At 63.0% G+C, this 56,052-nt stretch carries 53 protein-coding genes and 1 riboswitch; of the genes, 28 read left to right on the top strand and 25 right to left on the bottom strand.

All coding sequences use genetic code 11. From position 1 onward, the window contains the following. Positions 1-183 precede the first annotated feature (183 nt). On the top strand, positions 184-972 hold the full coding sequence (gene folE2, locus B3H47_RS01110) for a GTP cyclohydrolase FolE2 (RefSeq protein ID WP_013123239.1): 789 nt from the start codon (positions 184-186) through the stop codon (positions 970-972). A gap of 6 nt (positions 973-978) precedes the next feature. On the opposite strand, the gene mutS is transcribed toward folE2, so the two are convergent. The 11 genes from mutS to B3H47_RS01055 all read right to left on the bottom strand — a co-directional run bounded on the left by mutS (position 979) and on the right by B3H47_RS01055 (position 13,183). After that, entirely contained in the window at positions 979-3,531 is a 2,553-nt protein-coding gene (gene mutS / locus B3H47_RS01105) for a DNA mismatch repair protein MutS (RefSeq protein ID WP_286985501.1), read from the bottom strand. 818 nt (positions 3,532-4,349) lie between these two features. Next, positions 4,350-6,020 (bottom strand): mercury(II) reductase, encoded by a 1,671-nt coding sequence (gene merA, locus B3H47_RS01100; protein WP_286985474.1) that lies wholly within the window; start codon positions 6,018-6,020, stop codon positions 4,350-4,352. Between the two features lie 93 nt (positions 6,021-6,113). Further along, the gene (gene merP / locus B3H47_RS01095; RefSeq protein WP_276708648.1) at positions 6,114-6,392 is read right to left on the bottom strand and encodes a mercury resistance system periplasmic binding protein MerP; all 279 of its coding nucleotides are present in this window, start codon (positions 6,390-6,392) and stop codon (positions 6,114-6,116) included. Between the two features lie 16 nt (positions 6,393-6,408). Beyond that, positions 6,409-6,774, bottom strand: coding sequence for a mercuric ion transporter MerT (merT, locus tag B3H47_RS01090; RefSeq protein WP_013123235.1), 366 nt, complete (start codon positions 6,772-6,774; stop codon positions 6,409-6,411). A gap of 139 nt (positions 6,775-6,913) precedes the next feature. Next, positions 6,914-7,333: an Hg(II)-responsive transcriptional regulator gene (gene merR / locus B3H47_RS01085; RefSeq protein WP_286985473.1), complete on the bottom strand. Its 420-nt coding sequence runs from the start codon at positions 7,331-7,333 to the stop codon at positions 6,914-6,916. A gap of 222 nt (positions 7,334-7,555) precedes the next feature. Further along, positions 7,556-8,548: an NADPH:quinone oxidoreductase family protein gene (locus B3H47_RS01080; protein WP_286985472.1), complete on the bottom strand. Its 993-nt coding sequence runs from the start codon at positions 8,546-8,548 to the stop codon at positions 7,556-7,558. Then, positions 8,545-9,429 carry an SDR family NAD(P)-dependent oxidoreductase gene (locus tag B3H47_RS01075; protein ID WP_286985471.1) on the bottom strand — a complete coding sequence of 295 codons (885 nt, stop codon included), beginning with the start codon at positions 9,427-9,429 and terminating at the stop codon, positions 8,545-8,547. The genes B3H47_RS01080 and B3H47_RS01075 overlap by 4 nt, the downstream gene beginning before the upstream one ends. 38 nt (positions 9,430-9,467) lie before the next feature. Beyond that, the gene (locus tag B3H47_RS01070; protein WP_286985470.1) at positions 9,468-10,586 is read right to left on the bottom strand and encodes a Zn-dependent alcohol dehydrogenase; all 1,119 of its coding nucleotides are present in this window, start codon (positions 10,584-10,586) and stop codon (positions 9,468-9,470) included. Positions 10,587-10,605: 19 nt separating this feature from the next. Next, positions 10,606-11,730, bottom strand: a complete 1,125-nt coding sequence (locus B3H47_RS01065; RefSeq protein ID WP_286985469.1) for an acyl-CoA dehydrogenase family protein — start codon at positions 11,728-11,730, stop codon at positions 10,606-10,608. Positions 11,731-11,741: 11 nt separating this feature from the next. Next, positions 11,742-12,926: an acyl-CoA dehydrogenase family protein gene (locus B3H47_RS01060; protein WP_286985468.1), complete on the bottom strand. Its 1,185-nt coding sequence runs from the start codon at positions 12,924-12,926 to the stop codon at positions 11,742-11,744. A 116-nt stretch (positions 12,927-13,042) separates the two neighbouring features. After that, positions 13,043-13,183: a hypothetical protein gene (locus B3H47_RS01055; RefSeq protein ID WP_286985467.1), complete on the bottom strand. Its 141-nt coding sequence runs from the start codon at positions 13,181-13,183 to the stop codon at positions 13,043-13,045. A 347-nt stretch (positions 13,184-13,530) separates the two neighbouring features. Between B3H47_RS01055 and B3H47_RS01050 the strand changes: the two genes are divergently transcribed. After that, positions 13,531-14,355, top strand: coding sequence for an IclR family transcriptional regulator (locus B3H47_RS01050; RefSeq protein ID WP_286985466.1), 825 nt, complete (start codon positions 13,531-13,533; stop codon positions 14,353-14,355). Positions 14,356-14,382: 27 nt separating this feature from the next. Here the strand turns inward: B3H47_RS01050 and B3H47_RS01045 are convergent, their stop codons facing one another. Both B3H47_RS01045 and B3H47_RS01040 read right to left on the bottom strand, forming a co-directional pair. Continuing rightward, positions 14,383-15,273: an alpha/beta fold hydrolase gene (locus B3H47_RS01045; protein ID WP_286985464.1), complete on the bottom strand. Its 891-nt coding sequence runs from the start codon at positions 15,271-15,273 to the stop codon at positions 14,383-14,385. Between the two features lie 40 nt (positions 15,274-15,313). Further along, positions 15,314-16,042: a 2-phosphosulfolactate phosphatase gene (locus B3H47_RS01040; RefSeq protein WP_286985463.1), complete on the bottom strand. Its 729-nt coding sequence runs from the start codon at positions 16,040-16,042 to the stop codon at positions 15,314-15,316. Positions 16,043-16,207: 165 nt separating this feature from the next. On the opposite strand from B3H47_RS01040, the gene B3H47_RS01035 reads away from it, so the two are divergent. From B3H47_RS01035 to B3H47_RS00980, 12 genes are all read left to right on the top strand, one after another. Next, positions 16,208-18,301, top strand: coding sequence for a 3-hydroxyacyl-CoA dehydrogenase NAD-binding domain-containing protein (locus tag B3H47_RS01035; RefSeq protein ID WP_286985461.1), 2,094 nt, complete (start codon positions 16,208-16,210; stop codon positions 18,299-18,301). A gap of 90 nt (positions 18,302-18,391) precedes the next feature. Further along, positions 18,392-19,573 carry an acetyl-CoA C-acyltransferase gene (locus B3H47_RS01030; RefSeq protein ID WP_286985460.1) on the top strand — a complete coding sequence of 394 codons (1,182 nt, stop codon included), beginning with the start codon at positions 18,392-18,394 and terminating at the stop codon, positions 19,571-19,573. 27 nt (positions 19,574-19,600) lie between these two features. Continuing rightward, the gene (locus B3H47_RS01025) at positions 19,601-21,430 is read left to right on the top strand and encodes an acyl-CoA dehydrogenase (protein WP_286985459.1); all 1,830 of its coding nucleotides are present in this window, start codon (positions 19,601-19,603) and stop codon (positions 21,428-21,430) included. A gap of 47 nt (positions 21,431-21,477) precedes the next feature. Next, complete coding sequence (locus tag B3H47_RS01020) at positions 21,478-22,257, top strand: SDR family oxidoreductase (RefSeq protein ID WP_286985458.1); 780 nt, start codon at positions 21,478-21,480, stop codon at positions 22,255-22,257. A 56-nt stretch (positions 22,258-22,313) separates the two neighbouring features. Beyond that, positions 22,314-23,315, top strand: coding sequence for an NADP-dependent oxidoreductase (locus B3H47_RS01015; protein WP_286985457.1), 1,002 nt, complete (start codon positions 22,314-22,316; stop codon positions 23,313-23,315). A 50-nt stretch (positions 23,316-23,365) separates the two neighbouring features. Further along, the gene (locus B3H47_RS01010; protein ID WP_286730147.1) at positions 23,366-24,424 is read left to right on the top strand and encodes a phosphotransferase; all 1,059 of its coding nucleotides are present in this window, start codon (positions 23,366-23,368) and stop codon (positions 24,422-24,424) included. A 40-nt stretch (positions 24,425-24,464) separates the two neighbouring features. Continuing rightward, positions 24,465-25,706: an acyl-CoA dehydrogenase family protein gene (locus B3H47_RS01005; RefSeq protein ID WP_276728420.1), complete on the top strand. Its 1,242-nt coding sequence runs from the start codon at positions 24,465-24,467 to the stop codon at positions 25,704-25,706. Between the two features lie 50 nt (positions 25,707-25,756). Then, positions 25,757-26,581: an alpha/beta fold hydrolase gene (locus B3H47_RS01000; protein WP_286985456.1), complete on the top strand. Its 825-nt coding sequence runs from the start codon at positions 25,757-25,759 to the stop codon at positions 26,579-26,581. Then, positions 26,578-28,254: a long-chain fatty acid--CoA ligase gene (locus tag B3H47_RS00995; protein ID WP_286985455.1), complete on the top strand. Its 1,677-nt coding sequence runs from the start codon at positions 26,578-26,580 to the stop codon at positions 28,252-28,254. Before B3H47_RS01000 ends, B3H47_RS00995 begins: the two co-directional genes overlap by 4 nt. Before the next feature lie 315 nt (positions 28,255-28,569). Then, complete coding sequence (locus B3H47_RS00990) at positions 28,570-29,469, top strand: DUF6662 family protein (RefSeq protein WP_286985454.1); 900 nt, start codon at positions 28,570-28,572, stop codon at positions 29,467-29,469. A 29-nt stretch (positions 29,470-29,498) separates the two neighbouring features. Further along, complete coding sequence (locus B3H47_RS00985) at positions 29,499-30,044, top strand: FMN-binding protein (protein ID WP_286985453.1); 546 nt, start codon at positions 29,499-29,501, stop codon at positions 30,042-30,044. After that, positions 30,041-30,907 (top strand): FAD:protein FMN transferase, encoded by an 867-nt coding sequence (locus B3H47_RS00980; protein ID WP_286985452.1) that lies wholly within the window; start codon positions 30,041-30,043, stop codon positions 30,905-30,907. The genes B3H47_RS00985 and B3H47_RS00980 overlap by 4 nt, the downstream gene beginning before the upstream one ends. A 466-nt stretch (positions 30,908-31,373) precedes the next feature. Here the strand turns inward: B3H47_RS00980 and prmC are convergent, their stop codons facing one another. Genes prmC through B3H47_RS00960 form a run of 4 tightly spaced genes read right to left on the bottom strand, consistent with a single transcriptional unit; the run spans position 31,374 to position 35,201 of the window. Next, the gene (prmC, locus tag B3H47_RS00975) at positions 31,374-32,348 is read right to left on the bottom strand and encodes a peptide chain release factor N(5)-glutamine methyltransferase (protein ID WP_276709808.1); all 975 of its coding nucleotides are present in this window, start codon (positions 32,346-32,348) and stop codon (positions 31,374-31,376) included. Further along, complete coding sequence (gene nadE / locus B3H47_RS00970) at positions 32,345-33,343, bottom strand: NAD(+) synthase (RefSeq protein ID WP_286985451.1); 999 nt, start codon at positions 33,341-33,343, stop codon at positions 32,345-32,347. Before nadE ends, prmC begins: the two co-directional genes overlap by 4 nt. 3 nt (positions 33,344-33,346) lie before the next feature. Next, on the bottom strand, positions 33,347-33,598 hold the full coding sequence (locus B3H47_RS00965) for an acyl carrier protein (RefSeq protein ID WP_286985450.1): 252 nt from the start codon (positions 33,596-33,598) through the stop codon (positions 33,347-33,349). A 55-nt stretch (positions 33,599-33,653) separates the two neighbouring features. Further along, on the bottom strand, positions 33,654-35,201 hold the full coding sequence (locus B3H47_RS00960) for a class I adenylate-forming enzyme family protein (protein WP_286985449.1): 1,548 nt from the start codon (positions 35,199-35,201) through the stop codon (positions 33,654-33,656). A 163-nt stretch (positions 35,202-35,364) separates the two neighbouring features. Between B3H47_RS00960 and B3H47_RS00955 the strand changes: the two genes are divergently transcribed. The 5 genes from B3H47_RS00955 (at position 35,365) to ntrC (ending at position 41,087) form a co-directional block, all read left to right on the top strand. Further along, positions 35,365-36,135 carry a competence/damage-inducible protein A gene (locus B3H47_RS00955; protein ID WP_286985448.1) on the top strand — a complete coding sequence of 257 codons (771 nt, stop codon included), beginning with the start codon at positions 35,365-35,367 and terminating at the stop codon, positions 36,133-36,135. 236 nt (positions 36,136-36,371) lie between these two features. Further along, a complete protein-coding gene (glnA, locus tag B3H47_RS00950; protein WP_013105805.1) occupies positions 36,372-37,787 on the top strand; it encodes a type I glutamate--ammonia ligase in 1,416 nt (471 codons plus the stop codon). Positions 37,788-37,919: 132 nt separating this feature from the next. Beyond that, positions 37,920-38,498, top strand: a complete 579-nt coding sequence (locus B3H47_RS00945) for a hypothetical protein (RefSeq protein ID WP_286985447.1) — start codon at positions 37,920-37,922, stop codon at positions 38,496-38,498. Beyond that, complete coding sequence (glnL, locus tag B3H47_RS00940; RefSeq protein ID WP_286985446.1) at positions 38,495-39,580, top strand: nitrogen regulation protein NR(II); 1,086 nt, start codon at positions 38,495-38,497, stop codon at positions 39,578-39,580. Before B3H47_RS00945 ends, glnL begins: the two co-directional genes overlap by 4 nt. A 31-nt stretch (positions 39,581-39,611) precedes the next feature. Beyond that, a complete protein-coding gene (ntrC, locus tag B3H47_RS00935) occupies positions 39,612-41,087 on the top strand; it encodes a nitrogen regulation protein NR(I) (protein WP_286985445.1) in 1,476 nt (491 codons plus the stop codon). Positions 41,088-41,093: 6 nt separating this feature from the next. Here the strand turns inward: ntrC and xth are convergent, their stop codons facing one another. Further along, positions 41,094-41,855, bottom strand: coding sequence for an exodeoxyribonuclease III (gene xth, locus B3H47_RS00930; protein ID WP_286985444.1), 762 nt, complete (start codon positions 41,853-41,855; stop codon positions 41,094-41,096). Positions 41,856-41,979: 124 nt separating this feature from the next. Between xth and B3H47_RS00925 the strand changes: the two genes are divergently transcribed. Genes B3H47_RS00925 through B3H47_RS00915 form a run of 3 tightly spaced genes read left to right on the top strand, consistent with a single transcriptional unit; the run spans position 41,980 to position 44,542 of the window. Further along, positions 41,980-42,867 (top strand): metal ABC transporter solute-binding protein, Zn/Mn family, encoded by an 888-nt coding sequence (locus tag B3H47_RS00925; RefSeq protein WP_286985443.1) that lies wholly within the window; start codon positions 41,980-41,982, stop codon positions 42,865-42,867. A gap of 23 nt (positions 42,868-42,890) precedes the next feature. Further along, the gene (locus B3H47_RS00920) at positions 42,891-43,736 is read left to right on the top strand and encodes a metal ABC transporter ATP-binding protein (RefSeq protein WP_286985442.1); all 846 of its coding nucleotides are present in this window, start codon (positions 42,891-42,893) and stop codon (positions 43,734-43,736) included. Then, positions 43,733-44,542, top strand: a complete 810-nt coding sequence (locus B3H47_RS00915; protein ID WP_286985441.1) for a metal ABC transporter permease — start codon at positions 43,733-43,735, stop codon at positions 44,540-44,542. The genes B3H47_RS00920 and B3H47_RS00915 overlap by 4 nt, the downstream gene beginning before the upstream one ends. Positions 44,543-44,563: 21 nt before the next feature. Here the strand turns inward: B3H47_RS00915 and ilvD are convergent, their stop codons facing one another. Then, complete coding sequence (gene ilvD / locus B3H47_RS00910) at positions 44,564-46,249, bottom strand: dihydroxy-acid dehydratase (RefSeq protein WP_286985440.1); 1,686 nt, start codon at positions 46,247-46,249, stop codon at positions 44,564-44,566. Positions 46,250-46,410: 161 nt separating this feature from the next. On the opposite strand from ilvD, the gene lgt reads away from it, so the two are divergent. Continuing rightward, positions 46,411-47,238, top strand: coding sequence for a prolipoprotein diacylglyceryl transferase (lgt, locus tag B3H47_RS00905; RefSeq protein ID WP_013105814.1), 828 nt, complete (start codon positions 46,411-46,413; stop codon positions 47,236-47,238). An 8-nt stretch (positions 47,239-47,246) separates the two neighbouring features. On the opposite strand, the gene B3H47_RS00900 is transcribed toward lgt, so the two are convergent. The 3 genes from B3H47_RS00900 to B3H47_RS00890 form a co-directional block, all read right to left on the bottom strand. Next, on the bottom strand, positions 47,247-47,693 hold the full coding sequence (locus B3H47_RS00900; RefSeq protein WP_276710383.1) for a PIN domain-containing protein: 447 nt from the start codon (positions 47,691-47,693) through the stop codon (positions 47,247-47,249). Between the two features lie 224 nt (positions 47,694-47,917). Next, a complete protein-coding gene (locus B3H47_RS00895; RefSeq protein ID WP_286985439.1) occupies positions 47,918-48,250 on the bottom strand; it encodes a cell division protein ZapA in 333 nt (110 codons plus the stop codon). Next, entirely contained in the window at positions 48,247-48,489 is a 243-nt protein-coding gene (locus B3H47_RS00890; RefSeq protein WP_013105817.1) for a hypothetical protein, read from the bottom strand. The genes B3H47_RS00895 and B3H47_RS00890 overlap by 4 nt, the downstream gene beginning before the upstream one ends. Before the next feature lie 55 nt (positions 48,490-48,544). After that, positions 48,545-48,777: riboswitch (cobalamin riboswitch) on the top strand. Between the two features lie 157 nt (positions 48,778-48,934). On the opposite strand from B3H47_RS00890, the gene B3H47_RS00885 reads away from it, so the two are divergent. The 4 genes from B3H47_RS00885 to B3H47_RS00870 are packed head-to-tail and all read left to right on the top strand — an operon-like array spanning position 48,935 to position 53,897. Then, on the top strand, positions 48,935-50,869 hold the full coding sequence (locus B3H47_RS00885) for a TonB-dependent receptor domain-containing protein (protein ID WP_286985438.1): 1,935 nt from the start codon (positions 48,935-48,937) through the stop codon (positions 50,867-50,869). Positions 50,870-50,875: 6 nt separating this feature from the next. Next, positions 50,876-51,844, top strand: coding sequence for a FecCD family ABC transporter permease (locus tag B3H47_RS00880; RefSeq protein WP_276710374.1), 969 nt, complete (start codon positions 50,876-50,878; stop codon positions 51,842-51,844). After that, positions 51,841-52,602 carry an ABC transporter ATP-binding protein gene (locus tag B3H47_RS00875; RefSeq protein WP_276710371.1) on the top strand — a complete coding sequence of 254 codons (762 nt, stop codon included), beginning with the start codon at positions 51,841-51,843 and terminating at the stop codon, positions 52,600-52,602. Before B3H47_RS00880 ends, B3H47_RS00875 begins: the two co-directional genes overlap by 4 nt. 44 nt (positions 52,603-52,646) lie before the next feature. Further along, positions 52,647-53,897: an NAD-binding protein gene (locus tag B3H47_RS00870; protein WP_286985437.1), complete on the top strand. Its 1,251-nt coding sequence runs from the start codon at positions 52,647-52,649 to the stop codon at positions 53,895-53,897. A gap of 69 nt (positions 53,898-53,966) precedes the next feature. On the opposite strand, the gene B3H47_RS00865 is transcribed toward B3H47_RS00870, so the two are convergent. Genes B3H47_RS00865 through B3H47_RS00855 form a run of 3 tightly spaced genes read right to left on the bottom strand, consistent with a single transcriptional unit; the run spans position 53,967 to position 55,646 of the window. Then, complete coding sequence (locus B3H47_RS00865; protein WP_013105822.1) at positions 53,967-54,755, bottom strand: peptidylprolyl isomerase; 789 nt, start codon at positions 54,753-54,755, stop codon at positions 53,967-53,969. Between the two features lie 52 nt (positions 54,756-54,807). Further along, the gene (locus B3H47_RS00860) at positions 54,808-55,104 is read right to left on the bottom strand and encodes a BolA family protein (RefSeq protein ID WP_013123088.1); all 297 of its coding nucleotides are present in this window, start codon (positions 55,102-55,104) and stop codon (positions 54,808-54,810) included. Beyond that, positions 55,104-55,646, bottom strand: coding sequence for a septation protein A (locus B3H47_RS00855; RefSeq protein WP_013123089.1), 543 nt, complete (start codon positions 55,644-55,646; stop codon positions 55,104-55,106). The genes B3H47_RS00860 and B3H47_RS00855 overlap by 1 nt, the downstream gene beginning before the upstream one ends. A gap of 205 nt (positions 55,647-55,851) precedes the next feature. Between B3H47_RS00855 and B3H47_RS00850 the strand changes: the two genes are divergently transcribed. Then, positions 55,852-56,052: hypothetical protein (locus B3H47_RS00850; RefSeq protein ID WP_286985436.1), on the top strand; the 201-nt coding region annotated here is incomplete at its 3' end.

Genomic DNA, 56,052 nt, shown 5'->3' with positions numbered 1-56,052 from the left:
CCTTGATTGGAACCCTTTGGGCGCGCTGCTCGGCCACGCCGGATTCATTCACACCCTCTGGCGCCGCCATTTCCGCAAACCGGACAAGGATGTGCACAGTCCGGGATAATCTGAGAACTTTTCTCAACTATGCCCCGGGCGGGCGATACCGAACCCCATCGGCGCAGCCCCACCCGTCATTCCATGAACAAACCCTTTGAAGCCATTCCGGATATCCAGAGCACTGTGGACGAGCGCCATATCGCGATCCAGCGGGTCGGGGTCAAGGGTTTGCGCTATCCCCTCAATGTGCGTCTGCGCGACGGCAGCATTCACCCGAGCATCGCCCAGGTAACGGCCGACGTGGCGCTGCCCGCCGAGAAAAAGGGCACGCATATGTCGCGCTTCGTCGAACTGCTCGAAGCCATGCCCGAGGCGATGGACGCGCAGGCGTTTGCCGCGCTCACCCGGCAGATGCTGCCCAAGCTGAATGCCACGGCGGGGCGTCTGGAATTCGCCTTCACCCTGTTTCTGCGCAAAACCGCGCCGGTCTCGGGCGTGCAAAGCCTGCTCGATTACGAGGCGGGGTGGATCGCGGAAGCGCGCGGCGATCAACTCAAGCTGACCGCCAAAGTCATGGTGCCGGTGAAATCGCTGTGCCCGTGTTCGAAGGAGATCTCGGATTACGGCGCGCACAACCAGCGCTCGCACATCACCATCACGGCCGAACTGCTTCAGCCCGTGGCGCTGGAAGAACTCATCCGCATTGCCGAGGAAGAGGCGTCGTGCGAGATCTGGGGCCTGCTCAAGCGCCCGGACGAAAAATATGTCACCGAGCACGCCTACGAAAATCCCAAATTCGTCGAGGATCTGGTGCGTGATGTTGCCGCCCGGCTCAATGCCGATCCGCGCATCGGGCACTACGTGGCCGAGGCGGAGAACTTTGAGTCCATCCACAACCACTCGGCCTACGCGCTGATCGAGCGGGTTTGAGCTGCGTCATTCGAGCTCGCGCAAGGCCTTGAGACGGTAGAGGGTTTCAAGCGCCTGGCGCGGCGTGAGGGTGTCGGGATCGGTGTCATCGAGCGCCTCAATTAGCGCTTCGTGCGTGGGGGCTGGCGCTGGCTCTGCTTCATCGATTGCTGCAGAAGCGGCAAACAGATCGAGCTGCGCTTCCTGTTGCTGATGCTGGCGTTCCAGCGCGTCGAGCCGCTTGCGGGCGTCGCGGATGACGGCAGGCGGCACCCCCGCCAACTGGGCGACCTGCACGCCATAGCTGCGGCTGGCCGGCCCTTCGCGCACCTCGTGCAGAAACACAATGCCCTGTGGTGTTTCCGCTGCGCCCACATGGATATTGACGGCCTGCGGGTGGCGCAGCACCAAGTCCGTCAACTCGAAGTAATGCGTGGCGAACAGGGTGAGGCTGCGGTTGCGGTCGTGCAACTGCGCCGCAATGGCCGCGGCCAGCGCGAGGCCGTCGAAGGTGGAGGTGCCGCGCCCGACCTCGTCCATCAACACCAGGCTGTGGGGTGTGGCCTGCCGCAGAATCGCCGCGGTTTCGGCCATTTCGACCATGAAGGTCGATTGCCCGCCGGCCAGATCGTCGGAAGCGCCGATGCGGGTGAAAATCGCGTCCAGCGGGCCGATGCGGGCGCTGCGGGCCGGGACATAGCTGCCGAGATAGGCGAGCAGGGCGATCAGCGCGGTCTGCCGCATATAAGTGGATTTGCCGCCCATGTTCGGCCCGGTGAGAATGAGCAGGCGGCGCTGTTCGTCGAGCTGGCAATCGTTGGGAATGAAGCGGTCGACCCGGCTCTCGATGACCGGATGGCGGCCACCCACGATGTCGATGCCCGGCACCCCGACGAACTCGGGGCAGACCCAGCCGAAGGTGCTCGCGCGCTCGGCCAGGGCGGCCAGGGTGTCGAGCAGGGCGACGGCCTGTGCGGCGCGGCGGATATCGGCCAGCGCGGGTTGCAGCGCTTCGACGACGCCCTCGAACAAGACTTTCTCACGCGCCAGTGCGCGATCCTGCGCGGAAAGCGCCTTGTCCTCGAAAGCCTTGAGTTCCGGGGTGATGTAGCGCTCTGCGCCTTTGAGCGTTTGCCGGCGTCGGTAGTCGTCAGGCACTTTGTCGGTCTGGCCGTGGGTGACTTCGATGAAAAACCCGTGAACCTTGTTGTATTGCACCCGCAGATTGGCGATGCCGGTGCGTGCGCGCTCGCGCTGTTCCAACTCCATGAGAAAGCTGCCGCAGTCGGTGTCGATGGCGCGGAGTTCGTCGAGTTCGGCATCGAAATCGGCGGCGATCACACCGCCATCGCGCAGATTCAGCGCCGGCTCGGCCGCGATGGCGCGTTGCAGCAAGGCGGCGGGTTCGGGTGGCAAATCAAGCTGCTCATCGATGGTTTGCAGCAAGGCGCAGCGTTCGAACGCAGCCGCTTGGCGACGCAGTGCAGGCAGGCGCTGCAGGCCGTCGCGCAACGCCGACAGTTCGCGCGGCTTGGCCTGCTTCAGCGCGATGCGCGCGGCAATGCGCTCCAGATCGGCCATGCCGCGCAGGCTGCCACGCAATGCCGCCAAGTCGCCGTCGATCAGTGCCTGCAAAGCGGCGTGGCGCGCGCGGGCGACGTTGGCGTCACGCGGTGGCGCCTGCAACCAGTCGCGCAGCAGGCGGCTGCCCGCCGCAGTCTGACAACTGTCGAGATGGGAAAGCAGCGTGGGGCTGTCTTCGCCGCGCAAGGGTTGCAGAATCTCCAGATTCCGGCGGGCCACGGCGTCCAGCCGCAGACTGTGCTCGGCTCGCTCAACGCGCAGATCGGCCAGCAGGGGCAGCGTGCCACCCTGGGTCTGCTCAGCGTAGGTCAACAAGGCGGCAGCGGCGGCGTGTGCCGCGCCCAGGGCTTGCGCGCCGAACCCGTCGAGATGCGCCACCTGCAATTGCGCGCAGAGCTTGCGCAGACCGAGCGCGGCGTCGAAATGCCATTCCGGTCGCTCGGTCGTATGGGGCCAACGAGGTTCGTTAGGCAGGCTTTGGTGTTGCGGCCACAACACCTCGGCAGGCGCGATGCGGGCCAGCCAGTCGGGCAGGGCGGCCGCTTCGCACTGCGCCAGAGTGAGGCCGCCGCCGGTCAGCGCCATCCACGCCAGCCCCCATTCGCCACGCGCCGATTTCGGCGGCGCAATGGCCAGCAGAATGGCGTCGCGCTTGTCGTCGAGCAGCGTCTGTTCGGTGAGCGTGCCCGGTGTGACCACCCGCACCACACGGCGTTCGACCAGCCCCTTGGCCTGCGCCGGATCGCCGATCTGCTCACAGATCGCCGCCGACTCACCGAGCTTGACGAGCTTGGCCAGATAGCCATCGAGCGCCTGCGCCGGCACCCCAGCCATGATGACCGGCTCGCCCGCCGACTGACCGCGCCGGGTCAGCGTGATGTCGAGCAGCCGCGCGGCCTTCTCGGCGTCGTCGTAAAACAGTTCGTAGAAATCGCCCATGCGACACAACAGCAGCGTGCCGGGATGCTCCGCCTTCATGCGCAGGTATTGCTGCATCAGCGGGGTGTGCGCGGAAATGCTACTCAATTGATTTCCTTGATAAAATTTTTTAAGTTATTGTTAATAAGAGGTGTTTTCAGCATATCGAGCGCGTGGCGAGAGCCTGAGAAATCGGAACATCGCCCTGCGCCACATCTCTGCACTCATGATTCAGGCATAGCTTTTTGGGCGTTGATAAAAAAGTTACGCCAGAAATTTCGCCTTCCAGAAAAACTTACGCTGACCTCTGTGCCAATTATGGAGTTTGGCGCGCGCTGCTCTCATGCTCTTTCCGGGAAAGCTCATGGCGCCCACACCGGGTAAATGCCAGAGCCCAACGGTACGCGATGTTTGCGATATCTATCTGAGAGGGCACATCAAGAATCGAGCCGAAAAGATGAGGGTGGAGATTCGTCGGACGTTCGATTTGATGCGCGCAGGCATTGCCGACCACGATGCCGCCACAGTCACCCACAAGGTCGCATCAGTTCATCTCAGCGATTCGACCACATCCCAGTGCAGGCGGCGATCCTGCAAGGAATTGAGGGCGGCCTGGAACACCGCCCGGATTCCGGTGACCTTCCGCAGACCACGCCAAATGGGTGGCGTTCGGCGCTCCGCGGCAAACTCAAGTCCACAAACTCAAGTCCAAAGAGCGCGCGAAGCTGGTCGATGAGTCGCAAGGGCAACGGCTGGGATCATGCGCCGACCGAGAGCCCGTGGGTCAGCCCAATGAAGTACGAAGCAAACTGGCACGCGGGCCAGTCAAAACAAGCCGCGTAACCAGGTGGCTATGGACTATGTCGAACAGGGGCAAGGTCTCTGCTTCGATCGGCTCACCCCGCGCAGCATGACAGTTGTGTCACATCCTTGGTGAAGGTCTGGGCGGCCAGCTTCAGTCCTTCGACCATGGTCAGGTAGGGGAAGAGTTGGTCGGCCAGTTGCTGCACCGTCATGCGGTTGCGAATGGCGAGCGCGGCCGTCTGGATGAGTTCGCCTGCCTCGGCGGCCACCGCCTGGACGCCGAGCAGGCGTCCGGAGCCAGCTTCGGCGACCAGCTTGATGAAACCGCGCGTATCGAAGTTGGCCAGGGCGCGAGGGACGTTGTCCAGGCTCAGCGTGCGGCTGTCGGTCTGGATGCCTTGTCGCTGCGCCTGCGCCTCGGTCAGCCCCACCGTGGCCACTTGCGGATCGGTGAACACCACGGCCGGCATGGCCGAGAGGTCGAGCGTCGCCTCGCCACCGGTCATGTTGACGGCGGCACGCGTGCCCCCGGCTGCGGCCACATAGACGAATTGCGGCTGATCGGTGCAGTCCCCAGCGGCGTAGATGTGCGGCACATTGGTGCGTAAATGCTCATCGACCACGATGGCGCCGTGCGCATCGCACTGCACGCCTGCAGCGTGCAGATCGAGCGCCGCGGTGTTGGGCGCGCGGCCCGTGGCCACCAGCAGGCGCTCGGCGCGGATCTCGCCTTGGTTCGTGCTCAGCGCGAAGCAGCCGTCGGCGTAGGCTGCCGCGCTGACTTGGGCGTGAGTCAGCACGGTGAGGCCCTCTTCGCGCAGTGCGGCGGTCAACGCCTCGCCGATGGCCGGATCGTCGCGCGACAGCAGGGTGTTGCGCGCGACCAGGGTGACCTGGCTGCCCAGGCGGGAGTAGGCCTGGGCCAGCTCCAGCGCGACGACAGAAGAGCCGATGACCGCCAGGCGCGGCGGAATCGTATCGGCCTCCAGCGCCTCGGTCGACGTCCAGTACGGCGTGCCCTTCAGTCCCGCAATCGGAGGAATGGACGGACTGGCGCCGGTAGCGATGAGGCAGCGATCGAAGCTCACCTGGCGTGAGCTGCCGTCGTGCAGGGTCACGGCCAGCGTCCGGGCGTCTTGGAACCGGGCGGTGCCGTGCAGGGTGGCGATGGCGGGCTGACCCTCGAGGATGCTTTCATATTTGGCGTGGCGCAGCTCATCCACGCGCGCCTGCTGCTGCGCGAGCAGTTTGTCGCGCAGGATGGTGGGGGAGGTGGGTGGGATGCCCGCGTCGAACGGGCTGCTGCGGCGCAACTGGGCGATGTGCGCAGCGCGGATCATGATCTTGGACGGCACACAGCCGACGTTGACGCAGGTGCCGCCGATCACCCCGCGTTCGATCAGCGTGACGCGCGCGCCGCTGTCGGCCGCCTTGATCGCCGCCGCCATGGCCGCGCCGCCGCTGCCGATGACGGCGATGCGCAGATCGCTGGCGTCACCGCGGGCAGGATGGGTAGAACGGGCCGAGTCGGTCGAACCGTACGATGGTGTCGGCGCACGATCCGCCTGCTTTGCCGCGTAGCCCGCCTTGGCCACGGCCGCAGCCATCGCCTCGAACGAGATGCTGTCATCGGCCACGACTTCGGCCGTCCCCAGCGGGTACGACACCTGCGCGGACTTCACGCCCGGCAGGCTCTCCAGGGTGCTTTTGACGTGGGTGGCGCAGGCGTTGCAGGTCATACCGCTGATGCTCAGGATTTCCATGGGCTTCTCTTCGAGTTGGAGGGGGCCGGTTCAGATCGGCCGGTCGCGTGCGCTGCGGCCATAGCAAAGCGCGATCGGCTCATCATGGTCGGTTTATTGCACGACCGTCGAGGGATAGCCCGCATCGGTGGTGGCTTTGATCAGGGTCTTGACGTTGGTCTTGGTATTGTCGAAGGTGACCACGGCGTCTTTTTTCATCTCATCCACGCTGACTTTTTCCACGCCGGGAACGGCGGTCAGCGCCTTGTGCACGGTGATCGGGCAGACCCCGCAGGTCATGCCCGGCACGGCGAGGGTCACGGTCTGCTCGGCAGCCCAGGCAGGGGCACTGAAAACGCAGGCGGCGGCAATAGCAGTCAGGAGCTTGTTCATGAGGATTCCTTTCGATTCAATAAAACAGGGGAGCGACATAGGGAAACGACAGCGCCACGACGATCAGCGCGGCGACGATCCAGAACAGCAGCCGGTAGGTGGCGTTGACTTGGGGAATGGCGCAGACCTCGCCCGGTTTGCAGGCTGCAGGCGCTCTGAACAGGCGGCGCCAGGCGAAGAACAGGGCGATGAGAGCCGCGCCGATGAAAATCGGCCGATACGGTTCAAGCAGGGTGAGGTTGCCGATCCACGCGCCGCTGATGCCCAGCGACAGCAGGATCAGCGGGCCCAGGCAACAGGTCGAGGCCAGGATGGCCGCGAGCCCGCCGGCGAACAGCGCGCCGCGCCCTGTGGGCGCGTGTGGTGGTCTGGATTGCGACATGCCGAAACTCCATGGAGTGGACGATGTCGGCACTGTAGAGCCGTACCAAAGTACAGAGTCAAGCCGCATCGCGCCTTGGTTGACAAGGCGGCATGGCCTTTGCCGTTCAGCCGACGCACGGCCGCTGGAACCTGGCTGGTCAGGGAGCGTGAACCTCGCCGTGGAGCGCGTCGATCAGGGGGCAGGACATGGAGCCATCGCTGCAGGCGCAGGCGCGAATCATCTCGGCCAGCGCCACCTCGATGCGCCTGAGGTTGTCGAGCTTGGTGCGCACATCGCGGAGCTTGCGCTCACCGAGCTCACGCGCCTGGTCGCAGTGCATGCCGTCATCGAGCTGCAGCAAACCGGCAATCTCGTCGAGGCTGAAGCCCAGACCTTGGGCCGATTTGATGAAACGCAGGCGGGCAACGTCACCGGGCCCGTAATGACGGAAGTTTCCCTGGGTTCGCTCGGGTTCACCCAGCAAGCCCTTGCGCTGGTAGAACCGGATGGTTTCGACGTTGACGCCGACCGCCTTGGCGACGGCGCCGATGGTCAAACCATTTGAATTAAGTTGCATCGTCTTGGCTCCGATTCGGGGCGGCAAATTGCTGCGCGACGGGACGAGCTGCCGATCGGCGCCAACAGCTCCGATTTAAATGGCAGGCATTGATCTTCATGCTTTCTAAGTGCGATCGTTGCGACTGGAGAGCTGCGCCCCTATGGCTGCATTATTCTCAAAAAGGGGTGTGGCTCTGAGGGGCGAATGAAACCTAACCTCACATGCCGAACGGCTGTTGATTCAGACCCTGGATTCGGCCATGATGCGCACCACGATCTTGCCCTTGGCCTCGCGTTGGCTGAGCCGCAGAAGGGCTTGTGTGGCGTGCTCCAAACCCAGCTGTTCCGTGATTTCCGGGCGCACACTCCCAGCCACAAACCACTGCAGCAATTGCCGCACGTTGGCGGCATGCTGCCTGGGGTTGCGCTGCAAGGCCTCGCCCCAGTACACGCCGAGAATCTGACGCTCCTTCAGTAGCGCCAGATTCAGAGGGATGCGGGGAATGTCGCCCGCAGCGAAACCCACCACTAGGTAGCGGCCACGCCAAGCCGTGGCGCGCAGCGCGGCTTCGGCGTAAACGCCACCCACAGGATCCAGCACCACGTCTGCGCCTTTGCCGTCTGTCAGTTCCATCAGGCGTTGGCGCAGGTCCTCGCTGGCATAGTCCAGCAGCGTGTCAGCGCCATGCTGCTGCGCCAATTCCAGCTTGGCCTTGCTCGAAGCAGCGGCGATCACCCGCGCGCCCATGGCCTTGGCAATGTCAACTGCGGCCAACCCCACGCCGCCACCCGCACCCAGCACGGCCAAGGTCTCGCCGGGTTGCAACTGTGCGACATCTTTAAGCGCATGGATGCAGGTGCCGTAAGTCAGCATGAACGCCGCGCCCTGCTCGAACGACATGCCGGACGGCAAAGGCATGATGCGCTGCGCATCCACTGCGCAGCGCTCGGCCAGGCCGCCGTGACCGGCGAAGGCGATGACGGCATCGCCAGGTTTGTAGGCCGTCACGTCTGCGCCCACCTGGAGGATGATTCCGGAGAACTCGGCGCCGGGTGAAAAAGGCAGGGCAGGCTTGGCTTGGTAAAGGCCCTGGACGATGAGCGCATCAGGGAAGTTCAGTGCGCAGGCACGCACTGCAACCACCACCTCGCCAGCTGCCGGCACTGGATCAGGGGCATCTTGCAGCCGCAAGGTATCAATCGGGCCATAGGCTGTGCAGAGCAAGGCTTTCATCGTGACGCCTCCGCTGCCTTGCTTGGCGTGGACGCGGCAGGCGGGGTGAGTGGCGTGGGGTTGCGGCCCAGCACCATATCCTGAGCGCGCAACTCCACCGCCTGCAGAATTTTGCGGTGCGGCACGATGTAGAACTGGCCTTGCTCTATGGCCGCGAAGGTGATGCCCGCAATGTCGTCAGGCGTGAGCTTGCCGGACTGCACCGCTTGGGCCATGCGCTGGGCATAGGCGGCCGATTGCGGCGTCAACTCGGGTTCGGTGCCGAAACGCGGCTGGCGGTGGCGCGCACTCTGGTTGATGCCGGTGGGTACCCAGGCCGGACAAAGCACCGAAACACCGACTTGCGATGCCTGCTCGGCAAGCTCCGCATACAAGGTTTCCGACAAAGTGACAACGCCATGTTTACTCACGTTGTAGGCCGCCATGCCGGGACTGGACACCAAGCCTGCTGCAGAGGCGGTGTTCACCACATGGCTGGGCTCGCTTTGCCGTTGCATGCGCGGCACGAATTGGCGAATGCCGTGAACCACGCTCATCAGGTTGACCCCCAGCACCCATTCCCAGTCAGCGGTGCTGTGCTCGGTGGTCAAGCGACTGTAGCCCACGCCAGCGTTGTTGAACAGCAGGTGCACAGCGCCGAAGCGGGCAAAACTGGCATCGGCCAGGGCTGACACATCGGCCTCGCGGCTGACGTCGGCGGTATGCAGCAGCAGGCGCTCGGGCGGCAGGTCGAGGCTCGCTGCAGCGTGGTGCAAGCGTTCGGTGTCGAGGTCGGTCAGCACCAGCTTCATATTGCGCCTGGCCGCCTGCCGCGCCAGGGCGAGACCAATACCACCGGCGGCCCCGGTAATGACAGCAATGTTGTCTTGGTAGATTTGCATGGTGGTTTTGTGAGTGGGTTTCAGGAGCAGCCTGACGTTCAGTCGGGGTCGAACACGATGACGCCACGGGCGTTGTGCCCGGCTTGCAAGTCGGCGAAGGCTTGCGCGGCTTGTTCGATGGTGTAGCGCTGGGTGATGAGTTCGTCGAGCTTCAGCCGTCCGCTGCGGTAGAGCGCAATCAGCCGCGGAAAGTCCTGGCGCGGTCGCGCCGAGCCATACATGCTGCCGGTGAGGGTTTTTTCCTCAAAGGTCAGGCTGGCGGTGCGCACGCTGGTGGTGTCGGCCTGCGCCGCCACACCGACCACCACGGCAGTTCCGCCTTTGCGCAAGCTGGCGTAGGTTTGTGCGACAAGCACGCCCGAACCGACACACTCGAAGGCGTAGTCCACGCCGCCGCCTGTGAGCTTCTTGATGGTCTTGACCACATTCGAATCGGTGCTGGCGTCGATGGTGTGCGTGGCGCCGAACAGGCGGGCGAATTCAAGCTTGTGCGCCATGGTGTCCACGGCGATGATGCTTGCGGCTCCTGCGATGGAACTGCCTTGAATGGCGCTCAAACCCACACCACCGCAGCCAAACACGACCACGCTGGAGCCGGCCTCCACCCGCGCGGTGTTGAAGGCCGCGCCCACGCCAGTCATCACGCCACATGCAATCAAACAGGCTGGTTCCAGCGGCATGGCGGCGTCGATTTTCACCACGTTGTCAACATGCAGTGTGGCGAATTCAGCCATCACGCCGCAACCTGAGAACACCGAAAGCGGCTGGTTGTCCGTGTCGAAGCTGCGTACGCTGCCATCGGGCAGCGTGGTCAAGGTTCTGGCAGCCTGATCACATAATTGCGGCCGACCGGTCTGGCAATAGCGGCAGTGGCCACACATGCTGACGAAGGAAGTCACCACGGAATCGCCAACGGCAAGCTCGGTCACGCCTTCGCCGATCTCGACGACGACGCCTGCGCCCTCGTGCCCCAGCACCAAAGGCGGTGGCATGGGAATGGTGCCATTCGTCGCCGATAGGTCGCTGTGGCATACCCCACAAGCGGCTAGGCGGATGGTGACTTCGTTGCGGCGCGGCGGGTCGACGTGGATGGTCTCAACTTCAAACGGCCGATCCGGTCCACGGCAGACAACGGCGCGGGCATTGCGTACGGGCATGGCTGGACTCCAGAGTGCGTCAGGCTGCGCGCAGGCTGTTAGCGTAGCGCTGCAAATGGCTGTCGCTATCGTGCAGCCAGAGTTCGATGACGGTGAGTCGCTTGAACCAATGGCTCACCTGCATCTCGTCGGTCATGCCCATGCCGCCGTGCAATTGCACGGCCTGTTGCGACACATAGCTGCAAGCCTGGCCGACACGGGCTTTGGCGGCCGCCAGAAGTCGGGTGCGGTGCACGGCGTCGCCCTGTGTGCAGACATCGGCGGCAAGCAAGGCCATGGATCGTGCCTGCTCAAGCTCCATCCACATGCGCACGGCGCGGTGTTGCAGCACCTGAAAGCGGCCTATGGGCTGGCCGAATTGTTGGCGTGTGTTGAGGTAAGTCACGGTGGCGTCCAGCGTGGCTTGAAGGATGCCGACGGCCTCGGCGCACAGTGCGGCGAGCCAGACATCGTGCATGGCGCCGTATAGCGCAGCGCCCTGGCCGGGCCGGTCTATCCGGGCTGCAGCAGGCAGGCGCACGCCGTCGAACGCCACGTTGGCGGCACGCTGGCCATCGAGCAGGGGATAGGCGCGGAGATGCACGCCGCTGCTGCCTGGCTCCACTGCGAACCAAGCCATTTGTCCATCACCAGCTGTTGCCGAGACCAGCAGCACATCGGCAAACTGCGCCTGCAGCACCAAACTCTTTGCGCCGTGCAGCAGCCAGCCATCGCCGTCGTGTCGCGCCTGGGTTTGCGGTTGCTCGGTGGCGAAGCCTTGCTCGGCCTCGAAGTGCGCAGGCGTGGCAATCGCTCGGCCTTCAGCCATGCGCGGCAACCAGGCACGCGCTGCTGCCGTTTCGCTGCACCCGCTCAGCAGATGCGTGGCCAGGAGGCTGCTTGCGACCACGGGCTCCAGGGGCAGCGCAGGCGCCAGGGTCTGCAGCGCATGCAGGCCGTCCTGCACACTTGCGCCCAGGCCGCCGAAGGTCTCGGGCACCAGCAGCGCGGTTATGCCAAGCTCGGCCAGCAGGGCCCAGGACTGCGGACTGAAACCCGCGCCAGCCGCAAGCGCGCGGCGCTGTTCGAAGCTGTAGTCGCGCTGCATGAAGCGCTCCAGGGCGTCAGCCAGTTGGCTTTGTTGTTCCGTTGCGTGCCACTGCATGGTGCGCCTCCTCACAGGCCCAGCGCACGCGCCAGGATGCCGTTTTGAATTTCGTTGCTGCCACCAAAGATGGAAAGCTTGCGCCAATTGGCGTATTGCGCGGCCAGCCTGCCACTCTCGTCCTCGTCTTTGTTCCCGGAATCCGGCGTTTGGAATTCGAAGGACAGGGCGCGATGACCCGCGGCGTGCATCAGCAGCTCAGCCACACGCTGTTGCAACTCACTGCCCAGCACCTTGAGCATCGAGCTTTCCGGTCCGGGTGGGCCTTCGCGTTGCAGCATGCGCAGTTGCGTAATTTCCAGCGCCAACAGGTCGATCTCCAGTTGGGCAATGCGTGACGCGAACAGCGGATCATCCTGCAGCGTTCTCCCTGGCTTCGATTCAAGCGCGACCAGATCTTTCAGCCGCGACAGTTCCCGCTTGGCGATGCCGACTCCGGCAATATTGCTGCGCTCATGCCCCAGCAGATATTTGGCAATGGTCCAACCCTGGTTTTCATCGCCGACACGGTTGGCCACGGGCACGCGCACGGCGTCGAGCCAGACTTCGTTCACCTCGTGCTCACCGTCCAGAGTGATGATGGGACGCACGCTGACGCCGGGCGAACGCAAGTCGATCAGCAGGAAGGAAATACCCTGCTGTGGCTTGGCTGCCGTGTCGGTGCGTACCAGACAGAACATCCAGTCTGCATATTGCCCAAGCGTGGTCCAGGTCTTCTGGCCGGTAACGATATAGTCGTCACCATCACGCACCGCGCGGGTTTTGAGCGATGCCAGATCCGAGCCAGCGCCTGGTTCGGAATAGCCCTGACACCACCACACATCTCCACTGACAATGCCAGGTAGCAGCGTCTTGCGCTGCGTCTCCGTACCAAAACGCATCAGTACAGGGGCCAGCATCTTGAGGCCGAATGGCAGTTGTCGCGGCGCTCCGGCCCGGGCACATTCCTCATCGAAAATGGCTTGCTGCACGGCGTTCCACGATGTGCCGCCATACTGCAATGGCCAGTTGGGCGCGCCCCATCCATGGGCGTGGAGGATGCGTTGCCAGAGTACAAAATCGTCTTTGTTCAAACGTAAGCCATGCAGAACCTTGTGGCGTAGCGATGCGGGCAGTTTGTCATGAAGGAATGCACGAACTTCAGCGCGAAACGGTGCGTATTCCGGAGTGAAATCGGGTTCGAAATCCATGTTCATCTGGCGTACCTGTTTAGGTCGTAAATGCCTGAATGCCGGTCTGCGCGCACCATCGGATTAGTGCGTGCGTGCATCTCTTCTTGTGTGCGAGTTTGCAGGCCGTCAGGATCGGAGCCTTATTCAATCTCCGACAGGCCGAAAGAGCCGACTTTTGCCTTGCTGTAAGTTGGCGGTAGCGAGGAATCCGGCAATCCCATGTCGTCAAAGGCGTGGAACAGCCCAGGGTCGGTGGTTTCATGGCGGACGGCCTGCAACATCTTGGGGCAAGTTCTCGTGCACAAAACTCGGGCGCGGCACCATGCACAGCACGCTTGTCGACCGAGATTTGCAGATCCAGGTGCAAGGAATCGTCCCCATGAAAATGGCGGGCTGACCATAAAAAAGTATGAAAATTTGATGAAAGTCGAATCAATGTAAAAACCGCCGTGCGGAACAATGTTCCATGAAATATGATGCCGATTGTTCGACTTGCCTTCCGGCGTGTCAAGGCTGGAGTCAGTTCATCACGATGCACTCGACGATGCTTCGTGCGCGATGACTCTCATCACCAGACACCGCTCGGCGTGGCAACGACCATCGAGACAGCACAACACCCACACAGCTCATGAACGCGCGCCGCATCAACACCGAGTCAATCCAGGCAGCAGCCCCTGCCGACACCGTACCCAAGGACCAGCGGCAGTTCGTCACTGCCTTAGCGCGCGGCCTGGAGGTGCTGTCGAGCTTTCGCTCACGCGACAAGGCGCTGGGCAATCTGGATATCGCCCAGCGCTGCAAGCTGCCCAAGTCCACGGTTTCGCGCCTGACCTATACGCTCACGCGATTGGGCTACTTGACGCAAGACGCAGACAGCGGCAAGTACCGACTCGGGGCCGCGACGCTATCGCTGGGCAGCACGGTACTGGCACGCATGGACATTCGCCAAATCGCCAGGCCTCTGATGCAGGAACTGGCCGATGCATCCAAGGGCATGGTGTCGCTGGGAACCCGCGACCGGCTCTCGCTGATTTACGTGGAAAACTGCCGCAGCGTTTCGGCGCTGACCCTGAGTCTGGACGTGGGCTCGCGTATCCCTATTGCCACCACGGCCATGGGGCGCGCTTACCTTGCCGTGGCTGGCGAGCGTGAGCGTGCGGCCATTTTCGACGACCTCGCTGCGCTTGATGAGTTGGCGTGGCCGACGCTCAAGCGCGGTATCGACAGGGCGCTGAGCGACTATCGCAACCTCGGTGTGGCCTGCTCGTTCGGCGACTGGCAGCCAGACGTGAACGCCATTGCCGTGGGTTTTGACCCCGGCAATGGCATGCCGCTAATGGCAATGAATTGCGGTGGCCCGGCGTTCCAGTTGACACCCGATTTTCTGCTCAATGAGGTGCGCCCCAAACTCCTCGCCATAGTGCAGCATCTGGAAGGTTTGGCGACCCGCTAAGTCAGTTCGACCTGAGCAAGTAGCAGCTCAGGTTGCCGCCAGAAAACTGCGTATGGCGGCCTCAACCGCATCGGGTTCCTCATGCACCACCCAGTGCGAAGCACCCGGCACACGGTAAATATGCAAGTCGGGCACCACGGCTCCAAGATCTTCGAGTAGCACGGGCAGCAGCGCCTGATCTTGCTCACCCCAAATGTCGAGCGTGGGCATGGGCACGAGAAAATCCTCAGGGTCAAGCTTCAAGCCCGCTGCTCCAGCCTGCCCGGCAGTGGGCGGCACCAAGGGAGATGCGCGGTAATAGTTGAGCATCGCGTCCATTGCCCCGGGCCGATTCCAGGCCTGTTTGTAGAGCGCAATTTCGGTTTCATCCAGCGCTGATTTCCCCGTGATGGGATGGCGGAAGAGCGCGAGCAAGCGGGCGCAATCGTCTTGCAACAGGAATTCCGCAGCATCGGCTTCGCGAAAGCGCAGCATGTATTGGCTGGCAGCCTGTTGTTTTGGGTTGTGGGCAAGGGCGCGGGCGAAGGGAATGGGGTGAGGCGAGTTGATGATGACGAGCTTGGACAGACTCCTTGGCTCACGCGCTGCCAGACTCCAGGCTACGGCGCCGCCCCAGTCATGCGCCACTAGCACACATTGCTCATAGCCGAAGTGCCGCATCAGACCGAGAAAATCGTCCATCAGCGGTTGCACCCGGTAGGCGGCAATACCCTCGGGCTTGCCGGACAAGTTGTAGCCACGCAGGTCTGGTGCGAGACAAAAGTGATCCTGGCCAAAAGCGGCCAGCTGGGTTTGCCAGGCCGCCCAGCATTCGGGGAAGCCGTGCGCGAACATCAGCAGAGGTCGCCCAACTTTGCCGCTACTGGCGACGTGCAGCCGCTGGCCGTCAGACAGGATCACATCGTGGTGTTGCAACATGCAAGGCTTCTTGTGTTGATGGTCTAGGTCGAAAGGCTTCCTACGCAGGTACCCGCACCAGGCGACCGTTGTGCAGCCGTGCAACGCCTGAATCTGCATGCAATTGCGCGGCGTAGTCGACTTCGGCGTCGAGTCCGCGCGAGGTCATCAAGCGTCCCACGCGCGATGCGCGCAAGCAACGCAGCGCATCGCTGCCTTGCGTAAGTAACGCGGCAGCCAACGCTGCATCGGAATAGCTGCGAGCCCCAGGCGCTTGCTGCAAGCCATGCACGAGCAGGCCAGCCCCGTAGAAATCCTCCAGATTGAACTGCGCGCTCGAGCCTGCGCAGACCACCAGAACACTGCTGTGCGGGTGATCGCGCAGCACATGCTGAATGGTTACCTGGGCGTTGCGCAAGCTGGCGGCGTACACCTGCGCGGCGGCTTGCTGCGCTTTATGCAGTGCGACGGTGCCATTGGTGGTGCTGTAAATCAGGATGCGGTCTTGCAGGTCTTGGCGCAGCAAGGCCAGCGGGGTGGGGTGGACGAAGCCGGGCAGGGTTTCGGCATCGAGTTCGCCGCTTAGCACCGCGCGGGCGGGAGCAAGACTGGCGGCGATGCTGCGCGCATGCTCGGCGTCGAGCGCGGGGATGACCGCACTGGCGCCGGCTTGCAGTGCCGTGAGCGCCGAGGTGGTGGCAAACAGCACATCCAGCACGATGACTACGCGGCCTTCAAGACGTTGGTGATCAAGCTCTTCTTTGGTGAGTAAAACATGAATTTTTTGCATGGCGATGTCGGATGAACGGTAGCTTTACAACTCATTTGCATCAGGCTAGCATTGATCGGTATCAAAACAAAGTTCTGCTTAGCGGAACAATACGTGACGAGCGCCCACCGAGCTTCGTGTCCGAATCGAACCGCAAGGCGACAAGTTCACTTTCCAGGAGACAGAATGAGCAGCGTTCACACATCGCGCCTTGGCAGCATCGCGGTACTCACCCTCGATAACCCGCCCGTCAACGGCTTCGGCAGACAGCAGCGCCGCTTGTTGGTGGAGGCCATCGACGCTGCAATGGCCGATTCTGGCGTGATCGGCATCGTCGTCACCGGCGCCGGCGCTCTGTTTTCCGGCGGGGCGGACATTCGCGAGTTCGGCAGGCCGGAATCCATGGCGTCGCCGCATCTGCTCGACGTCATTGCCGTAGCCGAAGCCTGTACCAAGCCAGTGGTCGCTGCCATCAATGGCACCTGCATGGGTGGCGGGCTGGAATTCGCACTGGGTTGCCATGGCCGCGTGGCGCTGGCCTCGGCGCTGATCGCACTGCCGGAAGTCAAGCTCGGGTTGCTGCCCGGCGCCGGCGGTACGCAACGCCTGCCGCGCGCAGTGGGGCTGGAACATGCAATGAACATGATTGTTTCCGGCGAGGCTGTGCCCGCCAGGATGCTGGCTGCCACGGCCTTTTTCGATGCTGTGGTCGAAGACGATGTGGTGGGCGCTGCGGCTGCATTCGCACGTCATTTAGCCGAATCGACAAAACCCACGCCTCGCGTGCGCGACCTTGCCGTCAATCACGACAACGCCGAGGCTTTCATTCAGTTCACTCGCACCACAGTGGCCGCGCAATTTCCGCACGAACCGGCGCGGCTGCAATGCGTCGAGGCGGTGGCGGGTTCGCTCAAACCCTTTAACGAAGGCATGCTGCGGGAGCGCAGCTTGTTTGCCATGCTCATGGCCACGCCCGAATCGCAAGCGCTGCGCCATGCGTTTTTTGCCGAGCGCGCCGCTTCCAAGATTGGCGACGTGCCAGCCGACACGCCGACTCGTCCCATCGCCCGGGTGGGCGTGATCGGGGCGGGCACCATGGGCGGCGGTATAAGCATGAACTTTCTCAATGCCGGCATTCCAGTCACTCTGGTTGAGACCACGCAGGAGGCGCTGGATCGCGGTGTGGCCACCATCCACAAGAACTACGACAACTCGGCGAAGAAAGGCAAGCTCAAGCCTGAGCAAGTCGACAAGCGCATGGCCTTGCTGCGCCCCACGCTGGACTTTGCGCAACTGGCCGACTGCGACCTGGTGATCGAAGCCGTGTTCGAAACCATGGAGGTCAAGCGCGATGTATTTGAGCGCCTTGACGCCATCGCCAAGCCAGGTGCCATCCTCGCCTCCAACACCTCCACGTTGGACCTCGACGCCATCGCCGCTTGCACGAAGCGCCCGCAAGACGTCATCGGCATGCATTTTTTCAGCCCGGCCAATGTGATGAAGCTGCTCGAAGTCGTGCGCGGCAAGGCCACGGCCAAGGATGTGCTGGCCACCGTCATGAAGCTGGCCAAGACCATACGCAAGACGGCGGTGGTGTCTGGTGTGTGCGACGGCTTCATCGGCAACCGCATGATTGAGCATTACGGCCGCATGGCCAATTTTCTAGTGGAGGAGGGCGCCAGCCCGCAGCAAGTAGACCGGGCGCTGGAAGCCTGGGGCATGGCGATGGGGCCGTTCCGCATGGGCGACCTGGCCGGAAACGACATCGGCTGGGCCATACGCAAGCGGCGCTATGTGGAAAAACCCAACGTCATGTACTCGCGCCTGGCCGACCGCCTGTGCGAGCAAGGTCGCTATGGCCAGAAAACCGGTAAGGGCTGGTATCGCTACGAGGCCGGCAACCGTGCCGCGCTACCCGATCCCGAGGTGGATGCGCTGATTACGGCCTACCGTCAGGAGATCGGCGTGACGCCACGGAAAATCGACGATGCCGAAATCGTCGACCGCTGCCTTTATGCCCTGGTCAACGAAGGCGCGCGCCTGCTGGCCGAAGGCATCGCGCAACGCGCTTCCGACATCGACATGGTGTATCTCGCAGGCTATGGCTTTCCGGCCTGGCGTGGCGGGCCGATGGGCTATGCCGATCAGATCGGCCTCGCCATGGTGGTACGTCGCATGCGCCAGTTCGCAGCGCAACCCGGGGGCGATGCCGCGTTCTGGCAACCCGCGCCGCTGCTGGCTGAATTGGCCGAGCAGGGCAAGACATTCAGCGGCGCCTGAGCCCCGTATTGCGATGTTCACGCTGTCGTCAACCAACAGGCGCGGCACGATTCAACGCCTAGCTTGCAACCTCTTACACCGGAGTGTTCCATGACTGAAGCCGTCATTGTTTCCACTGCGCGCACGGCACTTGCCAAGTCGTGGCGTGGGTCGCTCAACCTCACGCACAGCGCCACCATGGGCGGCCATGTCGTTCAGGCGGCCGTGCAGCGCGCAGGCATCGATGCTGCCGAGGTAGAAGACTGCATCATCGGTTGTGCCTATCCGGAAGGCGCATCGGGCGGCAATGTCGCGCGGCAGATTGCCCTGCGCGCCGGCCTTCCGGTCACCACGGCCGGCGCCACCGTCAACCGCTTTTGCTCCTCCGGGCTGCAAGCCATTGCGATCGCAGCGCAGCGCGTCATCGTGGATCAGGTGCCGGTGATGGTGGCCGGTGGCGTGGAGTCGATTTCCTGCGTGCAGAACGATCGCGCCAATACGCACATGCTGCGCGAACCCTGGCTGCTGCAGCACAAGCCCGAGCTGTACTGGAGCATGCTGCAAACAGCGGAATGCGTGGCCAAGCGATACGGCATTTCGCGCCAGTTGCAGGACGAATACGGCGCCCGCAGCCAGCAGCGCGCAGCAGCGGCGCAGGCCGCAGGCAAGTTCCTCGATGAAATCGTGCCCATCACGGTACGCGCCGGTATGGCTGACAAGGCCACTGGCCAGCTTGTGACGCGGGAAGTCACGCTGAGCGCTGACGAAGGCATTCGCGCAGACACCACGCTGGAGGGCATATCCCGAATCCGTCCGGCCCTGCCGGGCGGGGTGATTGCCGCTGGTAACGCCAGCCAGTTTTCCGACGGCGCATCGGCCTGCGTGGTGATGAACGCCAAGTTGGCCGAGCAGCGCGGACTCCAGCCCTTGGGGGCTTTCCGCGGGTTTGCCGTTGCGGGTTGCGAGCCCGACGAAATGGGCATCGGCCCGGTGTTCGCCATTCCGCGCCTGCTGCAGCGCACCGGGCTGAAGATGAACGACATCGGCCTGTGGGAACTCAACGAGGCCTTCGCGGTGCAGGTGATTTATTGCCGCGACAAGCTCGGCATTCCCGACGAAAGGCTGAACGTCAACGGCGGCGCCATCGCGGTGGGACATCCGTACGGCGTAACCGGCGCGCGGCTGGTGGGTCATGCGCTGATCGAGGGCAAGCGCCGCGGAGCGAAATATGTGGTCGTCACCATGTGCATCGGTGGCGGTCAGGGCGCTGCGGGCTTGTTCGAGGTGCTCTGAGGCCCGTTTGCCTAAAGCCAATGCGCCATGCGCCAAACCATCGACTTCCTGCTACACGACTGGCTCGACGTGACCAGCCTGTGCACTAGGCCGCGCTACAAAGAGCACAACGCAGATACTTTTGCCCAGGTGCTCGACACCTGCGAGCGCATCGCCCGCGACAAATACGCGCCGTTTAACCGGCTGGTGGATACCGAGGAGCCACGGCAGAGCGGCGACCGCGTCATCCTGCCACAAGCCACGCACGCGGCTTGGCGCGCCTACGCCGACTCTGGCATGCTGGCCGCAGCGCAGGATGAGTCCATCGGCGGTATGCAACTGCCTTACACAGTGGAAGCCGCGGCCAATGCATTTTTCGCCAAGGCCTCGGTCGGCATCGGTGCGGGAATGCTCACCGTGGGCAACGCCAATTTGCTCATGGCACATGGCACGCCCAGGCAGCAGCAGGTCTTTGCCCATGCCGAGTTCGATGGTCGCTGGGCCGGGACGATGTGCCTGTCCGAACCGCAAGCGGGCTCCAGCCTGTCGGACATCGCCACCCGTGCCATGCCCGATGGCCCTGATTTCGAGGCCGACGTACTGGGTCCCCGTTACCGCCTGTTCGGCAGCAAGATGTGGATTTCCGCGGGTGAGCACGAACTCACCGACAACATCGTCCACCTCGCTCTGGCCAAGATTCCAGGCGCGGACGGCAAGCTGGTGCCCGGTGCGCGCGGCATCTCGCTGTTCATCGTGCCAAAAATGCTGGTCGACGCCAGTGGACAACTAACCGGCCACCGCAACGACATCACCCTGGCTGGGTTGAATCACAAATGTGGCTGGCGCGGCACGCCCAACACCCTGCTCAGTTTTGGTGATGGCCGGTATCCAGCGGGCGGTGCGCCGGGCGCCATCGGCTGGCGCGTCGGCGCTGCTGGCGAGGGCTTGCGTTGCATGTTCCACATGATGAACGAGGCGCGCATCGGTGTCGGGCTGTCTGCCGCCATGCTCGGTATGGCAGGCTATGAAGCAGCACTGGCCTACGCCCGCCAGCGCCCGCAAGGGCGCCCGGTAGGGCCGTCGGGCAAGGATCCGAGCCAACCACAGGTGTCCATCATCGAACATGCCGACGTGAAGCGCATGTTGCTTGCGCAAAAAGCCTATGCAGAAGGCGCAGTGGCGCTGGAGCTGTACTGTGCGCGGCTGGTGGACGAGCAGCGCACGGGCGGTGCAACCGCGGCGAGCGAAGCGGCATTACTGCTCGAAGTGCTCACGCCGATTGCCAAGAGCTGGCCGTCTGAATGGTGCCTGGAAGCCAACAGTCTGGCCATTCAGGTGCATGGCGGCTACGGCTACACGCGTGACTTTCCGGTGGAGCAATACTGGCGCGACAACCGGCTGAACATGATTCACGAGGGCACGCACGGCATCCAGGCGCTCGATCTTCTCGGTCGCAAGGTGGTGATGGATGGCGGCGCAGGTTTGGCCTTGCTGGCTGCGCGCGTGGGTGCCACCGCAACCCAGGCCGAGAACTCACCACCACTACAGCCGCATGGCGCTGCGCTGCATGCTGCGCTGGATGACTTGCTCGTAGCGACGCGCGCAGCATGGGAGGGCAACGACCCGGCTGCAACCCTGGCCAATGCCACGCCCTATCTACAAGCCTTCGGTCATGTCGTGCTGGCGTGGATTTGGCTGGACGTGGCGCTGGTTGCGCAAGCGGCCTTGCAAGAGTCGGATCGCCGCGATTTTTTGCAAGGCAAATTGCAGGCATGCCACTATTTTTACGCCTATGAACTGCCAAAAATTCAGGCGTGGCTGCAAGTCGCCGCCGAGCGCAATTCCATCTGCCGCCTGATGCAGGATGCCTGGTTTTAGAGCCGGTCCTAAGCCCTAGCCATCAACCCAACTGATCTGGAGCCACCATGACATCCACCACGCACCGACTATTCGATCTCAGCGGGCGCTGCGCCCTGATCACGGGCGGATCGCGAGGGCTGGGCCTGCAAATGGCGCAGGCCCTGGGGGAAATGGGGGCCAGGCTGGCACTCGTTGCTCGTAAAGCCAGTGAGTTGGAGCAGGCACAGAAACACTTGCGTGGGCTTGGAATTGACGCGCAGATCTTTCCTGCAGATTTATCGCAGCGCGAGGTCATCGCCCCGCTGGTGCAAAGCGTGCGTGCGGCGCTGGGTGGAATCGATATCCTGGTCAATAACGCCGGCGCGACCTGGGGCGCCCCGGCGGAGGACTACCCGGACGAAGCCTGGGACAAGGTCATGCGGCTGAACGTCGACGCGGTGTTCTTCTTGAGCCGCGAAATCGGCAAGCACTGCATGATTCCGGCGAGGCGAGGCAGCATCATCAACATCGCTTCCATCGCGGGGCTGCGCGGCAACCCGCCGCCCATGCGCACCATCGCCTACAACACCTCAAAGGGTGCGGTGGTGAACTTCACCCGCGCACTGGCGGCGGAATGGGGGCAGCACGGCATTCGCGTCAACGCGATTCTGCCCGGCTTCTTTCCGTCCAAAATGACTGCCGGCTTGCTTGATGCGATGCGCGACCAGGTGATAGAGAAGACTCCGCTGGCACGTCTCGGTGGCGAGCAGGACCTGATGGGCGCGGCGGTCTTTTTCGCCAGTGAAGCATCACGCCATATCACCGGCCAGTGCCTCGCGGTGGACGGCGGTTCGAGCGCGATCTGAACCGGGAGTTCGCCCGCCGCGGCCGCATCGCGCAACAACTTTTCAGGAGAACTGCCATGACCGATCAAAACCAACAAATACTGCTCGCCGGGCGCCCGGAGGGTTGGGTCGAAGCACTCCATTTCCGGCTTGAACAAGGACCCATTCCAGAGCCGGGCGAAGGCGAGGTCCTGGTGCGCAACCACTGGCTCTCGCTCGATCCGTATATGCGCGGCCGCATGTCGGACGCCAAGTCCTATGCCGAACCAGTGGCACTTGGTGCGGTGATGGTGGGCGGTACGGCGGGTGAAGTCGTGGTTTCACGCGACCCTCATTTCAAGCCGGGTGACAAAGTGGTCGGCATGCTGGGTTGGCAGTTGTATGGAGTGGCCCCGGGGCGCATGCTGCAAAAAGTTGACACCACGCACGTGCCGCTGGCCGCATACCTTGGCCCGGTGGGTATGCCAGGCGTCACGGCCTGGTACGGGCTGAACGCCATCTGCGAACCCAAAGCGGGCGAAACGGTGGTGGTGACAGCGGCTTCAGGCGCGGTGGGCAGCGTGGTGGGCCAACTTGCCAAAGCCAAGGGCTGCCGTGCGGTTGGCGTGGCCGGCGGTGCGGAGAAATGCCGCTATGTGGTGGAAGAACTGGGCTTCGACGCCTGTGTGGACTACAAGGCGGGCAAACTCAAAGACGACTTGAAAGCCGCCTTGCCCAGGGGTGTTGACTGCCTGTTTGAGAACGTGGGGGGCGAAATTTTCGACGCGCTGCTGGCGCGCACCAACGCCTTTGCTCGGATCGCCCTGTGCGGCATGATCGCCGACTACAACACAACCGACCCCTACTGCATGAAAAACGTGCGCACAGTGCTGATCAACCGCCTGAAGCTGCAAGGCTTCATCGTCTCGGAGCACATGGAGCAATGGCCAGTAGCGCTGCGTGAACTTGGCGGCATGGTAGCGGCGGGCAAACTGCACTACCGCGAAAGCATCGCCCACGGACTTGAAAATGCGCCCGAGGCCTTCATCGGCATGCTCAAGGGGCGCAATTTCGGCAAGCAACTGGTCAAGCTGGTCTGACTAATCCGGCTGATTCGACCGATTCGACCGATTCGACAATAGGACGCTCCATGCAAGCCGACACTCGCGACGTCGTTCCGGCACTGGCCTTTGACGAGGCGGCGCTGGCCGACTATCTGCGCAAGCACCTGCCGCAGGCAAAAGGGCCGTGGCAGGTGGCGCAGTTCAAAGGGGGCCAGTCCAACCCAACATATTTACTTACCGCAGTCGATGGGCAGCGTTATGTGCTGCGGCGCAAGCCACCGGGCAAGCTGCTGCCCTCGGCCCATGCGGTGGACCGCGAATTTCGCGTCATGCGGTCACTTGGCGAAAGCGACGTGCCAGTGCCGCAGATGCGTGTGCTTTGCATGGATGAGAGCGTCATCGGCACGTCGTTCTACATCATGGACTTCGTCGAAGGCCGGATTCTGTGGAATCCGCTGCTGCCCGGCATGCAGCGCGACGAGCGCACCGCGATTTTCGACGAGATGAATCGGGTCATCGCGGCGCTGCACCGCGTCGACTACGCCGCACTTGGCCTGGCCGACTATGGCAAGCCGGGCCAATACATCGCCCGACAGATATCGCGCTGGACGCAGCAATACCGCGCCAGCGAAACAGAGCCGATCGCTGCGATGGATCAGCTCATCGACTGGCTGCCGCAGCACATTCCGCAAGGGGAAGAGACAGCGATCGTGCATGGCGACTACCGGCTGGACAACGTTGTCTTCCACCCCACCGAGCCGCGTATTCTGGCGGTGCTCGACTGGGAGCTGTCGACCCTGGGCCACCCGCTGGCCGATTTTGCCTACCACTGCATGGCATGGCGGCTTGAGCCGGGGCAGTTTCGCGGCCTGGTCGGGGGCGATCTGAAGGCCCTCGGCATTCCAAGCGAGGCCGACTACGTTGCGCAGTATTGCAGGCGCACGGGCCGCGAGCCCGTCGCGGCGGGTGACTGGGAGTTCTACGCCGCCTTCAATCTGTTCCGCCTCGCCGCCATATTGCAAGGGGTCATGGCACGTGCATTGCAGGGCAATGCTTCCAGCGCGCAGGCGCTTGAGGCCGGTCGCCGCGCTCGTCCGCTAGCTGAAGCGGCCTGGGCGCAGGTCGAACGCGTCTTCGGGCATTGATCCTCTGCCGACTTCACCACCCAACCATCGAGGAATCCGAATGGACTTCAATCACAGCGAAAAAGTCCGCGCTCTGCAAGATCGCGTAAGCGCCTTCATGGATGCGCACATCTATCCCAATGAAGCGCGCTTCGCGGCTGAAGTCGAGGCTAACCGCAAGGCCGGAAACGCCTGGCAGCCCACGCGGGTGATCGAGGAGCTCAAGGCCGAGGCGCGCAAGGCCGGTTTGTGGAATTTGTTTCTGCCCGAATCCGAGCGTGGCGCCGGTTTGAGCAATTTGGAATACGCCCCATTGTGCGAAATCATGGGCCGCTCGCACATCGCCCCCGAGGCGTTCAACTGCTCGGCGCCCGATACAGGCAATATGGAAGTGCTGGAGCGCTACGGCACACCGCAGCAAAAGATGCAGTGGCTGGAGCCTTTGCTGCGCGGCGACATCCGCTCTGGCTTTGCCATGACCGAACCCGCTGTCGCCTCGAGCGATGCCACCAATATTCAGGCCAGTATCCGCCGCGAGGGCGAGCACTACGTCATCAACGGCCGCAAATGGTGGACGTCGGGTGCCAACGACCCGCGCTGCGAGGTTCTCATCTTCATGGGCAAGACCGATGCCGACAACCCGGACCGCTATCGGCAGCAATCGATGATTCTGGTGCCGATGGACACGCCCGGCGTGCAGGTGCTGCGTCATCTGCCGGTGTTCGGCTACGACGACGCACCGCATGGGCATGCCGAAATTACGTTCACCGATGTGCGCGTGCCCGCCGCCAATATGCTGCTGGGCGAGGGCAGGGGGTTCGAGATTGCGCAGGGGCGGCTTGGGCCAGGGCGCATCCATCACTGCATGCGCCTCATCGGCCTGGCGGAGCGGGCGCTGGAGTCCATGTGCCAACGCGCCGTCACCCGCACTGCCTTTGGTCGCCCAGTTGCCGATCAGGGCGTGACACGCGAGCGCATCGCCAACGCCCGCATTCTCATCGATCAGGCCCGGCTTCTGGTGTTCAACGCAGCGGACAAGATGGACCGCCAAGGCAACAAAGCCGCGCGCAAGGACATCGCCATGATCAAGGTGGTCGCCCCCAATATGGCCTGCCAGGTGATCGACTGGGCCATGCAGGTCCATGGCGGCGGGGGCGTGAGCGACGACTTCGGTCTGGCCTACGCCTATGCCAACGCCCGCACCTTGCGCTTTGCCGATGGCCCGGACGAGGTGCATCGTGACCAGATCGCGCGACTGGAACTGGAACGCTATCGGCCCAAGCGCGAATTGCCCACAAGGTGACGAGCGCCAGCAATCAGCGGCTTTAATAACAGGCGCAACTGGAGATCAAAATGCCATTTGCCAAAGTCAATAACCAGCGCATTCATTACGAGGACAGCGGCGGCAGCGGCCCCGCCCTCGTGTTCTCGCATGGCTTGTTGATGGATGCGACGATGTTCGATCCGCAAGTTGAATATTTTCGCCAGCACTATCGCTGTGTCTGTTGGGATGAACGCGGCCATGGCCAAACCGCAACTGACAGCATCGCCCCGTTCAGCTACTACGACTCGGCCAATGATCTTGCCGCGCTGATGCAGCAGCTGGGGATCAAGCGCGCCGTGTTTGCCGGCATGAGCCAAGGCGGCTACTTGTCCTTGCGCCTGGCGCTCACCCACCCCGAGCTGGTGCGCGGGCTTATTTTGATTGACACCCAGGCGCAACAGGAAGACCCAAGTAAGACGCCGGGCTACAAGCAGATGATCGACATCTGGACCGCACAGGGATTGCCCGACGCCATTGCCGACACCATCGCTGACATCATCCTCGGGGCTGGTGCGCCACAAGCAGCGGCTTGGAAAGCCAAATGGCGCACCTGGACGCCGCACAACCTGCTGGCTTCTTTTCAGGCCCTTGTCAACCGAGACGATATTTCTGCAAAGCTGGCAGACATCCGAATTCCCGCGCTGGTCATTCACGGTGATGCCGATATCGCCATCACGCTGGACCGTGCTGTGGATATGCAGAAACGCCTGGCAGGCTCACGCTTGGACATCATCGCCGGGGCCGGGCATGCCAGCAACCTGACACATGCGGCGTCGGTCAATGCGGCGATTGAGCGGTTCCTGCAGACTTTGCAAGTCGACCCTAACTCGAATCATCCCGGAGACAAGTCATGAACACTCGCCACTTTGATGTCTGGCCCAAGGGATTGCCACATCACCTCACCATTCCAAACACCAACTTGTTTTACAACGCCGAAGTGTCGGCAGCGAGATATCCCGACAAGCCCTATCTGATCTTTTACGACAAGGCCTTGAGCTTCGGCGAGTTCAAGCGTCAGGCCGAGTGGATTGCCGGTTTCCTGCAGCAGGACTGCTGCGTCGTGAAAGGCGACCGCGTGTTGCTCGATATGCAGAACAGTCCGCAATTCGTGCTGGCCTACTACGGAATTCTGCGTGCTGGTGCGGTGGTTGTACCGGTCAATCCGATGAATCTGACGCAGGAACTGGCCCACTATGTTGAGGACAGCGGTTCGACTGTGGCCTTCGTCGGCCAGGAACTATTTGCGCAAATGCGGCCGCTGCTGGGCAAGGGCCTGAGCCAGATCATCGTCGCCGCGTACAGCGACTACATCTCCAGCGCACCGAGCATTACCGTGCCGTCATTTGCTTCGGCGCCACGTGAAAATGTCTCTGAACCAGGAGTGACGCTTTGGGCCGACATGCTGGAGCGACAGCGCGTTCCAGCGCCGCTCAACACCAGCCCGGATGACCTCTGCGTCATGCCCTACACATCCGGCACGACGGGCAAACCCAAGGGCTGCATGCATACCCATCGCAGTGTGATGAGCACGGTGGCCGGTGGTGTGGATTGGTTGCGCATGCCCAAAGACTCGGTGGGGCTTGCAGTGCTGCCCTTCTTTCACGTCACCGGCATGCAGGGCGGCATGAATGGCTCGCTCTACAACGGCAACACCCTGGTGCTGCTGCCGCGCTGGGACCGCGAGGCAGCGGTCGAATGCGTGCAGCGCTACAAGGTGGGTACCTGGCAGGCGATTGCGGCCATGGTGGTCGATTTTCTGATGAACCCGCGCATTGCCGAGTACGACCTTTCCAGCGTGTGGAATATGAGCGGCGGTGGCGCAGCCATGCCTGAAGCAGTGGCGCAGAAGTTGCAGGACCTGTGCGGCATTACGTATATCGAAGGCTATGGCATGACCGAAACCATGGCGCCGACCCATGTGAATCCGCTGCATCGACCAAAGAAGCAATGCCTTGGCATCCCGATTTTCGACGTGGACGCCCGCATCATCGACCCTCAAACCCTGCAGGAACTTCCGCAGGGCGAGATCGGCGAAATCATCGTGCATGGGCCGCAGGTGATGCGGGGCTACTGGAAGCAAGACAGGGCGACCGAAGATGCGTTCATGACAATCGACGGCAAACGCTTCCTGCGCACCGGCGACCTCGGGCGGGTGGACGAAGAGGGCTATTTCTTCATGGTCGACAGACTCAAGCGCATGATCAATGCGTCGGGCTTCAAAGTGTGGCCGGCTGAGGTCGAGATGCTGATGTACCAGCACCCGGATATTGCCGAGGCCTGTGTGGTGGCAGCGAAAGATGCCCACCGCGGCGAGACGGTGAAGGCTTATGTCGTGTTGAAGCCCGAGGCGCGCGGCCGCGTGAGCGAACAAAACATTGTCGATTGGTCGCACGCGCACATGGCCGCCTACAAAAGCCCGCGCATTGTCGAGTTCGTCGACACGCTGCCCAAGTCGGGGACTGGCAAAGTACAGTGGCGCGCCTTGCAGGAGCGCGAAGCGGCGCTGCAAGATCAGGCACTGTCCTGAAACTCCCCTGATTGCCGTTTAAGAAGCCGCATTAGACGTTGCTAATACTGCTTGGGTACGCCTTTACCGAAAAAGCACCGGACGCCAGAAATACACGCCAGGAGAAGACCTGGATGACGGCAAGTTAGGCGCAATGGATTCCGGCTCCGCATCCCACCGCTGCGTGGGAAGACAGCCCGACAAAGCTACCTTTTCCCGCGATTTTGCCAATCTGCCTCGGAACAGGCTGCTCATTTTTCTGAAACATACCGACACACTTGACACATAAAGAAATAAAAACAAGAATGCGAACAGTTATCAATAACGGAGCATGTCTTGAAAGCAATCAAACCCATCTATCGGTCTGTGATCGTCGGATTGATGTTCGCAGCAACGTCGGGCGCCGCTTCGGCCGACGAGAATCTTCTGGGCTACACCGCAGGGGCGGAAACGCTGCCTGCAGGAACTTCAGAGGCCTATTTCTGGATCACGGATCACAGCGGCAAACGGCGCGGTAGCTATTCGGCACAGTATCTGCGCGCCGAATACGAATATGGCATCACCAACAGCCTGAGCGGTGCGATCTACCTCAACGGCTATCGTCACAGCTACAACTGCGGCACGATAGGCTGCGCCGGGCCGGTAGCGGACGGAGAAATCACCGGCAGTCTCCACCGGACGCAGTTCAGCGGGTTCTCGCTGGAACTGAAAAAAATGCTGCTCTCTCCCTATAAGGATGATTTGGGCGTTGCGCTGTATGGCGAAGTGACCTACGACAGTGTTGACCCGATTACCGGCGAAAAAGGGCAGGGCTATGAGGTGGAGACCAAGCTCATTTTGCAGCGGCCCTATCTCGACGGCCAGTTGCAGTGGATCACCAATCTGGAGCTGGAAGCCGAGTCGTGGCGGCCCAGCGCTGGTGGCGGCACGGAGTATGCGGTGGCCCCACGGCTGCGAACGGGTCTGTCGTATCGCTTTGCACCGAACTGGTTCATTGGCGCCGAAGGCTGGGTCGATGCCGAGATTCTCAAACCCGCGAATCAGTCCTGGGAATTCGATCACTGGGATTTCTTCGCTGGCCCGTCCATTCATTACGGCGGCAAGGCCTGGTGGGCCACGCTGACCTGGGCCCAGCAGATCGCCGGCTCCAACGAGTCGGACAACAACGCCAAGGGTCTGCATCTTGCCGATCATGAGCGGCGTGAAATCCGGCTCAAGGTTGGCTACAACTTCTGAGGCCTGAATCATTTTTGAAAGGAACAGGCATGCAAGGATGGCACCCGTATGTATTGATGCCTCTGGCCGCATTGGTTGCTGCGCCGGTTGGCGCCACCGAATATCTGACGGTTGAGCAGGCACAGAAATCGCTCTTCCCCGAGGCCGATCGATTCATTGCGGCGCCGGTGCAATTGAGTGCGGCGCAAAAATCCGCGATCGAGGCGCGCTCCGGCTTGAAGCAGCGCTGGGACAAGCAGGAGGTCTGGCGAGCAGAGCGAGCGGGCAAGTTGCTCGGCTGGTTCATCGTCGATGATGTGGTGGGCAAGCATGAATTCATTCACTACGCGGCCGCGCTCTTGCCACAGGGGCGTGTGCGCGGGATCGAGGTCATGATCTACCGCGAGACCCACGGCGATCAGATCCGCCAGTCCAGTTGGCGAAAGACGCTGGAAGGCAAAACGCTGGCCGACCCGTTCCAGCTCGACAAGGACGTGCCCAATATCAGCGGTGCCACGCTGTCTTGCCGCAATGTGATGAACGGAGTCAAACGCCTTCTGGTGTTGCAACAAGTTGCGTTGCAGGCGGGCACATGAAAGACGAATCCATCACCGTGCGCAGGCTTCGGCCCTTGCTAGGAACCTGGGTGGAGATTCAGGCCACTGGGCGACCGGCTCGGGTCGAGCGGGCCGTGAAAAGCGCTTTTTTGCATATCGCCCGGGTGCAGCAACGCATGAGTTTTCATGCGCCGGGCAGCGTGCTGAGCCGCATCAATCTACATGCGCACCATACGCCCCAGCCCGTCGATGCCTGGACCTGGGATGTGCTGCGCAAGGCGCGTGCCTTGTGGCTGGCCAGCGAAGGCTACTTCGACATCACCTTGGGCGCGCGCCTGGTCGAGCGTGGTGTACTACCCGATCATGGCTTTGCCACGCTTGAAGCAGCCATCGGCAGCGATGCGCTGGTGATGTGGCCCGGACGGCGCGTGGGGTTGCGTCGCCCCGTACTGCTGACGCTCGATGGCATCGCCAAAGGCTATGCGGTGGATCTCGCCATCCAGAGTTTGCAGCGCGCAGGCATTGAGCAGGCCGTGGTGAACGCCGGCGGTGATTTGCGGGCTTTTGGCGCCCACGCCGTGCCCTTGGGTATACGCCAGGCCAGCGGCGCCGTGTACTGGGCAGGGTCGCTGCGCAACGCGGCTGTGGCCAGTTCGATGGTGGGGCATGCGCCATCAGCGAAGCAGAACTTTCCCGGCTGTGTCATGCACCCCGGTGATGGCAACTGGGACGCGGCGGCGCCTCGGGTCTGGACGGTGCAAGCCGAGACTTGCTGGCGGGCCGACGCGCTGACCAAAGTGGCGGCGCTCTCGGCTCCGGCGCGGCGGCAAGCATTGGTCGCGCGCTTGGGAGGCCGGATTCTTCAGCCTGAAAGGGTTTCAGTACAGGATGCAGCCGCTTGAAAACTTATCCGCGTCATTTCGTATCGGTCTTGTATGTGACCTTGTTCGCACTGTTGACGACGGGCTTGTTGCTGACGCCCGGCGCGCTGCAAATGCGCCTGGATTGGGACATGCCCTGGTCTTTGCCCAGCGGTTTGCGTACCTGGGTGGCTGCGGGCCATGCGCTGAGTTTTCTTTCGATACTCGGCCTCGTCGGGGCGGTGTGGGCCGTCCATATTCGAGCCGGATGGGTCAGGCGGGAGAATGTGCGCAGCGGTCTGCTTCTGCTGGCGGCCTTTGGCTTGCTTAGCCTTAGCGGGCTGGGCCTGTATTACGCCGGAGGTGAAAACCTTCCTGCTTGGAGCGCGGTGGCTCACTTGCTGGCCGGCGTCCTGCTGCCCTTGTTGTTCGTAGCGCACCTGTTGGGCGCCCGCGCAGCGTCGCGTCGAGCATGGCCGCGACACCGCAAAATGTTTCAGCCGACGGCTCAATCGACCGTTGAGCCCGCCGCTCGCGCCAGCACGGCGCGCACTGCGCCCTGCGCATCGCAAACGGTTTCGACCCGGTCGTAAGCCGGATGCTTTTCCAGCAGTTGCATCATCGCCGGGCCTTGGCCGAGGCCGACTTCCATGCCCAGCCAGCCGCCGGGGCGCAGCAGAGGAGGGGCTTCGCGGATCAGCCGCATGAGAATGCGCACGCCGAACGGCCCGCCGTCGAAGGCGAGATGGGGTTCATGTCCGACGATTTCGTGCGGCATGGTGTCCATCTTGGCGGTGGAAATGTAGGGCGGCAACGAGACCACCAGGTCCACCTTGCCCTGAAATTCGGCGCCGAACGGGGCGAGCAGATCGCCGGTATGCAGGCTGACGCGCTGGCCCAGATCGAGATTTTGGGTGTTGGCGCGGGCCAGGTCGATGGCGGTTTGGGAAATGTCGGCGCCATGCACCTGCGCCTGGGGTACGGCGTGCGCAAGCGCCAGGGCGAGATTGCCCGAGCCGCAACACACGTCGATCACGATAGGGGGCGTTGCCGCGGCCTCGGCCATCGAACGCAGTTTTTGCGCTGCGATCTGGCCGAGCAGTTCGCTTTCGGCGCGCGGAATGAGGGCTTCGGGCGAGGCCCGCAGTTCGAGCCCCATGAAGCGCTGCCATCCGGTGAGATAGGCGATGGGCTCCCCGGCCACACGGCGCTCGATCAGCCCGTCGAGCGCTTCGAGCTGCGCGGCGCTCAGCGCGACCAGGGGCGTTTCTGCCGCAGCGTGCAAAGACATCGGGTGTCCGGCGGCCAGCAGCCAGAGGGCACGCAGGGCGGAGGCGGGCGTCTCTTCCGGCTTGTCGGGCAGGATGTCGAGGGCCTGAGTGAGCCGAGCCAGGCGCTGTTCGAACACGGCCTGCGCGTCCGGCCCAAGGGCTTGCAGATCGGGGGCGGTGTGTGCGGGCGGTGATGCGGCGTCGAGGTTCAAGAAACGATCTCCTGAGAAGGATGAAAAACGGGCTCGATCAGCGCGGGCCGGGCGTGCAGGTAGCGGGTGGTGCGCCGTTTGGCGTCGATGTCGCTGAGCACGGCAGCGGCTCGGGCCTCTGGAATGGCCAGTGTCTCGGCCAGTTCCGCGGCGCTGTAGCCGTGATTGCGGGCCCAGAGGGCCAGATCCATTTGATGCCAGGGCAGGGCGAAATAAAACTCGTCCTGGCCCTGCGGCAGGCTGTAGGTGTCGGTGGTCGGGGCGGCGTTGCACACGGCATCGGGCAAGCCGAGATGCCGCGCCAGGGCGTAGACTTGGGTTTTGTAGAGGTGGGCGATGGGTTTGAGATCGGCGGAGCCATCGCCGTTTTTCACAAAAAAGCCCTGGTCGTATTCGAGCCGGTTGGGGGTGCCGATGACCGCATAGTTCAGGCGGTCGGCGTGGAAATATTCGAGGGTTTTGCGCAGTCGCTGCTTGTGGTTGGTGGCGGCGACGATCTGCAGATATTCGCGCAGCGGCAACCGTGCCTCATGCATTTGCCCGTCAGGCGCCTGGGCGATGATCTTGAAATGGTTGATGCCACCAGCCAGCCCGCCGGAGATGGCGAGCTTGATTTTCCATTGCGCGTTGTAGCCAGGCAGCACCGCGCGCACGGCCTCGTCGCGCCAGCGATAGCAGCCGATGGCCTCCAGCGCGGGGGCGATGTTTTCCACCGTGGATTCGATGCCGAGCTGCTGTGCGACCTGCCCGCCCAGAGTCGCGCTGTTGTCCGACGAATCGCGCTCGGGCATGAGCAGGCCGAACACCCGCTGCGGCCCGAGGGCGCGCACCGCCAGGGCCGCGCACACCGAGCTGTCGACACCGCCGGACAGGCCCAGCACCACGCCGCGCTTGTTGAAGCCGCGTAGGGTTTGAAGGAAAAAGTCGGCAATACGGACGGTTTCAGCCTCGCAGTCGATGGCGAGCACATCGGTAGTCAGCGCAGGGCGGGCCATTTTTTAGGCCGCCTGCTTGCGTTGCACATAGGCAGTGATGGCGGCCACGCTGTCGAGGTTGTCGGGCACCATTTCGATGTCGGCCACCTGAATGCCCCAGTTCTCTTCGAGGAAGAGGATGAGTTCGAGCACGCCGGTGGAGTCGAGAATGTGCAGATCGAGCAGCGAGTCGGAGTCGCTATAGCTGGTGTCGCGCGCGCCGAGCAGAAAGTTGCTGTCGATGTAGTCGCGAATTTTTTTCTGAATGTCAGACATGGGAATGAAGCCTCGGTGAGAGCAAAAATGAGGTAGGACAGCAGAAGGGGTGGGCTCAGCGCAAGCCGGTTTTTTTGATTTTTCCCGTGTCGGTGCGGGGCAGTGCATCGACAAATTCAACGTATTTCGGCGCCATGAAGTTTTCGATGTGCGCCAGGCAATGCTTGATCACATCGCGCTCGGTGAGCGTGTAGCCCGGCTTGCACACCACAAAGGCTTTGACCGCCTGGCCGAGCAGGGCGTCGTCCACGCCGATAACGGCGGCCTCAAACACGCCATCGAGTGAATGCAGCACGTTTTCAACTTCACGCGGACTGACTTTTTCGCCCCGGCTTTTGATAATGTCGTCTCGCCGCGCCACGAAATACAGCCAGCCTTCTTCGTCGGTGCGAAACAGGTCGCCCGAATACAGCACCATTTCGCCGGGAATCGGCCCTGGACGCAGACGCTGCGCGGTTTGGTCGGGCTTGCGCCAGTATCCGCGCATCACATGGCTGCCGCGGATGACCAGCTCGCCGGTGCTGCCGTTGGGCAGGCGACGGCCTTCGTCGTCCGCCAGCCAGACTTCTTCATTGGGCATGCCGCGCCCGACGCTGCCGGGGCGCACATCGAGCTGTTCCGGCGGCAGGTAGGTCACCCGCTTGCACTCGGTCAGCCCGTACATGGAAAACAGCGTGGCCTGCGGAAACAGCGCGCGAATCTGCGCGATCTGGGTCTGCGGCAAGGCCGCCGCGGTGTTGGTGATCAACCGCAGTGCCGAGAGGTCGAACTCATGCAGCGCCTTGAGGTTGGTCAGCAGGGTGAACATGGTGGGCACGCCGGGAAACACCGTCACCCGCTCCTGCGCCATATTGGCCAGCACCTTGACCGGAAAGGTGAACGAGCGCTCCAGCAGCACGGTGGCGCCCAGGCTGAAGGCCATGAGAACCTGATACAGCCCATAGTCGAAGGCCAGAGGCAGGGCGCAGACGATGATGTCGTCCTGCCGCAGCCCGAGGTAGCCGCGCACCGAGCGCAGCGCGGTGAGCATGTTGAGATGCGTGAGCATCACCCCTTTGGCATCGCCGGTGGATCCCGAGGTGTAGATGATGGCGGCCAGATCCTGATCGATCAGATCGGGTTGCGTAGGCGAGCAGGCCGCGCCGGGCAGGGCGGCAGGAAAGGCGCATTCGCGTGGATCGGGCGTGCCGACGTCCGGCTTGCCCTGCGCGTACGCCGTGAGCATGTAGCAATGACGCACGCTGGGGTTCAGCGCCAGGGCCGCGCGGCTGGTTTCGGCCAGTTCCTGCTGGGTGAACAGGGCGCAGGCTTCGGAATCGTTGAGGATATAAGCCAGCTTGTCGGTCTTGGTGAGGGTGTTGACCGGCATGAACACCGCACCGATCTTGAGCACGGCGTACATGGCCGCGATCATTTCCACGCAGTTGTCGAGAAACAGCGCCACCCGCTCACCGCGCTGCACCCCATGAGCTCGCAGTGCCGCGGCGATGCCCTCTACCCGGTCGGCTAATTCGCCGTAGCGGGTCGTCACGCCTTCGCGCACGATGGCGCGATGTTCGGAAAACTCGGCGGCGGTGGTCTCGAAAGTGTGGTGAAGCAGCATGAGCGTCCATTAAAACGAGGTAACTCAGCATAAAGGCGGAGTGTGCTGAAGCGTCACCCCGCAATCGCACGGAAAGCGCCAGAGTGTGATTTTTTTGGGGGGCTTGGTGGCGCGAAAGCGACGGCGTCCCGCTATGCTCGGATTTTCAATTCAGAGCACAAGCATGGGACTGGGGCTTTACATCATCGGCGACGAAATCCTGTCGGGAAAGCGGCAGGACAAACATTTCCCTCAGATCCTGGCTCTGCTCAAGGCGCGAGAGATGCGGCTGGATTGGGTGAGCTATCTGGGCGACGATCCCGCCCGGCTGACCGAGGCATTTGCCGCCAGTTTCCGGCGCGGCGATGTGGCGCTGAGCTGTGGCGGCATCGGCGCCACGCCAGACGATCACACCCGGCAGAGCGCCGCAGCCGCGCTGGGCCTGCCGCTGGAGTTACACCCCGAGGCCAAGGCGCTGATTCAGCAGCGGGTCATCGAAGCCGGGCTGGGCGATGTGGACAGCCCCGCCAACCAGCAGCGTTTGAACATGGGCATGTTTCCGCAGGGCAGCGCCATCATTCCCAACCCTTACAACCGCATTCCGGGCTTTTCCATCCGGAAGCACTACTTCGTCCCGGGCTTTCCGGTCATGGCGTGGCCGATGCTCGAATGGGCGCTGGATGGTCCGCTGGCGCATCTGCACGGCCAGGGTCATCAGGTTGAACGGGCCGTGATCGTGCGCCACGCAATGGAGTCCGACCTCACGCCCTTGATGGAAGACATCGAGCAGCGGTTTGCGGGCGTCAAGGTTTTCAGCCTCCCCAGCGTGGATCACCCGGTTTGGGGGCGGCACATTGAACTCGGCGTGAAGGGCGACTCGGCGGCCGTAAGTGAGGCTTTCGACTATTTGCGAGCCCACCTCCCGGAAGGCAGTTGGGAAGATGCACCAAAATGAGCTGAATCGCACCGAAAAAGTGCATGAGAGTTTTCGGCACGTTTTTGGTGCGTTTTTCGCCGTCTGCAAACCCCGTCTTTTCTCCTGGTGGGAGGAGCTGGGTTTCAAACGATCTGGGCACGCTTTCTGCTAGATTCCCTGCACTGCGCGGAGCATTGCAGCAAACGATGTCAAGTGGCGTCTTCAGCACGGCCGATGACCACCCCCAACGCATTTCAACCTGACAGGAGATTTTCATGAGCAAAACAGTCGCCGACGTGATGGGCCTGGTGAAAGAGCACGATGTCAAATTCGTGGATTTCCGTTTCACCGACACCCGCGGCAAAGAGCAGCACGTCACGGTGCCTGTCTCGCATTTCGATGAAGGCAAGTTCTCCGATGGTCACGCCTTCGACGGCTCGTCCATCGCTGGCTGGAAGGGCATCGAAGCCTCGGACATGCTGCTCATGCCCGACCCGAACACCGCCAATATCGACCCGTTCTACGAAGAAACCACGCTGCTGCTGAGCTGCGATGTGCTCGAACCCGGTGACGGCAAACCCTACGACCGCGATCCGCGCTCCATCGCCAAGAAGGCTGAGGCTTATCTGAAAGCATCGGGTATCGGCGATACCGCCTATTTCGGTCCGGAACCCGAGTTTTTCATTTTCGACCAGGTCCGCTGGAATGTGGACATGTCGGGCTGCTTCGTCAAGATCGACTCCAACGAAGCCGCCTGGGCCACCGGCGACAAGATGGAAGGCGGCAATATGGGCCACCGCCCGTCGGTGAAGGGCGGCTATTTCCCGGTGCCCCCGGTTGACAGTCTGCAGGACATCCGCTCGGAAATGTGCCTGCTGCTTGAACAAATGGGCGTGCCGGTCGAAGTGCATCACCACGAAGTGGCCAACGCTGGCCAGTGCGAAATCGGCACCAAATTCTCCACTCTGGTGGAGCGTGCCGACTGGACGCAGATCATGAAGTATGTGATCCAAAACGTCGCCCACGCCTACGGCAAGACCGCGACCTTCATGCCCAAGCCCATCGTCGGCGACAACGGCTCGGGTATGCATGTGCACCAGTCCATCTGGAAAGACGGCAAGAACCTGTTCGCGGGCAATGGCTACGCCGGTCTGAGCGACTTTGCGCTGTATTACATCGGCGGCATCATCAAACATGCCCGCGCGCTCAACGCCATCACCAATCCTGGCACCAATTCCTACAAGCGTCTGGTGCCCGGCTTCGAGGCCCCGGTGATGCTGGCTTACTCGGCGCGCAACCGTTCGGCTTCGATCCGCGTGCCGTTCGTGCAGAGCGACAAGGCCCGCCGCATCGAAGTGCGTTTCCCCGATCCGACGGCCAACCCTTATCTGGCCTTCTCTGCCATGATGATGGCCGGTCTGGACGGCGTGGAAAACAAGATCCACCCGGGCGAAGCCGCGAGCAAGAACCTCTACGACCTGCCGCCGGAAGAAGAGGCCAAGATCCCGACCGTGTGCTCCAGCCTCGACCAGGCACTGGACTATCTGGACAAGGATCGCGCCTTCCTGACCAAGGGCGGCGTGTTCAGCGACGACTTCATCAGCGCCTACATCGAGCTGAAGATGGAAGAGGTCACCCGCTTCCGCATGACCACGCACCCGGTCGAGTTCGATATGTACTACTCGCTGTAAGGTGGGAGGGTTTTCAAATGCGGCCTTCGGGCCGCTTTTTTTTGGCAATTCCGCCACGTCCTGTCGGCCGGGTGTGCGGCACGCGCGTTGCCAGACTTACACTGACCGTTGATTTTTTGAATGCGCGCCACCATGACCTTGTTTGCCCAATTGACTGCCCGATTGACTGCCCGATCAAGCGTTCGTTACGCCGCGTTTGCTTTGTTCGCGTCCCTGGCGAGCGCCTCTGCCGCTGTGGCGCAGACCGACCCGCAGCGCGTTTACCGCTGCCCGGACAACTCCTACACCAACGATCTTTCCGAGGTGAAGGCGAAGAACTGCAAGCTGATCGACAACGCCAATGTGAGCATCCTCTCCAGTCCGGGCATGACGCCCAAGGTCATCGGATCGGGCAGCAAACCCAGCGCGCAAAATGCAGAGCCGAGCGGCAACCAGGCCGCGCGGGTCGCGCCCTCCACGCAAAAAGAGCGCGATCTCGAGGCGCGGCGCATTCTGGAGCAGGAATTGCAGCAACAGCAGGCGCGGCTCGAGCAGCAACTCAAGGCCTACAACAATGGCCAGCCCGATTACCTGCCCAGCGAACGGCTGGTGGGCGGCGGGGTCAAGGGCGGCGAATACGCCCAGCGCGTGGCGCAGATGAAAGACCAGATCGCCATGACGCAGGCCAATATTGCCGCCTTGCAGCGCGAGTTGCAAAAGTATCCGCAATGAACGCCGCAGCGGTCGGCCAGCCGGGCGCGACCGAGTATCCCGGCCTGGAGTGGCTGGCCTCGATGGCCGCTCTGGTGGATGCCGAAGGCGCGATTGAATACGCCAATCCGGCGCTGGAAAATGGGCTGGGCGTCTCTCGCCGTCTTTTGAGCGGGCAAAACCTGAGCCACTGGATGGATTGCCCCGCACTCTGGCAGGAGTCTTTGCTCCAGGTGCGCAGCAACGAATTCAGCAGCAAGCGCTTCGACTGCATGATGCGGCTGCGCGATTTGCGCGAGGCGGTGCAAGTGCAGCTGATCGTGGCGCGCACCGATCATCCTCAGGGCCTGCTGCTCGCCGAGGTGGTGGAGATCAGCCAGCAGTCTCGGCTGGAGCGCGAGGAGCAGTGGCACAACCAGGCGCAGGCCAACAAAGAGCTGATCCGCAATCTGGCGCACGAGATCAAAAACCCGCTGGGCGGCCTACGCGGTGCAGCGCAGTTGCTGCACGCCGAGTTGCCGTCTGCCGAATTGCAGGAGTACACCCAGGTCATCATCGCCGAGGCCGACCGGCTGCAAACCCTGGTGGACCGCCTGCTGGCGCCGCATCGCAAGCCGCATGTGGTGGGCGATGTGAACATCCACGAAGTGTGTGAGCATGTGCGCACCCTGCTGCAGGCCGAGTTTCCGCAAGGGCTGACCATCGAGCAGGACTACGACGCCAGCCTGCCCGAATTCCGCGGCGACAAGGAACAGCTCATCCAGGCGGTGCTCAACATCGCCCACAACGCGGCGCAGGCCTTGCAACAGCGCATCGTGCAGGGCGATGCGAGCATCGTGTTCCGCACCCGCGTGGCGCGGCAGATGACGCTGGCCCGTCAGCGCTATAAGCTGGCACTGGTCTTGCATATCGTGGACAACGGCCCCGGGGTGCCAGCGGAACTGAAGGATCGCATTTTTTTTCCGCTGATCTCGGGCCGAGAAGGAGGGAGTGGACTGGGGCTCACCCTGGCCCAGACCTTCGTCCAGCAACATCAGGGAACCATCGAATGCGACAGCCAGCCCGGCCACACAGAATTCCGCATTACCCTTCCGCTGCCTTGAAGGCAGGGCTTTCGTCGCAAGGGAGCGCGCGATGAAACCGATCTGGCTGGTTGACGACGACGCCTCGATCCGCTTCGTGCTGGAAAAGGCGCTGCAGAAGTCGGGCATGGAAGTGCGCAGTTTTTCCAATCCGCGCGACGTGCTCAGCGCCTTTGCCGAAGGCTGCCCGCAAGTGCTCATCAGCGACATCCGCATGCCGGGCGGCAACGGTATCGACTTGCTGCAACAAATCCGCCAATCGCATCCAGGCCTGCCCGTCATCATCATGACGGCCTACTCCGATCTCGATAGCGCGGTGGCCTCGCTGCAGGGCGGCGCGTTCGACTATCTGAGCAAGCCCTTCGATGTGGACAAAGCGGTCGAACTGATCCAGCGGGCCGTCGATGAAAGCCTGCGCGAAGAGCAGGCCGATGAAGCACACAACGAAGCCCCCGAGCTGCTCGGTCAGGCCCCGGCCATGCAGGATGTGTTCCGCGCCATTGGTCGGCTTGCGCATTCGCAGGTCACCGTGCTGATCACGGGAGAGTCGGGTTCGGGCAAGGAGCTCGTCGCCCGCGCTCTGCACAAGCACAGCCCGCGCTCGGGCGGGCCGTTTGTCGCCATCAACACCGCGGCCATTCCGAAGGATCTGCTGGAAAGCGAGCTGTTCGGTCACGAGCGCGGCGCCTTCACCGGCGCGCAGACCCTGCGGCGCGGTCGCTTCGAGCAGGCAGAAGGCGGCACCTTGTTCCTCGACGAAATCGGCGACATGCCGCTTGAACTGCAGACCCGTCTGCTGCGCGTGCTATCCGATGGGCACTATTACCGCGTGGGCGGACACAGCGCGATCAAGTCGCATGTGCGGGTCATTGCCGCCACGCACCAGAACCTCGAACAACGTGTGGCCCAAGGCCAGTTCCGCGAGGATCTGTTTCACCGCCTCAACGTCATTCGCCTGCGCCTTCCGGCCCTGCGCGAGCGCAGCGAAGACATTGCTCCGCTCACTAAACATTTCCTGCAGCGCAGCGCGCAGGAGCTCGGCGTCGAGGCCAAGCGCATCTCCGCCGAGGCCCTGCGCGTGCTGCAGCAGTTCCCCTTTCCCGGCAATGTGCGGCAGTTGGAGAACCTGTGTCAGTGGCTGACCGTCATGGCGCCGGCGCAGACCATTCAGGTCAAAGACCTGCCAGACGATGTAAAAACGGAAGTTCGCTCTGAGCAAGCGCCGATGCCTGCTGTGGCGGCAGCAGCGTCGGCCGATATCCCTTTTATTGCGGCTTCAAACCCCGATTCAACGGCGATTCAGCCTTCGAACGAGGACTGGGAGCACCGCGTCGAACAGGTGGCCCAGGGCTTGATCCGCAGGGGCGAGCCTGATGTCATGCACCATCTGACCCAGCGATTCGAACGCGCGGTGATCGCCGCCGCGCTGGCGCAAACCCACGGTCGGCGCATCGAAGCGGCGCAAAAACTCGGCATCGGTCGCAACACCATCACCCGAAAAATTCAGGAACTGGGGATGGAAGAATGAGCTGGGTCACACGACGGCAATCACCGGCGCGTGATCGCTGGGGCGCTCGTTCTTGCGCGGTGCCTTGTCGATGACGCAGCTCTGCAGCGAACCGCGCAAGCCCTCGCTCACCAGAATGTGGTCGATGCGCAGGCCCTGATTTTTGCGGAAGGCCAGATTGCGGTAATCCCACCAGCTCCAGCTCTTGGGAGGCTGGTCAAAGGCGCGGAAGGCGTCGATCAGTCCGAGCCCGAGCAGCGCCTTGAAATGCGCGCGCTCTTCGGGCGTGCAGTGAATCTGCCCGGCCCAGGCGACCGGATCGAACACATCACGATCTTCCGGTGCAATGTTGAAGTCGCCCATCAGCGCCACTTTCGCATAACGCTGCAGTTCCGCAGCGACCCATGCCTGCAGCGCGTCGAGCCAGCGCATTTTGTAGGCGAACTTGTCGCTATCCGGCGCTTGCCCATTGGGAAAATAGGCGTCGATCACCCGCAGATCGCCAAACGTCGCGGCAATGACGCGCGCCTGCGCATCCTCGAAGCCGGGAATGCCGCGCTGCACCTCCTTCGCCTCGTGGCGACTGAGTAGTGCTACGCCGTTGTAGGTCGGCTGCCCTAGGCACACGCTGTGATAACCCGCATCCAGCAGCTCGGCATGCGGAAACCGATCGTCGGTCAGCTTGGTTTCCTGCAGCGCCAGCACGTCGGGCGACTGGGCCTGCAGCCAGTCGAGCACCTGCGGCAGGCGCACGGAGAGGGAGTTCACATTCCAGGTGGCAATTTTCATGGTCGTCGCTTTTTCAAACGTCCTATTCTGCCTGCGACGCACCAGCGGGAAACTTGCATCTGGATACATTCGCTTTATTTGAGATGTTATAAAGTAACTCCTGTTTTGTCCTCAGAGATTTCTCATGACAGCCCGATCCTTCCTGCTTTACCTCGCTCTTTTGTCGCCGCTCTCGCTGCTGTTCGCCAGCGGGGCGCAGGCGGCGCCGATTTCCATCGTGGCGGCAGAAAGTACCTATGGCGTCATTGCGCAGGCCATCGGCGGCGATGAGGTGAAGGTGGACAGCATCATCAGCAATCCGAACGTCGATCCGCACAGCTTCGAGGCGACGCCAGCCGTGGCGCGCAAGGTGGCGAAGGCGCAGATCGTCATCCTCAACGGCATCGGCTACGACGAGTGGATGAGCAAAATGCTGGCCGCCAATCCCGCCCCGCAGCGGCAGGTGATCGTGGCCGCCGAACTCGACCCCGCGCTGATCATGGCCGATCGCAATCCGCATGTGTTCTACGATCCGCTGATTGCGCTCAAGGTGGCGGAAAAACTCACGCAACTGCTGCAGCGAGCCGATCCGGCGCATCGCCAAGTTTTTGCCGCGAATCTGCAGGGTTTCAAGGCGCAGCTGAGTCGGCTGAACGAGGCGCAGGCCGCGCTGAAAAAGCAATATCCGCAGCTCAAAGTCACGGCCACCGAGCCGGTTGTCGGCTATCTGCTGCGGCAACTGGGCTGGACCAGTCTGGGCGAGAAATTTCAATTCGACGTGATGAACGACACCGAGCCCTCTCCCGCCGAAGTGGCGCGCTACGAAGACCATCTGCGTCAGCACAAAGTGGCGCTGCTGTTCTACAACCGCCAGGTGACCGATCCGCTGACGGATCGCCTGCGCAGGGTCGCGCTGGATTCCGGGGTGCCCGTGGTGGGGGTGGATGAATTCGTGCCGCCCAAGACTGGCTATGTGCAGTGGCAACTGCAAACCCTCGCCGCGATCGAGCGGGCGCTGGGCAAATCGCACTGACCGTGTCGGCTCAACCCTCCGCGATGAACCTTCCGACCGAGTGGGCGGTGCAAGCACAGGGCCTGCGCTGCGCACTCGGGGGGCGCACCGTGCTCGAAGGGCTGGATCTGCACATCCGCCCCGGGCAGTTTGTCGGCGTGTTCGGCGCCAACGGTGCGGGCAAAACCACCTTGCTGCGCGCCTTGCTGGGCTTGCAGCCGCTGGAGTCGGGCCGCTTGCGTTTGCTGGGGCAGGAAGGCGTGTCCGAGCGGGCTCACATCGGCTATGTCTCGCAGCGCGACCCGGTTGGCGCCGACAGTTTTCTGCGGGTGCGCAGCTTTGTCGCCACGGCCTGGCAGGGCGAACGCTGGGGGCTGGGGCTCGGAGGTGCGCAGCAGCGTGCGCAGGCCGTCGATGCGGCGCTGAAGGCGATGGAAATGGAGCCGCTCGCCGAACGCGGCATGGACGCGCTCTCCGGCGGGCAGCGCCAGCGGGCACGCATCGCCCAGGCGCTGGTCAACCCGGTGCGCATGTTGCTGCTGGATGAACCGCTCTCCAACCTTGACCCCCAGGCGCAGCAGCGCATTTTGCAAACGGCGCGCCGGTTGTGTACCGAGCAGGGCATGACGGTGTTGATGACCGCGCACGACATCAATCCGCTGCTGCCGCACATGGATCAGGTGCTCTACCTCGCGGGCGGCCGGGGGCGGCTGGGCACGGTGGATGAGGTGGTCAACGCACCGGCGCTGTCGGCGCTGTATGGCCTGCCGATGGCCGTGGCGCGCGAAGGCGGCTATCTGTTCATTCATCCCGCCGGTGGCTTCATGCCCGAAGAGGCCGCACATTGCGGGCACGATCACGGTCATGCAGGCGAAGGAGCGGGCGCATGATCCTCGGTCTGGAATATGGCTTCATGCGGCATGCACTGCTGGCGGGCAGCGCGATTGCGGTGTTGAGCGCTGCCGTGGGCTATTTCATCACTCTGCGGCGGCAGGCGTTTGCCGCGCATGCGCTGTCGCATGTCGGCTTCACCGGCGCGGCGGGGGCCATTCTGCTGGGCCTGAGTCCTTATCTCGGCCTTTTTGCTTTTACGCTGACCAGCGGCGTTGCCCTGGCGCTGACGGGCGGGCGCATCCGCCAGCGCGATATCGGCATCGGCATGGTGCTCATGTTCGCCCTGGGGCTGGGCGTGCTGTTTCTCAATCTCTACACCGCCAACGCGCAGTCGGCGATGAGCATTCTGTTCGGCAGCATTGTGGGTATCACAGCGGCGCAGGCGGGTTTGTCGTTGCTGGTGTGTGTGGCCGGTCTGGCGGGGCTGGCCGTGCTGTATCGCCCGCTGTGCTTCGCCAGTTTCAACCCCGAAGGCGCTCAGGCGCGGGGGGTGAATACCCGGCTGCTCGACCTGCTGTTCATCTTGCTGGTGGCGGCCACGGTGGCGATTGCCGTGCCAGTGATCGGAGCCTTGCTGATTTTCGCTTTGCTCATCGGCCCCGCGGCCACGGCGCAGACTGTGAGCCGCAGCATCGCGGGCGGTGTCGGTTTGTCGATGGCGCTCGGGCTGGCGGTGACCTGGGGCGGGCTGGCTGCGGCGTATTACATCGGTTATCCAGCCAGCACCTGGATTGCCTCGCTGAGCTTTGGCCTGTATTTGCTCGGCCATGCCTGGCGCGCTGGGCAGGGCGGCTCGGGTTGAGCCGAGCGCGCCCCGGCTGCGTCAGCCCAGATCGGCATCGAGCACCGCGCCGCGATGCGAACTGCCGACCAGCGCCGCGAACTTGGCCATCACGCCGCGGGTGTAGCGTCTGGCGGGCGGCGTCCAGGCGGCGCGGCGTCGGGCGAGTTCTTCATCGCTGACGTGCAGGGTCAGGCTCAGGGAAGGCGCGTCGATGGTGATGCGGTCACCTTCCTGCACCAGGGCGATGGAGCCGCCTACCATGGCTTCGGGCGCGACGTGGCCGACGACCATGCCCCAGGTGCCGCCGGAGAACCGGCCGTCGGTGATAAGCCCAACCGACTCACCCAACCCCGCGCCCACCAGCGCCGACGTGGGCGCGAGCATCTCGGGCATGCCGGGGCCGCCCTTGGGCCCGAGGTAGCGCAGCACCATGATGTCGCCCGCCTTGATCTTGCCGGTCAGAATGGCTTCGAGCGCGCTTTGCTCGTCGTCGAACACGCGCGCGGGGCCGGTTATGCTGGGCTTTTTCAGCCCGGTGATCTTGGCCACGCAGCCGTCTTCGGCCAGATTGCCCTTGAGAATGGCCAGGTGGCCGTGGGCGTACATCGGCTTGTCGATGGGGCGAATCACGTCTTGCTCCGCGCTGGGCTGGGCGGGAACGTCCTTGAGATTCTCGGCCACGGTCTTGCCGTTGATGGTGATGCAGTCGCCATGCAGCACACCGGCTTCGAGCAGAATTTTCATCACTTGCGGAATGCCGCCAGCGCGGTGCAGATCGGTGGCGACATATCGGCCCGAGGGCTTCATGTCGCAGAGCACTGGGGTGCGCTTGCGAATCGCCTCGAAGTCTTCAATGGCAAACGGCACTTCGGCGGCATGCGCAATAGCCAGCAGATGCAGCACCGCGTTGGTCGAGCCGCCCGTGGCCATGACCACGGCAGCAGCGTTTTCCAGCGCCTTGCAGGTGACGATGTCGCGCGGCTTCAGCCCGGCGCGCACCGCGGCGAGCAGCGCCTGGCCGGAATCGCGCGCGGACTGCACTTTTTCCTGATGCACATTCGCCATGGTGGACGAGTAAGGCAGCGACATGCCCATGGCCTCGATGGCGCTGGACATGGTGTTGGCGGTGTACATGCCGCCGCAGGAGCCGCTGGTGGGCACAGAGCATTGCTCGATGGCGTCGAAATCGGCATCGCTCATACGCCCGGCGGCGTGTTCGCCCACGGCCTCGAAGACCGAGACGATGTTCAGATCCTTGCCCTTGTAATGGCCCGGCAGAATGGTGCCGCCATAGACGAAGATGCCCGGCACATTGCAGCGCAGCATGCCGATCATGGCGCCAGGCATGTTTTTGTCGCAGCCGCCCACGGTAACCACTCCGTCCATCCACTGGCCCTGCACGCAGGTCTCGACGCAGTCGGCAATGACTTCGCGCGACACCAGCGAGTACTTCATGCCCTCGGTGCCCATGGACATGCCGTCGGCAATGGTCGGCGTGCCGAACATCTGCGGATTGCCGCCAGCGGCGCGCACGCCCTCGATGGCGGCGTCGGCCAGGCGCTGCAGGCCGGAGTTGCAAGGGGTGATGGTGGAGTGCGCGTTGGCAATGCCGATCATCGGATTGCTGAAGTCCGACTTCTTGTAGCCCATGGCATAGAACATGGAGCGATTGGGCGCGCGCGATGCGCCCACGGTGATGTTTTCGGAACGCAGTTTCTGGGGCATGGCAGGCAGTGGGAGCGGGTCGACAATAACGTCATTGTCGTGCGGCAAGCGGCGGCGTGCACCGTCATGGAAGCGGCGCAGTAGTATCCAAAGGTAAATATTGGCTTGCCCGCGCGCCGCTTGAAAGGATTGCTCAAGGCAAGCCCGTACACTTCACGCCCATGCTGATCCACCCCGACTTCAATCCTATCGCCCTGCAACTTGGCCCGATCAAGGTGCATTGGTACGGCATCATGTACCTGCTGGGCTTCATCACTTTTTGGCTGCTGGCGCAAAAGCGCCTCAAAGACCAGCCTTATGCGCGCCAGGGCTGGACCTCGCGCGATATCGAAGACTTGCTGTTTGCCGGTGTGTTGGGCGTGATTCTGGGGGGGCGCACCGGCTACGTGCTGTTCTATCAGCCGGACTATTACTTCTCTCATCCGGCGCAGATCGTCGCGGTGTGGGACGGCGGCATGTCCTTCCACGGCGGGCTGCTCGGCGTGATGGTGGCGGCTTACTGGTTTGCGCGCACCCGGCGCTACTCGTGGCTGCAGATCATGGACTTTGTCGCTCCGCTCATTCCGCCCGGCCTGGCGTTCGGGCGCATCGGCAACTTCATCAACGGCGAGTTGTGGGGACGGCCAGCGCCCGCTTGGTGGCCCGGCGCGATGATCTACCCCAAGTCCGGCAGCATGGTGCCGCGCTTTCCCTCCGAGCTCTACGAAATGTTCCTCGAAGGCATTGTGTTGTTCGTGGTGCTGTGGTGGCTGTCGCGCAAAGAGCGGCCGCGCGGTTTCATTGCCGGGTGCTTCGCGCTCGGCTATGGGCTGGCGCGTTTCACCGATGAATTTTTCCGCCAGCCCGATGCGTTTCTCGGCTATCTCTGGTTTCACCTCACCATGGGGCAGTTGCTGTCGATCCCGCTGATCATTCTGGGCAGCGGCATGATCTGGTGGTCGCTGCGGCGCAAAAACCGTCTGCTGGCGCTGGGGCAGTCGGCTTCTTGACATCGGTTTCAGCCTGGCGCCGACGCGCTCTCGGGCGGGCCGATCTGCAGGCCGAGCGGCCTGGCGCGCCGCGCCAATTGCAGCACAGCGCGGTCGCGGCTCAACAGGTTTGCTGCATGCTGCGCCAAGGCGAGGTCGAGAAACACTTGGTCGTCAGGATCGGCACACACCAAGCAGTGCTGCGCTGGCGGTGTGGCGCAGCACTGCCCCCAACGCGCAAAACAATCGGTCAACTTGAGGGCTGATGCCTGGGGCTCGAACCGCCTGGCCAGCGCCGGATAGTGCACCACGCGCAAGGCCTCGACCTGCATGGCGGCACAGTAAATCCAGCGCACGCGGCCGCGCTGTATGGCCTCGGCCCAAGGACGCACGCGCGGGTCGTCGAACAGCGCCCAGTCGAGCAGCACCTGGGTGTCGAGAACGCAAAGGGCAGGGCGAAGCAAAGGGGAGGTCATGCGGGGGAGGTGTCTGCCGGAACCTGGTTGAGCGTTGATCCCTGAACCCTACTGGGACAGGTGGGCAAGGTCACTGCGCTTTGGGGACGTCTGCGCGAGACGTCACGCGCACACACAGAATTTCCAAGCCCGAGGCACAAATTTATCGGTTCAGGAAATTCCGACCCAACCAAACCCGACAGACGACCCCGATTGTAGGGCGATGAATCGTGGCCGGGGAAGAATCAGAGCAATTTGCCCTCGGCGCCCAGGGCTTCGTCGAGCTGACGGGTGAGTTGGGCCACGGCCTGCGCATCTTCTTCAAACGCCAGCGACGCCTGCGTCGATGCACCCGCGGCCTTGTTCGCATTGCGCGACTCGATCAGGCTGTGCGCCAGATTGAGCGCGGCAAGCACGGCGATCCGCTCGCGGGCGCGCACCTTGCCCATATCGCGAATGGCGCACATCTCGGTGTCCACTTCGCGCACGGCGGCCAGCAGCGCGGCTTGCTCGTCGGCGGGGCAGGCCAGGGTGTAGATCTGGCCCATGATGTTCACATCCAGCGTGGTCGTGCTCATGCGTGTGGGTCGGGCTCGCCCGAAATGGAAGGGGTCTGATCCAGCCGTGCCAGCAATCGGTCGATGCGCTGGGTGGCGTCGTGCAGGCGCTGACGCATCTGGTCGCGCTCGGCTTCGAGCGATTGCACCCGCTCGGCCAGCAAGGCGTTGGTGCGCAGCAACTCGTTGTGACGCAGCAGCAGCCGCTCAACGCGCGATTGCAACTGAGCGATGGCGGGGGAGGGCTGTCGTTCGTCCATGCGAGGCATTCTAAAGTCGGCCACCCGAGAGTCGGCAAAACAACGCTGTCGCCCGGCTAACATGACGGTCGTTGGTGCTCGCGCGGTGATTCACGCTGCGCAGTTAAACGGGAAACAGGAAGAGCCATGCCCCCGGCAGATGCTCCGGCCTGTGCTGCCCCCGCAACGGTCAGCGACCGAAGGCGCAAGCCTTCCGTTCGGACAAGCTCTCCACTGAATTTTCGGATTTGGGAAGGAGGTTCGGATCGCGTCGCCAGCCCGGATACCGGCCAACGACGAGAAGACGCGCAGCTTCGGGGCGAAGGGGCGCATCAAGGCCAGCCGGGTGCGCGCAGCGCAGCGCCTGCGAAGGTTGAGATGCGCTCTGGGCCCTGCCGCGGCGCACTTCAGCCGCGCCAGCCGTGCGGGGGAACACGGCAGCGCTCATTCATCCGGAAATTCAGTCATGTCTCAGCAGTTCCCTTCAAACGGCGTTGCTCCAGCCTCGTCTGGGCCTCGCGTGGTCCACTCATCTCAACCGATTTTCTTTCGCACCGCGCTGGCCGCGGCCATCAGTCTGGTCGGGCTGAACGCGCAGGCGCAGACCGCTCCGGCCGACGCCACCGCGCTGCCGCCGGTGGTGGTGTCGGCCACGGGCTACCCGCAGCCGCTGGCCGATGCCTTGCCGGGCGTCAGCGTGATCACCCGCGAGCAGATCGAGCAAAGCGGTGCGCAAAACCTCACGACCTTGCTGCAGCAGGTGGCTGGCGTGCAGGTGACGAGCAACGGTGGCCCTGGGCAGTCGGGCAATGTGTATGTGCGCGGTTTTGGCGGGCCGGATGTGCTGGTGCTGCTCGACGGCGTGCCCATGAACGCACAAGACGCCACGGGCGTCGCGTATCTCAACAACTTCACCACCGATCAGATTCAGCGCATCGAGATCATCCGCGGCAATGTGTCGGCCATCTACGGCTCGGGCGCGATCGGCGGAGTGGTGCTGATCACCACACGCGCGGGCAGCAAAAAGCCGCAGGCCTCGATCTCGGTCACTGCAGGCAGCCGCAATACGGCCACCGTGTCGGCCAACGCCAGCGGGCAGGTCGGCAACACGGCCTTGCAGGCCGGGGTCAGCCGTTATACGACGCAGGGCGTCAGTGCAATCAACCCCGCCCAGCTCAGCAATGCCAACCCGAACAACAACGGCTACGGCAACACGACGATGAACGGCTCGATCGTGCAGACCCTGGCGCCGGGGCAGTCGCTGGGCCTGCGTGCATTCAGCAGCAAGGGCCGCGCCAGCTACGACAGCTATGGCGCCTACGCCAGTCCGACCGATACCAATCTGAGCAGCACCTCGCAGGATCTGTATCAGCTGTTCAGCGACAACCAATTGACCGCCGCTTGGAAGTCTCATCTGAGCGTCTCGCAGCAGAGCACCACCAACACGACCGAGAACTTCAGCGCCTACCCCTACAGCGGTACTTATCGCACCCGGGTTCAGCAACTGCTGTGGCGCAATGTGGTGCAACTCGGCAGCGGCTGGACGGCCACGGGTGGGCTGGAATGGCAGAGCCAGGGCATCAGTTCGATCACCGGTTCGATTCCCTCCAAGGATCGCCATGCCAAGGCGGCCTTCGTCGGACTGGACGGCAGCGTCAACGGCAACGAGTTTCAATTGAATCTGCGCCATGACGCGATTGACGGCTACTCGGGCCAGAACACCGGCTATTTCGGCTACGGACGAGAACTGGGCAGCGGTTTCAAAGCGATTGCCAGCTACTCCACCGCCTTCAATGCGGCGCCGCTGGGCTATCTGTACGCGCCTTACTACGGTAACGCCAATCTGAAGGCGGAGAAGGCGCACTCTGTCGAGGCCGGTTTGCAGTGGTCGCAAGGGGCGAACGTGCTGCGGGCCACGCTGTTCCAGACCAAGGCGACCGACCAGTGGCAGTATGACTTCACGACCAGCACCTTCCAGAACATCGCCAGCAGCCGCACGCGGGGGTTGGAGTTGACCGGGCGCGGCGCGTGGAAGGGCTGGGCGTATGACGCCAACTTCACGCTGCAACAGCCCGTGAATACCAGTCTGCCTGGCGACCCGACGCTGCAGCGCCGCGCCCGCAGTCTGGCCAATGTCTCGGTCAACCACGAGTTCGCCTCAGTGCTTTATGGCGCTGCGGTGCATTACAGCGGTCCCCGTTGGGATAATGGTTCGGCCGGCCGGGTCACGCTAGGGAGCTACACCACGGTCGACCTCACCGCCAGCGGCGCGGTGTCGAAAGACTGGAGCTGGAATGCGCGGGTGCAGAACCTGTTCAACAAGAAGTATCAGACGGTTTACGGCTACAACCGCGAACCGCTGGGCGTGTTCGTCGGTCTGACCTGGCGGCCCGCGTTCTGAGAGGGCGTGAACAAATCCGCCATGCGCTTTGAACGCTCAGTAAGCCCCGGTGCACGCAGTTCGTCGCTGTGGCGTTGGGTCTTACCGCTGCTGCTCGCCGCGGTCGTCGCGGTGGCGCTGTCGGTGGGGGAGGGTGGCTGGAATGCGGACATCGTCTGGCAGTTACGCCTGCCGCGGGTGCTGGCCGGCATGGGGGTGGGCGCGTTGCTGGCGCAGGCGGGGCTGGCCATGCAGATTCTGCTGCGCAATCCGCTGGCCGATCCTTATGTGCTCGGGGCATCCGGCGGCGCCGGCTTGGGCGCCATCGTGGCGCTGCTGCTGGGCGCGGCCTTGTGGCTGGGCAGCGTGATCGGGGCGGGCGCGGCGCTGCTTGCGCTGCTGCTCATGGGGCGGCGCATCATGGCGAGCCGCGACGACGAAGCCTCGGCCCAGCTCATTCTGATTGGCGCCATGCTGGCCGCAATGGCCGGGGCGCTGTCCACCCTGCTGCTGACCCTGGTGCCCGATCAGCAATTGCGCGGGGCGATGTTCTGGCTGGTGGGCAATCTTTCGGGGGCCACGCATGGCCTGTGGCTGTGCGGGCTGGCTGTGTTGGGCGCCGTGTGGCTGCTGTGGCGTCAGCGCCGCTATGACCGGCTATTGCTCGGCAGCGAGGCCGCGTGGCTGCTCGGCGAGCCGGTGACGCGGGCGCGGTTGGAACTCGTACTCTTGGCCGCTTTGGCCACAGGCGCTTCGGTGGCGGTGGCCGGAGCGGTGGGATTTGTCGGGCTGGTCGTGCCGCAGGCCTTGCGGCTGGTCGGTCTGCAGCGCATGCGCGATCAGGCCTGGGCCGCCCCCCTGGCCGGGGCGGCTCTGGTCGTGGCCGCCGACACGCTGGCTCGCGGGGTCGTCATGCCCTATGAGCTGCCGGTCGGTGCGGTCACAGCACTCGTTGGCGCGCCGGTGTTCATTCTCATGCTGCGGCGGGCGCGATGAAGTCGGACGCCTGGCTGCAGGTCGATGCGCTCGATGTCGTGGCCGCAGCGCATCAGCCGGCCTTGGCCCGCAATCTGTCGTTTCGCCTGCAGCCGGGGCAGCGGCTGGGGCTGATTGGTCGCAATGGCGCGGGCAAGTCCACCTTGCTGCGTCAACTGGCCGGGCTACTTTCTTTGCATGGCGAGCGCGCCGCGGTTCGGCTGGCTGGGCAGCCCTTGTCTGAACTGGGCCCGGAGCGTCTGGCAGCGCTGCGCACCCTCATGCCAGCCCAGCCGCGCGACCGCTTCAACCTGTCGGCGCTCGCCCTGCTCGAACTCTCGCAGCCTGAACCTGACGGGCCCTCCGCCCATGAGGCACTGCGCCGGGTGGATGCCTGGGCGCTGCGAGATCGCCCGGTGCTCGACCTGTCCGCCGGTGAGCGACAAAGGGTGAGCCTGGCGCAGGCGCTGGTACAAGGCGCAACCCTGCTGCTGCTCGACGAGCCGGTGGCGTTTCAAGATCCTGGGCATCAGTCCCTCGTGGGTGCGGTGCTGTCCAACCTGAGCGACCGCGTGGTGGTGTTTTGTGCGCACGACGTGAACTGGGTCGCGCGTTGTGCCACCCATGTGCTGGGCCTCGGCTTGCAGCAGCAGGCGCAAGGCTGGTTCTTCGACACCTGCGAGGCTGCTCTGCAAGCCGAGCGGCTGCATCATCTGTACGACTGCCGCTGGACGCAGTTGCGCGACGCCAACGGACTCCGCGCCTGGGTGGCCCTGTAGCGCTCGATTCAGGGCTGCGGCTGCGGATCGCCGATACTTACGCCATGGCAACAACGATCTCGCCCCCGGACACCCCCAAACCCCCACTGCCCAAGGCCAGCCGCTGGCGTGTGCTCAAGGCCAGGGTGAGCACGGCAACGCGGCTGTTGCTGAGCAAGCTGGGGCAAAACGGACCACAGTGGCTGATCGCCTTTCTGGCGCTGGCAACAGGCGTGGCGCAGATCAGCCCGCAATTCGTGCAGATGCGCCAAGCCGTGCTCGACATCCTGGCGCAGGGCGCCGACGGCATCTCCGGTTTGGCCGATCTGGCCGCGTTTCCGCATGTGATCATCGGCATCGGGCTCATTCTCATGGTGCCGGGCTTGCTGCTGCGGGCGCGGGTGGCCTGGGTGCTCGGGGTGCTGCTCAGCGCCCTGTCAGCCGGGCTGGCATTGTGGGCCGCTCATGGAGGGATCAACGCCACCGTTGCGCTCTCGGGCCTGTTGCTGCTGGCGCTGCTGCTTTACACCAGCCGCTTTGCCCGCAGCAGCCTGGCCGCCAGCTCACTGTTTGCCCTGCTGGGTGTAGGCAGCCTGCTGATCTACGGCACGCTGGGCAGCCTGTGGTTCGGCGCGGGATACACGCCGCCGATTCACAGCCTGCCCACGGCGTTTTATTACACCATCGAGACCATGTCCACGGTCGGCTATGGCGACATCGTGCCGCGCACTTTGCAGGCGCGCATGTTTACCGTGTCCATGATCGTGCTGGGCATTTCGGTGTTTGCCACCACGCTGTCGGTCGTGATCGGGCCGCTGATCGGGGGCAGTCTCAAACGGACTCTGGAGGGAAAAATGCAACGCGAACAGCGCAAGAACCATTACGTCATCATCGGCGCGTCGAGCCTGGCTTATGCCATGTGGAAGGAGCTGAGCAGCCGGGGCGTGCCGGTCACCATCATCGCTCCCAGCGGCCACCCCTCGCCGTTTCCCGAAAGCGCCGACGTCATCACCGCCGACGCCACGCGCAGCGAAACGCTCGAACTCGCCGGTGTGCCCAAGGCCAAGGCCGTGCTCACCCTGCGCGACGACGATGCCGAAAACGCCTTCGCCGTGCTCGCGGTGAAGGAATTGGCCCCGGGCGTGAAGACCATCGCCGGGGTCAACGACGTGCGGCACGTCAACAAAATCCGGCGGGTTCAACCCGACGTGCTGTTCGCCCCGCAGCTACTCGGCAGTCAGTTGCTCGCGCGCGATCTGTTCGACGAGCCCATCGACAACAGCACCGTTCACAAACTGTTGTTTCCAGAGACTTGAGGCATGAACTGATCAAGCCATGAAAAACGCCCGCAGATGCGGGCGTTTTGTTGCAGGGACGAAGCCGGATCACTCGGTAATCTTGGCTTTGGCGCGCAGTTCGTCCTGATACTTGGTGACTTCCTGGCGCTGCAGTTCGGCCTGGATTTGCGGCTTGAGTTGATCGAGCGTCGGGGCCTTGGCCGGGCGGGTGGCGTCGAGCTTGATCACATGCCAGCCGAACTGGCTCTGCACCGGCGTCTGGGTGTACTGGCCGGGCTTAAGGGCTTCAAGCGCCTTGGCGAACGGCGGCACATAGTTGTTGGGGGTGGACCAACCCAGATCGCCGCCATTGGCTGCGCTGCCGGTGTCCTTGGAGTATTTCTTCGCCAGCTCGGAGAACTTGGCGCCCTTTTTCAGCTGGGCGATGATGTCCTGAGCTTCTTTTTCGCTCGGCACCAGGATGTGCTGCGCCTTGTATTCGGTGGAGCCGAAGCTCTTGACGAATTTGTCGTATTCGGCCTTGATCTGGGCATCGGTGATGGGATGCTTTTGCAGATAGGCGTTGAACAGCGCGCGGATGAGGATGTTCTGACGCGCGATGCGAATCTCGTCTTGCACTGCGGTTTCTTTGTCCAGGCCGAGCTTGTCGGCTTCCTGCACCATCACTTCACGGCTGATCAGCTCGTTTTTCACCATCTCTTTGAGTTGGGGCGTGACGGCCTGACCCTGCTGCTTGGCCATGCTGTTGGCGACGGAGTCGGCCAGGGACTGCGGAATGGGCTTGCCATTCACAGTGGCGATGTTCTGTGCCCAGACGGGGGCGGCAAACGCGCAGCTCAATGCGGCAACGGCCAGAATGCGGGAGAGTTTCAACATGAAGTCATCCAGAAGGGGAGGGAACAAACGACCAGGGCGCACGGTCAAGTTTTCAGTGTGCGCTGACCTCGGGAGGGTCTCCGGGGGCCTGGCAATCGAGCACCAGCGCATGAATCTCATGGTGCATCATCGAAGCCAAGGCATCATACACGAGGCGGTGCCGCGCGAGACGCGAGGCGCCAGCGAACCGCGCGCTGACGATGCGCACGCGGAAATGACTGCCCATCGCATCGAATCCGCCATGCCCTGCGTGAGCGGCGGAGTCGTCGGTGACCTGCAGCGTTTCGGGCTTGAGCGCCTGCTGCAACAGGGTCTCGATGCGATCTCGGCGGGAAATCGGCCCGGACATCAAGCGTTCTCGTCCAGCTTCATATGCTTGGCCAGCAGCAGCGACTGCCCGAGCACGAACACCAGCGTCAGCGCTAGGCTGCCGAACAGCTTGAAGTCCACCCATAGGTTGGTGGAGAAGTTGTAGGCGATCACGATGTTGAGCACGCCCATCAGCGCGAAAAAAGCCACCCACGACCAGTTGACGCGGTTCCAGATCGGATCGGGGAGTTGCATCTGCTTGCCCATGAGGGCGCGCATCAGATTCTTGCCCTGAAACAGTTGCGCCCCGGCGAGGATGAGGGCAAACAGCCAGTACAGCACGGTGGGCTTCCACTTGATGAAGGTGTCGTTGTGGAACAGCAGCGTCGCGCCGCCGAAGACGACGACCACGGCCAGGCTCATCCACAGCATCGGCTCGACCTTGCGGTGCTTGAACCAGACCCAGCCGATTTGCGCAAAGGTCGCGGCGATGGTCACCGCCGTGGCGGCGTAAATGCCAGCCACCTTGAATACGATGAAAAACAGGATGATGGGGAAGAAATCAAAAATCAGTTTAGGCATATGAAAAATAAAAAATAGATTTTTTGGGCCGCAGAAAGTTGCCTCAAAGATTGAATGGGCTGCTGGCGCCAGCGGAATAGCAATTGGTCGATGGTATCGGCTTACCGAAGGTACTCCTACCTGCGCCCCTACACCTGGCGGTGGCCGCCCCCATCATCTGTTTAGCGGGATTGTTGCCCGCGGTCCGGGTCATGAGGCGTTCTCCATGTCAGCCTGGACCGGTAGTTTGCGGGCGGATGCGGCGATCTCGGCCCCCGCTGCGGCAAAGCGGCTGTCTTGTTCAGCGATGAGCGCATGGCAGTTTCCAGTTCGTGGTAAAGCGGGGTCAGAGATCGATCACATCGCCTTGTTTCGGGCGTTGTACCCGGGTGTTTTTGAGCCGTGCGGCAAACGCGTCCATGCTGTC

The sequence above is a fragment of the Thiomonas sp. UBA7699 genome (assembly GCF_002482605.1).
Lineage (GTDB): Bacteria > Pseudomonadota > Gammaproteobacteria > Burkholderiales > Burkholderiaceae_C > Thiomonas > Thiomonas arsenitoxydans.
Note: the sequence above shows the minus strand (reverse complement) of the source record. Positions and strands in the feature narration are given on the sequence as shown.

Excerpts from the sequence above, each read along its gene's own strand:
- folE2 (WP_013123239.1), top strand. The coding sequence starts at position 184 with ATGAACAAACCCTTTGAAGCCATTCCGGATATCCAGAGCACTGTGGAC.
- mutS (WP_286985501.1), bottom strand. The coding sequence starts at position 3,531 with ATGCAGCAATACCTGCGCATGAAGGCGGAGCATCCCGGCACGCTGCTG.
- merA (WP_286985474.1), bottom strand. The coding sequence starts at position 6,020 with ATGGAAATCCTGAGCATCAGCGGTATGACCTGCAACGCCTGCGCCACC.
- merP (WP_276708648.1), bottom strand. The coding sequence starts at position 6,392 with ATGAACAAGCTCCTGACTGCTATTGCCGCCGCCTGCGTTTTCAGTGCC.
- merT (WP_013123235.1), bottom strand. The coding sequence starts at position 6,774 with ATGTCGCAATCCAGACCACCACACGCGCCCACAGGGCGCGGCGCGCTG.
- merR (WP_286985473.1), bottom strand. The coding sequence starts at position 7,333 with ATGCAACTTAATTCAAATGGTTTGACCATCGGCGCCGTCGCCAAGGCG.
- B3H47_RS01080 (WP_286985472.1), bottom strand. The coding sequence starts at position 8,548 with ATGAAAGCCTTGCTCTGCACAGCCTATGGCCCGATTGATACCTTGCGG.
- B3H47_RS01075 (WP_286985471.1), bottom strand. The coding sequence starts at position 9,429 with ATGCAAATCTACCAAGACAACATTGCTGTCATTACCGGGGCCGCCGGT.
- B3H47_RS01070 (WP_286985470.1), bottom strand. The coding sequence starts at position 10,586 with ATGCCCGTACGCAATGCCCGCGCCGTTGTCTGCCGTGGACCGGATCGG.
- B3H47_RS01065 (WP_286985469.1), bottom strand. The coding sequence starts at position 11,730 with ATGCAGTGGCACGCAACGGAACAACAAAGCCAACTGGCTGACGCCCTG.
- B3H47_RS01060 (WP_286985468.1), bottom strand. The coding sequence starts at position 12,926 with ATGAACATGGATTTCGAACCCGATTTCACTCCGGAATACGCACCGTTT.
- B3H47_RS01055 (WP_286985467.1), bottom strand. The coding sequence starts at position 13,183 with ATGTTGCAGGCCGTCCGCCATGAAACCACCGACCCTGGGCTGTTCCAC.
- B3H47_RS01050 (WP_286985466.1), top strand. The coding sequence starts at position 13,531 with ATGAACGCGCGCCGCATCAACACCGAGTCAATCCAGGCAGCAGCCCCT.
- B3H47_RS01045 (WP_286985464.1), bottom strand. The coding sequence starts at position 15,273 with ATGTTGCAACACCACGATGTGATCCTGTCTGACGGCCAGCGGCTGCAC.
- B3H47_RS01040 (WP_286985463.1), bottom strand. The coding sequence starts at position 16,042 with ATGCAAAAAATTCATGTTTTACTCACCAAAGAAGAGCTTGATCACCAA.
- B3H47_RS01035 (WP_286985461.1), top strand. The coding sequence starts at position 16,208 with ATGAGCAGCGTTCACACATCGCGCCTTGGCAGCATCGCGGTACTCACC.
- B3H47_RS01030 (WP_286985460.1), top strand. The coding sequence starts at position 18,392 with ATGACTGAAGCCGTCATTGTTTCCACTGCGCGCACGGCACTTGCCAAG.
- B3H47_RS01025 (WP_286985459.1), top strand. The coding sequence starts at position 19,601 with ATGCGCCAAACCATCGACTTCCTGCTACACGACTGGCTCGACGTGACC.
- B3H47_RS01020 (WP_286985458.1), top strand. The coding sequence starts at position 21,478 with ATGACATCCACCACGCACCGACTATTCGATCTCAGCGGGCGCTGCGCC.
- B3H47_RS01015 (WP_286985457.1), top strand. The coding sequence starts at position 22,314 with ATGACCGATCAAAACCAACAAATACTGCTCGCCGGGCGCCCGGAGGGT.
- B3H47_RS01010 (WP_286730147.1), top strand. The coding sequence starts at position 23,366 with ATGCAAGCCGACACTCGCGACGTCGTTCCGGCACTGGCCTTTGACGAG.
- B3H47_RS01005 (WP_276728420.1), top strand. The coding sequence starts at position 24,465 with ATGGACTTCAATCACAGCGAAAAAGTCCGCGCTCTGCAAGATCGCGTA.
- B3H47_RS01000 (WP_286985456.1), top strand. The coding sequence starts at position 25,757 with ATGCCATTTGCCAAAGTCAATAACCAGCGCATTCATTACGAGGACAGC.
- B3H47_RS00995 (WP_286985455.1), top strand. The coding sequence starts at position 26,578 with ATGAACACTCGCCACTTTGATGTCTGGCCCAAGGGATTGCCACATCAC.
- B3H47_RS00985 (WP_286985453.1), top strand. The coding sequence starts at position 29,499 with ATGCAAGGATGGCACCCGTATGTATTGATGCCTCTGGCCGCATTGGTT.
- B3H47_RS00980 (WP_286985452.1), top strand. The coding sequence starts at position 30,041 with ATGAAAGACGAATCCATCACCGTGCGCAGGCTTCGGCCCTTGCTAGGA.
- nadE (WP_286985451.1), bottom strand. The coding sequence starts at position 33,343 with ATGGCCCGCCCTGCGCTGACTACCGATGTGCTCGCCATCGACTGCGAG.
- B3H47_RS00965 (WP_286985450.1), bottom strand. The coding sequence starts at position 33,598 with ATGTCTGACATTCAGAAAAAAATTCGCGACTACATCGACAGCAACTTT.
- B3H47_RS00960 (WP_286985449.1), bottom strand. The coding sequence starts at position 35,201 with ATGCTGCTTCACCACACTTTCGAGACCACCGCCGCCGAGTTTTCCGAA.
- B3H47_RS00955 (WP_286985448.1), top strand. The coding sequence starts at position 35,365 with ATGGGACTGGGGCTTTACATCATCGGCGACGAAATCCTGTCGGGAAAG.
- glnA (WP_013105805.1), top strand. The coding sequence starts at position 36,372 with ATGAGCAAAACAGTCGCCGACGTGATGGGCCTGGTGAAAGAGCACGAT.
- B3H47_RS00945 (WP_286985447.1), top strand. The coding sequence starts at position 37,920 with ATGACCTTGTTTGCCCAATTGACTGCCCGATTGACTGCCCGATCAAGC.
- glnL (WP_286985446.1), top strand. The coding sequence starts at position 38,495 with ATGAACGCCGCAGCGGTCGGCCAGCCGGGCGCGACCGAGTATCCCGGC.
- ntrC (WP_286985445.1), top strand. The coding sequence starts at position 39,612 with ATGAAACCGATCTGGCTGGTTGACGACGACGCCTCGATCCGCTTCGTG.
- xth (WP_286985444.1), bottom strand. The coding sequence starts at position 41,855 with ATGAAAATTGCCACCTGGAATGTGAACTCCCTCTCCGTGCGCCTGCCG.
- B3H47_RS00925 (WP_286985443.1), top strand. The coding sequence starts at position 41,980 with ATGACAGCCCGATCCTTCCTGCTTTACCTCGCTCTTTTGTCGCCGCTC.
- B3H47_RS00920 (WP_286985442.1), top strand. The coding sequence starts at position 42,891 with ATGAACCTTCCGACCGAGTGGGCGGTGCAAGCACAGGGCCTGCGCTGC.
- B3H47_RS00915 (WP_286985441.1), top strand. The coding sequence starts at position 43,733 with ATGATCCTCGGTCTGGAATATGGCTTCATGCGGCATGCACTGCTGGCG.
- ilvD (WP_286985440.1), bottom strand. The coding sequence starts at position 46,249 with ATGCCCCAGAAACTGCGTTCCGAAAACATCACCGTGGGCGCATCGCGC.
- lgt (WP_013105814.1), top strand. The coding sequence starts at position 46,411 with ATGCTGATCCACCCCGACTTCAATCCTATCGCCCTGCAACTTGGCCCG.
- B3H47_RS00900 (WP_276710383.1), bottom strand. The coding sequence starts at position 47,693 with ATGACCTCCCCTTTGCTTCGCCCTGCCCTTTGCGTTCTCGACACCCAG.
- B3H47_RS00895 (WP_286985439.1), bottom strand. The coding sequence starts at position 48,250 with ATGAGCACGACCACGCTGGATGTGAACATCATGGGCCAGATCTACACC.
- B3H47_RS00890 (WP_013105817.1), bottom strand. The coding sequence starts at position 48,489 with ATGGACGAACGACAGCCCTCCCCCGCCATCGCTCAGTTGCAATCGCGC.
- B3H47_RS00885 (WP_286985438.1), top strand. The coding sequence starts at position 48,935 with ATGTCTCAGCAGTTCCCTTCAAACGGCGTTGCTCCAGCCTCGTCTGGG.
- B3H47_RS00875 (WP_276710371.1), top strand. The coding sequence starts at position 51,841 with ATGAAGTCGGACGCCTGGCTGCAGGTCGATGCGCTCGATGTCGTGGCC.
- B3H47_RS00870 (WP_286985437.1), top strand. The coding sequence starts at position 52,647 with ATGGCAACAACGATCTCGCCCCCGGACACCCCCAAACCCCCACTGCCC.
- B3H47_RS00865 (WP_013105822.1), bottom strand. The coding sequence starts at position 54,755 with ATGTTGAAACTCTCCCGCATTCTGGCCGTTGCCGCATTGAGCTGCGCG.
- B3H47_RS00860 (WP_013123088.1), bottom strand. The coding sequence starts at position 55,104 with ATGTCCGGGCCGATTTCCCGCCGAGATCGCATCGAGACCCTGTTGCAG.
- B3H47_RS00855 (WP_013123089.1), bottom strand. The coding sequence starts at position 55,646 with ATGCCTAAACTGATTTTTGATTTCTTCCCCATCATCCTGTTTTTCATC.